The 54,638-nt window shown below is 67.1% G+C and carries 52 protein-coding genes (1 of these 52 running past the window's edge); 18 read left to right on the forward strand and 34 right to left on the reverse strand.

Annotation, left to right across the window (positions count from 1 at the left end):
- Positions 1-98: 98 nt before the first annotated feature.
- The 7 genes from LXN00_RS02205 to pgeF are packed head-to-tail and all read right to left on the reverse strand — an operon-like array spanning position 99 to position 8,165.
- On the reverse strand, positions 99-728 hold the full coding sequence (locus LXN00_RS02205) for a histidine phosphatase family protein (RefSeq protein ID WP_234504159.1): 630 nt from the start codon (positions 726-728) through the stop codon (positions 99-101).
- The gene (gene purM / locus LXN00_RS02210) at positions 725-1,726 is read right to left on the reverse strand and encodes a phosphoribosylformylglycinamidine cyclo-ligase (protein ID WP_234504161.1); all 1,002 of its coding nucleotides are present in this window, start codon (positions 1,724-1,726) and stop codon (positions 725-727) included. Before purM ends, LXN00_RS02205 begins: the two co-directional genes overlap by 4 nt.
- A gap of 5 nt (positions 1,727-1,731) precedes the next feature.
- On the reverse strand, positions 1,732-3,141 hold the full coding sequence (gatB, locus tag LXN00_RS02215; RefSeq protein WP_234504164.1) for an Asp-tRNA(Asn)/Glu-tRNA(Gln) amidotransferase subunit GatB: 1,410 nt from the start codon (positions 3,139-3,141) through the stop codon (positions 1,732-1,734).
- 17 nt (positions 3,142-3,158) lie between these two features.
- A complete protein-coding gene (locus tag LXN00_RS02220) occupies positions 3,159-4,244 on the reverse strand; it encodes a type IV pilus twitching motility protein PilT (RefSeq protein WP_234504168.1) in 1,086 nt (361 codons plus the stop codon).
- 11 nt (positions 4,245-4,255) lie between these two features.
- The gene (pilB, locus tag LXN00_RS02225; RefSeq protein WP_234504171.1) at positions 4,256-6,925 is read right to left on the reverse strand and encodes a type IV pilus assembly ATPase PilB; all 2,670 of its coding nucleotides are present in this window, start codon (positions 6,923-6,925) and stop codon (positions 4,256-4,258) included.
- Entirely contained in the window at positions 6,922-7,404 is a 483-nt protein-coding gene (locus LXN00_RS02230; protein ID WP_234504173.1) for a YqeG family HAD IIIA-type phosphatase, read from the reverse strand. The genes pilB and LXN00_RS02230 overlap by 4 nt, the downstream gene beginning before the upstream one ends.
- 35 nt (positions 7,405-7,439) lie before the next feature.
- Positions 7,440-8,165 carry a peptidoglycan editing factor PgeF gene (pgeF, locus tag LXN00_RS02235; RefSeq protein WP_234504175.1) on the reverse strand — a complete coding sequence of 242 codons (726 nt, stop codon included), beginning with the start codon at positions 8,163-8,165 and terminating at the stop codon, positions 7,440-7,442.
- A gap of 71 nt (positions 8,166-8,236) precedes the next feature.
- Here pgeF and LXN00_RS02240 point away from each other — a divergent pair, with 71 nt between their 5' ends.
- Complete coding sequence (locus tag LXN00_RS02240) at positions 8,237-8,641, forward strand: DUF4395 domain-containing protein (RefSeq protein ID WP_234504176.1); 405 nt, start codon at positions 8,237-8,239, stop codon at positions 8,639-8,641.
- Here the strand turns inward: LXN00_RS02240 and ribH are convergent.
- Entirely contained in the window at positions 8,628-9,101 is a 474-nt protein-coding gene (ribH, locus tag LXN00_RS02245) for a 6,7-dimethyl-8-ribityllumazine synthase (RefSeq protein WP_234504178.1), read from the reverse strand. The two genes, LXN00_RS02240 and ribH, sit on opposite strands and share 14 nt — an antisense overlap.
- A gap of 20 nt (positions 9,102-9,121) precedes the next feature.
- Here ribH and crcB point away from each other — a divergent pair, with 20 nt between their 5' ends.
- Positions 9,122-9,493, forward strand: a complete 372-nt coding sequence (crcB, locus tag LXN00_RS02250; protein ID WP_234504180.1) for a fluoride efflux transporter CrcB — start codon at positions 9,122-9,124, stop codon at positions 9,491-9,493.
- Here crcB and aroQ read toward each other — a convergent pair.
- Positions 9,490-9,927, reverse strand: coding sequence for a type II 3-dehydroquinate dehydratase (aroQ, locus tag LXN00_RS02255; protein ID WP_234504182.1), 438 nt, complete (start codon positions 9,925-9,927; stop codon positions 9,490-9,492). The genes crcB and aroQ overlap by 4 nt on opposite strands.
- Positions 9,928-9,956: 29 nt before the next feature.
- Here aroQ and LXN00_RS02260 point away from each other — a divergent pair, with 29 nt between their 5' ends.
- Entirely contained in the window at positions 9,957-10,925 is a 969-nt protein-coding gene (locus LXN00_RS02260; protein ID WP_234504184.1) for a LysM peptidoglycan-binding domain-containing M23 family metallopeptidase, read from the forward strand.
- Here LXN00_RS02260 and LXN00_RS02265 read toward each other — a convergent pair.
- Entirely contained in the window at positions 10,917-12,137 is a 1,221-nt protein-coding gene (locus LXN00_RS02265; protein ID WP_234504186.1) for a class I SAM-dependent RNA methyltransferase, read from the reverse strand. The two genes, LXN00_RS02260 and LXN00_RS02265, sit on opposite strands and share 9 nt — an antisense overlap.
- A 41-nt stretch (positions 12,138-12,178) precedes the next feature.
- On the opposite strand from LXN00_RS02265, the gene LXN00_RS02270 reads away from it, so the two are divergent.
- The 6 genes from LXN00_RS02270 to LXN00_RS02295 are packed head-to-tail and all read left to right on the forward strand — an operon-like array spanning position 12,179 to position 19,401.
- Positions 12,179-12,832, forward strand: a complete 654-nt coding sequence (locus LXN00_RS02270; RefSeq protein ID WP_234504187.1) for a response regulator — start codon at positions 12,179-12,181, stop codon at positions 12,830-12,832.
- On the forward strand, positions 12,832-13,818 hold the full coding sequence (locus LXN00_RS02275; protein ID WP_234504190.1) for a M20/M25/M40 family metallo-hydrolase: 987 nt from the start codon (positions 12,832-12,834) through the stop codon (positions 13,816-13,818). Before LXN00_RS02270 ends, LXN00_RS02275 begins: the two co-directional genes overlap by 1 nt.
- 5 nt (positions 13,819-13,823) lie before the next feature.
- Positions 13,824-14,657 carry a hypothetical protein gene (locus LXN00_RS02280; RefSeq protein ID WP_234504193.1) on the forward strand — a complete coding sequence of 278 codons (834 nt, stop codon included), beginning with the start codon at positions 13,824-13,826 and terminating at the stop codon, positions 14,655-14,657.
- 48 nt (positions 14,658-14,705) lie between these two features.
- On the forward strand, positions 14,706-16,448 hold the full coding sequence (locus LXN00_RS02285) for an ABC transporter ATP-binding protein (protein WP_234504196.1): 1,743 nt from the start codon (positions 14,706-14,708) through the stop codon (positions 16,446-16,448).
- Positions 16,445-18,250, forward strand: a complete 1,806-nt coding sequence (locus tag LXN00_RS02290) for an ABC transporter ATP-binding protein (protein WP_234504198.1) — start codon at positions 16,445-16,447, stop codon at positions 18,248-18,250. Before LXN00_RS02285 ends, LXN00_RS02290 begins: the two co-directional genes overlap by 4 nt.
- A complete protein-coding gene (locus LXN00_RS02295) occupies positions 18,250-19,401 on the forward strand; it encodes a bifunctional folylpolyglutamate synthase/dihydrofolate synthase (RefSeq protein ID WP_234504200.1) in 1,152 nt (383 codons plus the stop codon). The genes LXN00_RS02290 and LXN00_RS02295 overlap by 1 nt, the downstream gene beginning before the upstream one ends.
- On the opposite strand, the gene LXN00_RS02300 is transcribed toward LXN00_RS02295, so the two are convergent.
- The 10 genes from LXN00_RS02300 to glnA form a co-directional block, all read right to left on the reverse strand.
- On the reverse strand, positions 19,391-20,437 hold the full coding sequence (locus LXN00_RS02300) for a protease complex subunit PrcB family protein (protein WP_234504203.1): 1,047 nt from the start codon (positions 20,435-20,437) through the stop codon (positions 19,391-19,393). The genes LXN00_RS02295 and LXN00_RS02300 overlap by 11 nt on opposite strands.
- Before the next feature lie 46 nt (positions 20,438-20,483).
- Positions 20,484-21,503 carry an ABC transporter permease gene (locus tag LXN00_RS02305; RefSeq protein ID WP_234504205.1) on the reverse strand — a complete coding sequence of 340 codons (1,020 nt, stop codon included), beginning with the start codon at positions 21,501-21,503 and terminating at the stop codon, positions 20,484-20,486.
- A complete protein-coding gene (nikB, locus tag LXN00_RS02310) occupies positions 21,496-22,416 on the reverse strand; it encodes a nickel ABC transporter permease (RefSeq protein WP_234504207.1) in 921 nt (306 codons plus the stop codon). Before nikB ends, LXN00_RS02305 begins: the two co-directional genes overlap by 8 nt.
- Before the next feature lie 59 nt (positions 22,417-22,475).
- Entirely contained in the window at positions 22,476-23,978 is a 1,503-nt protein-coding gene (locus LXN00_RS02315; protein WP_234504209.1) for a glutathione ABC transporter substrate-binding protein, read from the reverse strand.
- Between the two features lie 84 nt (positions 23,979-24,062).
- Entirely contained in the window at positions 24,063-24,776 is a 714-nt protein-coding gene (locus tag LXN00_RS02320) for an ABC transporter ATP-binding protein (protein WP_234504211.1), read from the reverse strand.
- Positions 24,773-25,552 carry an ABC transporter ATP-binding protein gene (locus tag LXN00_RS02325; protein ID WP_234504212.1) on the reverse strand — a complete coding sequence of 260 codons (780 nt, stop codon included), beginning with the start codon at positions 25,550-25,552 and terminating at the stop codon, positions 24,773-24,775. Before LXN00_RS02325 ends, LXN00_RS02320 begins: the two co-directional genes overlap by 4 nt.
- Positions 25,549-26,877 carry a branched-chain amino acid ABC transporter permease gene (locus LXN00_RS02330; RefSeq protein WP_234504214.1) on the reverse strand — a complete coding sequence of 443 codons (1,329 nt, stop codon included), beginning with the start codon at positions 26,875-26,877 and terminating at the stop codon, positions 25,549-25,551. The genes LXN00_RS02325 and LXN00_RS02330 overlap by 4 nt, the downstream gene beginning before the upstream one ends.
- Positions 26,874-27,842: a branched-chain amino acid ABC transporter permease gene (locus LXN00_RS02335; protein WP_234504216.1), complete on the reverse strand. Its 969-nt coding sequence runs from the start codon at positions 27,840-27,842 to the stop codon at positions 26,874-26,876. Before LXN00_RS02335 ends, LXN00_RS02330 begins: the two co-directional genes overlap by 4 nt.
- Before the next feature lie 66 nt (positions 27,843-27,908).
- Complete coding sequence (locus LXN00_RS02340) at positions 27,909-29,081, reverse strand: branched-chain amino acid ABC transporter substrate-binding protein (RefSeq protein ID WP_234504218.1); 1,173 nt, start codon at positions 29,079-29,081, stop codon at positions 27,909-27,911.
- Positions 29,082-29,258: 177 nt separating this feature from the next.
- Positions 29,259-30,599 carry a type I glutamate--ammonia ligase gene (gene glnA / locus LXN00_RS02345; protein ID WP_234504220.1) on the reverse strand — a complete coding sequence of 447 codons (1,341 nt, stop codon included), beginning with the start codon at positions 30,597-30,599 and terminating at the stop codon, positions 29,259-29,261.
- Positions 30,600-30,789: 190 nt separating this feature from the next.
- On the opposite strand from glnA, the gene LXN00_RS02350 reads away from it, so the two are divergent.
- Positions 30,790-32,445: a bifunctional metallophosphatase/5'-nucleotidase gene (locus LXN00_RS02350; protein WP_234505137.1), complete on the forward strand. Its 1,656-nt coding sequence runs from the start codon at positions 30,790-30,792 to the stop codon at positions 32,443-32,445.
- Between the two features lie 25 nt (positions 32,446-32,470).
- Here the strand turns inward: LXN00_RS02350 and LXN00_RS02355 are convergent, their stop codons facing one another.
- From LXN00_RS02355 to LXN00_RS02365, 3 genes are all read right to left on the reverse strand, one after another.
- Positions 32,471-32,914 carry an MOSC domain-containing protein gene (locus tag LXN00_RS02355; protein WP_234504223.1) on the reverse strand — a complete coding sequence of 148 codons (444 nt, stop codon included), beginning with the start codon at positions 32,912-32,914 and terminating at the stop codon, positions 32,471-32,473.
- Positions 32,911-33,342, reverse strand: coding sequence for a c-type cytochrome (locus LXN00_RS02360; RefSeq protein WP_234505141.1), 432 nt, complete (start codon positions 33,340-33,342; stop codon positions 32,911-32,913). Before LXN00_RS02360 ends, LXN00_RS02355 begins: the two co-directional genes overlap by 4 nt.
- A gap of 320 nt (positions 33,343-33,662) precedes the next feature.
- On the reverse strand, positions 33,663-34,883 hold the full coding sequence (locus LXN00_RS02365; protein WP_234504225.1) for a sulfite oxidase: 1,221 nt from the start codon (positions 34,881-34,883) through the stop codon (positions 33,663-33,665).
- A gap of 172 nt (positions 34,884-35,055) precedes the next feature.
- Between LXN00_RS02365 and mutS the strand changes: the two genes are divergently transcribed.
- On the forward strand, positions 35,056-37,482 hold the full coding sequence (mutS, locus tag LXN00_RS02370) for a DNA mismatch repair protein MutS (RefSeq protein ID WP_234504228.1): 2,427 nt from the start codon (positions 35,056-35,058) through the stop codon (positions 37,480-37,482).
- Positions 37,479-39,107 carry a DNA mismatch repair endonuclease MutL gene (gene mutL / locus LXN00_RS02375; RefSeq protein WP_234504231.1) on the forward strand — a complete coding sequence of 543 codons (1,629 nt, stop codon included), beginning with the start codon at positions 37,479-37,481 and terminating at the stop codon, positions 39,105-39,107. Before mutS ends, mutL begins: the two co-directional genes overlap by 4 nt.
- Here the strand turns inward: mutL and rraA are convergent.
- Complete coding sequence (gene rraA, locus LXN00_RS02380; RefSeq protein WP_234504234.1) at positions 39,001-39,495, reverse strand: ribonuclease E activity regulator RraA; 495 nt, start codon at positions 39,493-39,495, stop codon at positions 39,001-39,003. The genes mutL and rraA overlap by 107 nt on opposite strands.
- Before the next feature lie 18 nt (positions 39,496-39,513).
- Between rraA and purU the strand changes: the two genes are divergently transcribed.
- Positions 39,514-40,371: a formyltetrahydrofolate deformylase gene (purU, locus tag LXN00_RS02385; RefSeq protein ID WP_234504237.1), complete on the forward strand. Its 858-nt coding sequence runs from the start codon at positions 39,514-39,516 to the stop codon at positions 40,369-40,371.
- 46 nt (positions 40,372-40,417) lie between these two features.
- On the forward strand, positions 40,418-41,635 hold the full coding sequence (locus tag LXN00_RS02390; RefSeq protein ID WP_234504240.1) for a S1C family serine protease: 1,218 nt from the start codon (positions 40,418-40,420) through the stop codon (positions 41,633-41,635).
- Here LXN00_RS02390 and LXN00_RS02395 read toward each other — a convergent pair.
- From LXN00_RS02395 to LXN00_RS02415, 5 genes are all read right to left on the reverse strand, one after another.
- Positions 41,632-42,042, reverse strand: a complete 411-nt coding sequence (locus LXN00_RS02395; RefSeq protein WP_234504243.1) for a hypothetical protein — start codon at positions 42,040-42,042, stop codon at positions 41,632-41,634. The two genes, LXN00_RS02390 and LXN00_RS02395, sit on opposite strands and share 4 nt — an antisense overlap.
- A 3-nt stretch (positions 42,043-42,045) precedes the next feature.
- Complete coding sequence (locus LXN00_RS02400; RefSeq protein ID WP_234504246.1) at positions 42,046-43,023, reverse strand: TAXI family TRAP transporter solute-binding subunit; 978 nt, start codon at positions 43,021-43,023, stop codon at positions 42,046-42,048.
- Between the two features lie 50 nt (positions 43,024-43,073).
- The gene (locus tag LXN00_RS02405; protein ID WP_234504249.1) at positions 43,074-45,170 is read right to left on the reverse strand and encodes a TRAP transporter permease; all 2,097 of its coding nucleotides are present in this window, start codon (positions 45,168-45,170) and stop codon (positions 43,074-43,076) included.
- A 61-nt stretch (positions 45,171-45,231) separates the two neighbouring features.
- Entirely contained in the window at positions 45,232-46,215 is a 984-nt protein-coding gene (locus tag LXN00_RS02410; protein ID WP_234504253.1) for a TAXI family TRAP transporter solute-binding subunit, read from the reverse strand.
- A 32-nt stretch (positions 46,216-46,247) separates the two neighbouring features.
- Positions 46,248-47,351 carry a site-2 protease family protein gene (locus LXN00_RS02415; protein ID WP_234504256.1) on the reverse strand — a complete coding sequence of 368 codons (1,104 nt, stop codon included), beginning with the start codon at positions 47,349-47,351 and terminating at the stop codon, positions 46,248-46,250.
- 72 nt (positions 47,352-47,423) lie between these two features.
- Here LXN00_RS02415 and LXN00_RS02420 point away from each other — a divergent pair, with 72 nt between their 5' ends.
- Complete coding sequence (locus tag LXN00_RS02420; protein ID WP_234504261.1) at positions 47,424-48,620, forward strand: MFS transporter; 1,197 nt, start codon at positions 47,424-47,426, stop codon at positions 48,618-48,620.
- Here LXN00_RS02420 and wecB read toward each other — a convergent pair.
- The 4 genes from wecB to LXN00_RS02440 are packed head-to-tail and all read right to left on the reverse strand — an operon-like array spanning position 48,595 to position 52,268.
- A complete protein-coding gene (gene wecB, locus LXN00_RS02425) occupies positions 48,595-49,713 on the reverse strand; it encodes a non-hydrolyzing UDP-N-acetylglucosamine 2-epimerase (protein WP_234504264.1) in 1,119 nt (372 codons plus the stop codon). The genes LXN00_RS02420 and wecB overlap by 26 nt on opposite strands.
- Positions 49,710-50,795 carry an MraY family glycosyltransferase gene (locus tag LXN00_RS02430; protein ID WP_234504266.1) on the reverse strand — a complete coding sequence of 362 codons (1,086 nt, stop codon included), beginning with the start codon at positions 50,793-50,795 and terminating at the stop codon, positions 49,710-49,712. Before LXN00_RS02430 ends, wecB begins: the two co-directional genes overlap by 4 nt.
- On the reverse strand, positions 50,792-51,418 hold the full coding sequence (upp, locus tag LXN00_RS02435) for a uracil phosphoribosyltransferase (protein WP_234504270.1): 627 nt from the start codon (positions 51,416-51,418) through the stop codon (positions 50,792-50,794). Before upp ends, LXN00_RS02430 begins: the two co-directional genes overlap by 4 nt.
- A 10-nt stretch (positions 51,419-51,428) precedes the next feature.
- Positions 51,429-52,268: an aminoglycoside phosphotransferase family protein gene (locus LXN00_RS02440; protein WP_234504272.1), complete on the reverse strand. Its 840-nt coding sequence runs from the start codon at positions 52,266-52,268 to the stop codon at positions 51,429-51,431.
- An 18-nt stretch (positions 52,269-52,286) separates the two neighbouring features.
- Here LXN00_RS02440 and LXN00_RS02445 point away from each other — a divergent pair, with 18 nt between their 5' ends.
- The gene (locus tag LXN00_RS02445; RefSeq protein WP_234504274.1) at positions 52,287-53,360 is read left to right on the forward strand and encodes a radical SAM protein; all 1,074 of its coding nucleotides are present in this window, start codon (positions 52,287-52,289) and stop codon (positions 53,358-53,360) included.
- Here the strand turns inward: LXN00_RS02445 and LXN00_RS02450 are convergent.
- Positions 53,354-53,560 carry a CDGSH iron-sulfur domain-containing protein gene (locus LXN00_RS02450; RefSeq protein WP_234504276.1) on the reverse strand — a complete coding sequence of 69 codons (207 nt, stop codon included), beginning with the start codon at positions 53,558-53,560 and terminating at the stop codon, positions 53,354-53,356. The two genes, LXN00_RS02445 and LXN00_RS02450, sit on opposite strands and share 7 nt — an antisense overlap.
- A 29-nt stretch (positions 53,561-53,589) precedes the next feature.
- Between LXN00_RS02450 and LXN00_RS02455 the strand changes: the two genes are divergently transcribed.
- Both LXN00_RS02455 and tilS read left to right on the forward strand, forming a co-directional pair.
- Complete coding sequence (locus LXN00_RS02455) at positions 53,590-54,009, forward strand: putative iron-sulfur cluster-binding metallochaperone (RefSeq protein ID WP_234504278.1); 420 nt, start codon at positions 53,590-53,592, stop codon at positions 54,007-54,009.
- Positions 53,975-54,638, forward strand: the beginning of a protein-coding gene (tilS, locus tag LXN00_RS02460) for a tRNA lysidine(34) synthetase TilS (RefSeq protein WP_234504290.1). It continues 872 nt past the right edge of the window; the window shows 664 of its 1,536 coding nt (coding positions 1-664); it begins with the start codon at positions 53,975-53,977; its stop codon lies off the right edge, out of view. The genes LXN00_RS02455 and tilS overlap by 35 nt, the downstream gene beginning before the upstream one ends.

A 54,638-nucleotide genomic window follows, 5' to 3' on the forward strand; every position in this document is an offset into this window, starting at 1 on the left:
GTAGCTCAGTCGGTAGAGCACGACCTTGCCAAGGTCGGGGTCGCGGGTTCAAGTCCCGTCTCCCGCTCCAAAACCCCGGGCTTTTGGCCCGGGGTTTTTTATTGCACGCTCTCGTCGGAAAGCCAGTCCGCCCAGGTTTCCAGATGGGCCACGTCGGATACGGTGAGCACCTCCCGGTTGGGAAGCTGGATGCGGGTGATGGAGGTGTTGGGGATGTGCACCCGGCGCCAGGCGTGGCCCTCCAGGTCTAGGGCCAGTTTGAGCGCCGCTCGGATCACGCCCCCGTGCGTCACCAGGAGGTGGCGGCCGGGAGGGAGGCTTTCCCAAAAGGAGAGGAGGCGCTGGGCGAGGTCCGCCATGCTCTCTCCCCCGGGACGGGGGGTGTGCCAGGGGTCCTCCTGTGCTTTTCGCATGAAATCGGGGAAACGGGCTTCGGCTTCTTCCCGACCGAGGCCAGCGAGCTCCCCCACGTCAATCTCCCGAAGGAGGGGGGTGGTCTTTAAGGGGAGGCCCAGGACCGCCGCCAAGGGCTCGGCGGTTTCCCTGGCCCGGCGCAGGTCGGAGGAGAATAGCCCGTCAAAGGGAAGGCGGCTTCGGGCCAGGCGCTGGGCCAGGCGGAAGGCCTGGCCGATCCCCACGGGGGAGAGGGGGACGTCCAGGTGGCCTTGGAACCGCTTCTTGACGTTCCACTCCGTTTCGCCGTGGCGGATGAGCCAAAGCTCCTTCATAAGAGGCGCACTCCGCTCCCGCGAACCACCCGGCCCACCCGGTAGCCCTCCACCAGGGCGAGGGCTTTCGCCGCCTCGCTTTCGGGGAGGATGAGGATGAGCCCAAGGCCCATGTTGAAGACCCGGTACATCTCCTCCTCGGGGATCTCCCCCAGGCGTTGCAGGTAGGGGAAGATGGGGGGGATGGGCCAGGTGCCCTTTTGGACCTCCGCCCCCAGGCCTTCGGGAAGGGCGCGGGGGAGGTTCTCGGGAAGCCCGCCGCCCGTGATGTGGGCGATGGCGTGGAGCTCTACCCCCGCTTCCTTCAGGCGCAAGAACTCTTCCAGGTAGGCCCGGTGGGGGCGGAGGAGGGCTTCTTTGAGGCTTTCCCCGAGTTCCGGCACGGGAGCGAAGAGGTCCTGCCCAGCCACTACCTTGCGGATGAGGGAGTAGCCGTTGGTGTGGGGGCCGGTGGAGGGGAGGGCGAGGAGGACGTCCCCTTCCCGCACCCGTTCGGGGCCTAGGATCTCGGAGCGCTCCACCACCCCCACCAGGGTGCCCGCCACGTCCCAGGCCCCTTCCCGGTAGACCCCGGGCATCTCCGCCGTTTCCCCGCCCAAGAGGGGGATGGAGAGGGCCCGGCAGGCCTGGGCCAAGGAGGTGAGAAGGGCGGCGAGGACGGGCTCTTCCAGGCGGCTTGCCGCCAGGTAGTCCAGGAAAAAGAGGGGCCTAGCCCCTTGGCAGAGGAGGTCGTTCACCGAGTGGTTCACCAGGTCAAAGCCGATCCCCGAAACGTCCCCGGCCTCGAGGGCAAGGAGGGTCTTGGTGCCCACCCCGTCCGTGGTGGCCACCAAGACAGGGTGCTCCATTCCCTTCAAGGCCTTGGCGTCAAAAAGCCCCCCAAAGGCGCCTAGGCCCCTCAGGACCTCCTCCGTGTAGGTGGCGGCGATGGCGGCCTTGGCCCGCTTCAGGGCCTCGGCCTTGGCCTCTATGTGGACCCCGGCCTCCTCGTAGCGCATCGGCCCTATCCTACCCCAAGGGCCTCCTCCAGGAGGCGGCGCACCAGGTCGGGCCGGGCCTGGCCCTTGGTCCTCCGCATCACCTGGCCCACCAGGGCGTCCAGGGCCTTGAGCTTGCCCTGGCGCACGCTTTCCGCTGCCTCGGGCATGGCGGCGATCACCTCGGCCACCACCCCCTTTAGGGCGCCCTCGTCCGCCACCACCCGTAGCCCCCGCGCCCGCACCAGGGCCTCGGGGTCCTGGCCTTCCAGGACCTCGGGAAGGAGTTCCTTGGCCACCCGGCTCGTGATCTCCCCCCGCTCAAAGAGGGCCACCAGGCGGGAAAGCCCCTCGGGGGTGAGGCGGGTTTCCTCCAGGGCGAGGCCCCGCTCGTTGAGGAGGCCTGCCACGTCGGCCAAAAGCCAGTTGGCGAGGGCCTGGGGGGAGGCTTCCCCTAGCGCCAGGGCCCGGTCCAGGAAGCGGGCGAGGGAGGGGGTGTAGGCCAGAACCTCGGCGTCCTTCTCCTTGATGCCCAGGGAGCGGTAGCGGGCCTCTTTTTCCCAAGGGAGCTCGGGGAGGCCCATCCGGATCTCCTCTAGCCAGGACCGGGGGATGGGGACGGGGGGGATATCGGGCTCGGGGAAGTAGCGGTAGTCCGCCTCCTCCTCCTTGGTGCGCATGGGGTAGGTCTTGCCGCTTCCCTCCTCAAAGCCCATGGTGGCCTGCTTGACCCGTTCGCCCCGCCTTAAGATTTCCGTTTGCCGGCGGATCTCGTACTCCAGGGCCCGCTGGACGCTCTTGAAGGAGTTGAGGTTTTTGATCTCCACCTTGGTGCCCAAAGGCTCCCCTATCCGGCGCACGGAAACGTTCACGTCCGCCCTTAGCTTGCCCTCTTCGGGGCTGGCCTCGGAGATGCCCAGGGTCTGGACCAGGGCCTGGATGCGCTGCAGGAAAAGCCGGGCCTCCTCGGGGGTGGCGAGGTCGGGCTCGGTGACGAGCTCAATGAGGGGGCTTCCCGCCCGGTTCAGGTCCAGGAGGGTGCGGCCCTCCAGGTGGAGGCTTTTCCCGGCATCCTCCTCCAGGTGGAGGCGCTTGATGCGCACCTCCCGCCCTCCCAAGGGCAAGGCCCCCCCTTCCCCCAAGGGCAGGTTGTACTGGCTGATCTGGTAGTTCTTGGGCAGGTCGGGGTAGAAGTAGTTCTTGCGGTGGAAGAGGAGCTTCTCCGGCACCCGGCTTCCCAGGGCCAGGGCGAGGCGCAGGCCGAACTCCACCGCTTTCCGGTTGGGGACGGGGAGGGTCCCGGGAAGGCCCAGGCAGATGGGGCAGACGTGGGTGTTGGGCTCGGCCCCAAAGTAGTCGGCCTGGCAGCCGCAAAAGGCCTTGGTCCGGGTTTTCAGGTGAAGGTGGACCTCGAGGCCGATGACGGCTTCGTACATGCCCTAAAGTTTACCCGTTAGCGCTTGGTGCCCTCCTGCACCCCGGCGAGGCGCATGAACTCCTTGGGGTCCACCGCCCGGGAGAGGCCCATCTCGTAGGTGATGAGCTTGCGCTTGTAGAGGTCCGCCAGGCAGGCGTCCATGGTGATCATGCCGTACTGCCCCCCGGTCTGGATCACGCTCCGAAGCTGGTGGCTCTTGCCCTCGCGGATGAGGGCCCGCACCGCCGGGGTGGCGATCATGAGCTCGTAGGCCAGGACCCGCCCCCCGCCGAAGGCCTTGGGGAGGAGTTGCTGGGTGAGCACGGCCACCAGGTTGTTGGAAAGCTGCACCCGCACCTGTTCCTGCTGGTTCTCCGGGAAGACGTCAATGATGCGGTCAATGGTTTCCGGGGCGGAGTTGGTGTGTAGGGTGCCCATGACCAGGTGGCCGGTTTCGGCGGCGGTGATGGCGGCGGCGATGGTTTCGTAGTCCCGCATCTCCCCCACCAGGATCACGTCCGGCGCCTGGCGCAACACGCTCCTTAGGGCCTTGTGGAAGCTGTGGGTGTCAGCCCCGATCTCCCGTTGGTTGATGATGGCCTTCTTGTGCCGGTGGAAAAACTCTATGGGGTCCTCAATGGTGACGATGTGCACCGGCTTGCGCTCGTTGATGTAGTCAATCATGGAGGCCAAGGTGGTGCTCTTGCCGCTTCCCGTGGGGCCCGTCACCAGGACCAAGCCCCTGGGGGCCATGGCGATCTCGGCAATGTTCTTGGGCAGACCTAGCTCCTCAAAGCTCTTGATGACCGCCGGCACCACCCGGAGGACCCCCCCCACGCTTCCCCGCTGGAGGAAGACGTTCACCCGGTAGCGCCCTTTGCCCGGGAGGCTAAAGGAGAAGTCCAGCTCCTTCTCCTCCTCAAAGACCCGCTGCTGCTTCTCGTCCATGAGGGCGTACATGAGGCGCCGGGTGTCCTGGGGGCTTAGGGGCTCGTACTCCGTGGGGTGGAACTCCCCGTCCACCTTGATCATGGGGGGGAGGCCCACGGTGATCACCAGGTCGCTGGCTCCCCGCTCCACGGCCAGGGTCAAAAGGTCCACGATATCCGGGGTCTTGGGCATGACTGCCTCCTTCACTCAATGGTACGCGCCAGGACCTCCTCGAGGGTGGTAATCCCCTGGAGGGCCTTGTAGACGCCGTCTTCCCGCAAGGTCCTCATGCCCTTCTTGCGGGCGATCTCCTTGATTTCCGTGGCGGACTTCCCCGCCACGATGGCGTGGCGGATCTCGTCGTCCACCACCAGAAGCTCGTGGATGGCGTAGCGGCCCTTGTACCCCGTGCCCCCGCACCGCTCGCATCCCGTGCCCTTGTAGAGCTTCACCCCTTGCATCTCCTCCTCGGGGATGCCGAGCCGGCGGAGCACCTCCGGGTCGGGCTTCACCTCCACTTTGCAGTGGTCGCAGATCTTGCGCACCAGGCGCTGGGAAAGGACGCCGATAAGGGCAGCGGAGATGTTGAAAAGCTCCACCCCCATCTCGTCCAAGCGGGTGATGGCCTGGGCGGCGTCGTTGGTGTGCAGGGTGGCGATGACCAGGTGGCCGGTGAGGGCCGCTTCCGTGGCGATCTTGGCGGTTTCCGAGTCGCGGATCTCCCCCACCATGATGATGTCCGGGTCCTGGCGCAGGAAGGCGCGCAAGGCCCGGGCGAAGGTGAGCCCGGCCTGGGGGTTCACCTGGGTCTGGTTGATGCCGGGGATCTCGTACTCCACGGGGTCTTCAATGGTCTGGGTGTTCTTATCGGGGGTGGCGATGCGCTTCAGGATGGAAAAGGTGGTGAAGCTCTTGCCGCTTCCCGTGGGGCCGGTGATAAGGAAGATGCCGTAGGGTTTGGAGATCACCTCCTGGAAGCGCTCAAAGACCCCGGGGGCAAAGCCCAGTTGCTCTATCTCGGGGATGTCCGCCGCCTTCTTCAAAAGGCGCATCACCGCCTTTTCCCCGTAGACCGTGGGCAGGGTGGAAAGCCGCAGGTCCACGTCAATGGCCCCTTCCCGGTAGCGCACGCGGCCGTCCTGGGGGAGGCGCTTTTCCGCGATGTTGAGCCCGCCCATGATCTTGATGACGCTGATCACCGGACCCAAGGCCCCCTTGGGCAAGGTGGTGTACTGGCGCAAGGTGCCGTCAATCCTAAGGCGCACCAGGACGTCCGACTGCCTGGGCTCCACGTGGATATCGGAAGCGTCTTGGAGGTAGGCCTCCCGGATCACCTGCTTGACGAAGCGCTGGGCGGCGCTTTCGTCTAGCTCCGTGGTGAGGGCTTCCTCCTCCGCCTGGTACCCCTTGGAGAGCTCCTTGGCCAACTCACCGAGCTCCTCCTTGCCGTAGAAGCGCTCAATGAGCTTGACGATGGCCGCTTCGGTGGCCACGGCGGGGGTCACCTCGTACCCCAGGCCCTTCCGCTTCAAGGCCAGGCGCACGTCGTCCAGGGCCAGGATGTTCCGGGGGTCTTTCATGAGGAGGACCAAGGTTTTCCCCTCCAGGTGGTGGGGGAAGACGCCGTAGCGCCGGGCCAGATCCTCGGGGATGAGGAGGGCGGCCCCGGGGTCCGGGGGGTTTTCCTGGGGGTCAATGTAGGGGTAGCCCAGCTGGGCGGCCACCGCCTGGGCCAAAGCCTCGGGCTTGAGCTTGCCCGACTGGACCAGGGTGTCCTCCAGGCGGCCTCCCCCTTGGCGTTGCTTCTTGAGGGCCTCCTCCACGTCCTCGGGGCGGGCGAGGCCCAGCTCCACCAGGATCTCCCCCAGAGGCTTCGCCTTGGGGAGGCGCTTTTGCACCTCCAAGGCCTCCCGCAGGTGTTCCCGGCTCAGGCGGCCCTCCTGCACCAAGACCTCGCCCAACCGCCCCTTTTCCGGGTAGGCCCGGTGGAAGAGGGCCTCCCAGGCCTTGGGCAGGGTGAGGTAGAAGCGAGCGGGGCGGCCCAAAAGCTCCTCCACCGCCTCCTTGTGCCGGGGGTCAGCCAGGACCACCTCCACCTTGCCCTCGCGGATGGCCACGGGGACGGCGCTAAAGCGCAAGGCGTCCGAGCGGAGGAGGAGGGCGGTGGCGGCGGGGTCAGGAGTTAGCCCTTCGGTGGTGGGCAAAAATTCTAGCCCCTTTTGCTCGGCCAGCGCACGGTAGAGGGCTTCTTCGGAAAGGCCCTTGCGCACCAGGATCTGGCCCAAAAGGTCCCCCGTCCTCTCCTGCTCCACCAAGGCCTCCTCCAGGGTTTCCCGGTCAATGAGGCCCTTCCCTAGGAGGAGTTCCCCTAGCCGAAGCTCCCCTTGGCTTGGGCCTGTGGGCGGGGGCGGGAGGGGCAGGCCGAGCTCGGGGTAGTGCTTGGCCAGGGCGTACTGGAAGGCGCTCTTGGTGGCCTGGTAGGGCTCCACCACGAGGCCCGTGAGGTCCTCCACCTCCTCGAGGGCCAAGGTGTCCAAGGGGTTCACGAAGGCCACCCGCACCACCCCCGCCTCCTCGTCCAGGGCGAAGGGGATGGCCCCCAGCTCCTTGGCCTTCTCCGCTGGCAAGAGGGCCTTTACCTTCGGGGGGATTTCCAGCTGGTGGAGCTCCACCAGGGGGATTCCGAAGTGGTCCTCAATGGCCTGGGCGATGCGCCTTTCCGAGAGGAGGCCCGAGTCCACGATGACCTCCGCCAGGCTTCCCCCCACCTCCCGGTGCTTCTCCAGGGCGAGTTGGAGCTCCTCGTCCGTGAGGAGCCCCGCATCCAAAAGGATGGCCCCAAGCCGCTTGTCGCCGATGGTCAGCACGCTCATGGACTCCCTCCCCAGGGTTTCCTAAACGGAGTTTCCAGCATCCGTATGAAACGCGTGTAAAAGAATTCCTTTTCCCGCAAGGGGGGCACCAAGACGGTGTAGGCCCCCACCAGGTTCCCCCCCAGGATGTCGGTGAAGACCTGGTCCCCCACCACCGCCACCTCCCGGGCGGGAAGGCCTAGGGCCTTGAGGGCCTTGGCGAAGCCCAGCCAGGGCTTCAGGGCGGGGGCGTGGCCGGGAAGGCCAAGCCGCTTCTGCACCCGGGCAAAGCGCTCGGGCAGGGCGTTGGAAAGGAGGTAGATGGGCACCGCCTCCTTAAGGGCGGAAAGCCAAGCGGCGTACTCGGCGGGAAGGGCCTCTTCCCCATAGGGCAAGAGGGTGTTGTCCAGGTCCAGGATAACCCCCTTAAGCCCCCGCTCTTTAAGCCAGGAAGGGGTGAGGTTAAGGAGGGAAGGGAGGACCTCCCGGGGGAAGAGCATGGCCTTATTGTGCCACGCCCCGGGTGAACGCCGCCTTAACGGGGAAGCATCACAAGACCCCACATCCTCCCCGTCTTCCCCCGGTCGCGGCGGTGGGAGAAGAGGGCCGGGGAACAGGCGGTGCAAAGCCTAATCCGGTAGATGCGCTTTTCCGAAAGCCCGCTCCGTTTCGCCTGGAGCAGGATTGCCTCCTCCAGGTCCAGGAGGTACTTGCCCGGGGCGCCTTCGTCCTTGCGGAAGGTGGGAAGACAGGCCTTTTGGAAGGCCTCCACTACCTCCTCCCCCACCTGGTAGCAGCACCCTCCGATGCCGGGGCCTATGGCCAGGTGGGTTGCCTTGGGGTCTAGTCCTAGGGCCTCGAGGAGGGCGAGGGCCTTGGGCAAAATCCCTCCCACCACGCCCCGCCAGCCGGCGTGCAGGGCGGCCACCGCCCCTTGGGGGTGGTAGAGGAGGAGGGGGTAGCAGTCCGCCACCCCCACCCGGAGGAGGAGGCCCGGGGTGGTGGTGAGGAGGCCATCCCCTTCCCAGACCCCGGGGCCCTCCACGAGGTGGACTTCGGTGCCGTGCACCTGCTTGAGGGCCGCCACCGGGGGGTTGCCGAAGGCGGTTAGGACCCGGCCTTGGTTCTCCGCCACCTTTTTGGGGTCATCCCCGGTGGCGGGGGAGAGGTTCAGGCTGGCGTAGGGGCCTTGGGAAACCCCGCCCAGCCGGGTGGTGAAGCCGTGGGGTGTGGGCAAGGGGGTGGTGAGGAGGGGGACCACGGGACCATTCTGCCACGGGGAGTGTGCCCTTTACCCCTAAGCCTCACAGGCTTAGGTGTATAGTGAAGGCCATGAAGACGGACCGGAACCAGCTCCGCTTCAACCAGGCCCTCTTGGTCCTCCTTCTGCCCCTGGCGGCCCTTATGGACCTCCCCTGGCTGGTGTACGCCCTCTTCCTCCTCATGGCGAGCCAGCACACCCCGTTTGACCTGATGGTGGCCCTCAAGCGGCTCCTTCGGGTGCCGCCCCAGCCCGTGGAGGAGGACCCGAGGCCCCACCGGTTCGCCCGCACCCTGGGAGCGGTCTTCCTGGGCCTGGCCTCCCTTTTCCTCCTCCTGGGCCTGAAGGGGGTGGGCTACGCCTTGGCCCTTTTGGTGGCCCTCTTGGCCTTCATCAACCTGGCCTTTGGCTTTTGCCTGGGCTGCTTCCTCTACCTCCACCTCCGCTACGCCCGGGCCCTTTTCACCGGGAAATAACCTCCAGGAGGCGCACCATCTCAATGGCGGTGAAAACCGCCTCGGCGCCCTTGTTTCCCGCCTTGCCCCCGGCGCGCTCCTGGGCCTCCTCGGGGGTGTTGGTGGTGAGGACGCCGAAGACGATGGGCTTTTCCGTTTGGAGCATGGCCTGCATGAGGCCGCTTGCCGCCTGGGCGGCCACGTACTCAAAGTGGGGGGTTTCCCCCCGCACCACGGCCCCTAAGGCCACCACGGCGTCCACGTCGGGGCGCTGGGCCAGGCGTTTGGCCACCAGGGGAAGCTCAAAGGAGCCGGGCACCCAGGCCACCAGGACCTCCGCCGGGTCGCCCCCGAGCCGGGCGTAGGCCTCGAGGGCCCCCTCCAAGAGGAGCTTGGTCACCCGCTCGTTGAAGCGGCCCACGGCGATGGCGAGCCGCACGCCTTTGGCGGTGAGGATGGGGGAGAGGGTCTTGGGCTTCATGGCCTAAATATACTTTCCGCATGGAGCGCTACCTCCTGGTGGCTTTGGGCGGGGCCTTGGGCTCGGCCTTGCGCTACGGGCTTGGGGCCTACGTCCAAGGGCTTTTGGGCCCGGGCTTTCCCTATAGCACCCTGTTCGTGAACGCCCTGGGGAGCTTCCTCATCGGGGCGGTCTTGCGGCTTTCCCTGGAAGGGGCCCTTTCCCCCGAGGCGCGGCTTTTCCTGGCGGTGGGGGTCCTGGGCGGGTTCACCACCTTCTCCACCCTTAGCTACGAGACCCTGGCCCTGTTGCAGGACGGGGAGGTGGGGCAGGCCTTGGCCTACGTGGGCCTAAGCTTGGGCCTGGGGCTTTTGCTGGTGTACGTGGGCTACCGCCTAGCGGGGCTTCTCTAGCCCACCTCCAGGACCTCGGCCAGGTAGGTGAGGGCGAGCTTGTAGGAAAGGGGTCCAAAGCCGGAGATGATTCCCCGGCAGGCCCCGGCGGTCACGGAGTGCTGGCGGAAGGGCTCCCGGGCGTGGAGGTTCGTCAGGTGGACCTCCACCACGGGGAGGGGCTGGGCCCGGATAGCGTCCAGGAGGGCGTAGGAGTAGTGGGTGAGGGCCCCGGGGTTGAGGACGATGGCCAAAAACCCCTCCCGGTGGGCCTGCTGCACCCATTCAATGAGCTGCCCCTCGTAGTTGCTCTGGCGGAAGGCCACCCCGAGGCCGAGCTCCGCGCCCCAGGCCTCGCACAGGGCCTCCAGTTCCTCTAACGTGGTGCGGCCGTACACCTCGGGCTCCCGCGTTCCCAACAGGTTCAGGTTAGGACCGTTTAGGATCAGGACCATAGGGGCTCCTTTCCCCCTAGCATAAGGGCATGCCCCGCTTTCTTCCCCTGGCCTTTTTCGTCCTCCTGGCCATGGCCCAGGTGCACACCGTGGCCCCCGGGGAAACCCTTTACGGCATCGCCCGGCGCTACGGGGTGCGGGTGGAGGACCTTGCCCGTTGGAACGGCCTTTCCGACCCCAACCGCATCCGGGCTGGCCAGGTCCTGTGGGTGGGGCTTTGGGAGGTTCCCTTGCCCCGGGGGCGGCTTTGGGCTTCCTTCCCGGTCCAGGGGCGGGCCTTTGGCCTGCGGGTGGAGGGGTATGGGGCGGGGGAGGTGGCTTTCCTTGGGGTCCGCTACCCCTTGGCGCCGGGAAAGGGCGGGCTTTGGGGCCTCCTGGCGGTGGGGGCCTTGGTGGAGCCGGGGGAGTACCCCTTGCGCCTCTTCCTGGATGGGGAGGAAAAAGAGGTTTCCCTCAAGGTGGCCCCGGGGGGCTATGGGCAGGAGGCCTTGGCCCTCACCCCTGGCCTCGAGGCCCTCCTCAAGGACCCCGGCGTGAAGGCGGAACGGGAGCGGGTGGTGGCCGCCTGCCCCAAGGAGGGACCCCTCGCTTTCGCCCAGGCCTTCCGCCCTCCCTTGGAAGGCGGCCGGATCACAAGCCCTTTCGGCACCCGCAGGCGGTATGGGCACCTCTTCGCCTCCTACCACGAGGGCTTGGACTTCGCCGCTCCCCTGGGTACGCCGGTGCGGGCGGTGGCCGAGGGGGTGGTGGTCCTTTCGGAAAGGCTAAAGGTGCGGGGCGAGGCGGTGGTCCTGGCCCACGGGATGGGGCTTTGCACCGGGTACTGGCACCTTAAAGAGCGCCGGGTGCGGGTGGGAGAGCGGGTGAAGGCCGGGGAGGTATTGGGGCTTTTGGGGAGCACGGGGCTTTCCACGGGGCCCCACCTGCACCTGGAGGTGCGCCTCCAGGGGGTGCCCGTGGACCCCGCCCCCTTTTTCCATGGGCTTCCCCTACCCTAGCCGGAGAAGGGAGAGGACCTCCACGTGGTGGGTGAAGGGGAAGAAATCGTAAGGCCGCACGAAGCTCAAGCGGTAGCCTCCCCGCACCAACTCCCCCACGTCCCGGGCCCAGGTGGCGGGGTCGCAGGCGATGTAGAGGACCTCTTCGGGACGGCTTTCCAGAAGGTAGGCCCGCACCTCGGGGGCGAGCCCGGCCCGGGGCGGGTCCACCGCCACCAGGTCAAACCGCCCAAACCGAGGGGCTTCCCGGACATCCCCCCGGTGGAAGCGGAGGTTTTCCACCCCAAGCCGCTTCCGGTCCGCCTCGCCCCGGCGCACCGCCTCCTTGCTCACCTCCACCGCCACCACCTCCCGGTAGCGGGGGGCGAGGAGGAGGGAGAGGAGGCCGCTTCCCGCGTAGAGCTCCAAGGCCCTTTCCCCCCCGGAAACGAGCCCGGTTGCCTCGGCGAAGAGCTCCCCGGCCGCCAAGGGGTTCACCTGGCTGAAGCTTTCCACGCTCACCGTGGCGGTGAGGGGGCCAAAGCGCTCTAGGAGGGTTCTCTCCCCATAGAGGGGCGTTACCCGGCCGCGGAAGCGCCCCTTGGGGGAGGGCTCCGCCCAGACCACCCCGGCGAAGCCCTCCTTCACCAGGGCCTTGGCGGGGCGCTTTAGGGCCTCGAGGCTCCCCCCGACGAGGCCGAGGAGGACCTTTCCTGTCAGGAGGCTTCCCCTAAGGGCCACCTCCTCCACGGGAAGGGGCCAGGTCCTTAAGAGGGCGAAGGCGGAGGCCAGGGGCTCGGCCAAGAGGGGGTCCTCCTCCAGGGGGTAGAGGGCGTGGCTTTCGGGAAGGCGGTAGGCGAGGCCCCCCAAGGGGTAGCGGGCGTACTGGGCGGCGGTGCGGTAGCCCAGGGGCCTGGGCGAAGGACGAATGGGAAGGAGAGGGGCTTCCAGTTTGGCGATGCGCGCTAGGGCGTCTCCTACCAGGGCTTCCTTGAGGGGGAGTTGGGCCTCGTAGGCCAAGGGAAGGTCGGCGGAGGGGGGGAGGGGGTGTGGGTAACGCTCTGGATGGGGTTCTAAGAGCTCCACTTCTTCCAGGAAGAGGGCTCCCTTGCGCCGCACGGGTATCCCCCGCACCACCTCCCCCGGCAGGGCCCCCTTGACCAGGATGGCTCCTTCCTCCGTGCGGGCGAGGCCGTAGCCTCCCGGAACGAGCTTTTCTATGCGTACCTGCATCCCCTTACCATACCAGAGGGCCCAGGGGCTAAGATGGAGGGGTGATCCGGGTACTGCTAGCGGACGACCATGCCCTCTTCCGCCAAGGGCTAAAGAGCCTCTTGGAGGCGGAAGGGGATTTCCGGGTGGTGGGGGAGGCCAAGGACGGGTGGGAGGCCATGCGGCACGCCCTCGAGGCCAAGCCGGACGTGATCCTCATGGACATCCAGATGCCGGGCCTGGACGGGGTGCAGGCCACCCAGGCCATCCTCAAGGAGTGGCCCGAGGCCAAGGTCATCATGCTCACCATGTACCGCCAGGACGCCTACGTGTTTGAGGCGGTGAAGGCGGGGGCCCGGGGCTACCTCCTGAAGGACACGGATGCGCAGGAGCTCATCGGGGCCATCCGCCGGGTGCACGCCGGCGAGGTGCTTTTGGATGCGGAGCTCGCCGGGCGCATCATCCAGGACTTCCGGGCCAAGAAGGAGGCCCAGGCCCCCTTGCACGCCGAGCTTTCCGAGCGGGAGGTGCAGATCCTCAAGTTGGTGGCCCAGGGCTACACCAACCTGGAGATCGCCGCCGAGCTCGGCCTTTCCGAGAAGACGGTGCGCAACCGCCTTTCCGAGATCTTCCAGAAGCTCCACCTCAACAACCGCACCCAGGCGGCCCTTTACGCCATCCGCGAGGGGCTTGCCCAACCCGAGCCGGAAGAGTAGTGGACCCGGTGCGCCACCTCCTGGAGCTTGCCCCCTTGGCGGGGGAAGAGGCGCGGGGGGGCTATGTGGCCCGCCACCTCCCCGGGGCGCAAAGGGACGGGGTGGGGAACGTGTGGGCGGGGGAGGGGAGGATCCTCCTCCTCGCCCACCTGGACACCGTCTTGCCCCCTGCCTCTCCCAGGTGGGTGGGGGAGCGGCTTTATGGGCCTGGGGTGGGGGATAACTCGGCGGGGGTGGCCGTCCTCCTCTCCCTACCCCCCTTGCCCGGGGTGGTGCGGGGCTTCACCGTGGGGGAGGAAGGGCTTGGGAACCTCAAGGGGGCCCGTGCCCTGGTGGCGGCCCTGGAGCCCCAGGTGGTGGTGGCGGTGGACGGCTACCTGCCCGGGGTGGTGGACCGCGCCCTGGGCTCGGTGCGCCTAAGGCTCCGGTTTTCCGGCCCCGGGGGCCACGCCTGGGGGGACCGGGGGAGCCCCAACCCTGTCTTCGCCCTGGCGGAGGCCTTGGCGGGGCTTCCTCCTTTGGTGGCGGGCCTCGAGGCCAGCATAAACGCCAGCGGCCTCAAGGGAGGTGAGGCGGTGAACGCCATCCCCGAGGAGGCGGAGGCCCTTTTGGAGGTGCGCTCCCCCGACCCCCTTCTCCTGGAAGACCGGGTGCGGGCGGTCTTGGACCTGGTGGCGGACGTGGCCAGGCGCCACCGGGTGGCGCTTTCCTGGGAGGAGCTCGGCCGTAGGCCTGCGGGAACCACCGCCACGCCCGGGCTTCTCCGGGCGGCCGAGGCGGCTTTGGCCGCCGTTGGGGAAAAGCCCCTTTTCCAGCCCGGTTCCACCGACGCCAGCGCCGCCATTGAACGGGGTATCCCCGCCCTGGCCCTGGGGGTTTACCGGGGAGGAGGGGCGCACACGCAGGAGGAGTGGGTCCTCCCCCAAAGCCTCTGGGAGGGGCGCACGGCGCTTCTCGCCTTTCTTGAGCGGCTTGGCGTAGGATAGGGCGTATGCGCGTGGGCGTCCTCAAAGGCTTCCTCTCCCGGCGGTACCTGGGCTTCTGGGAGGCGTACTTGGAGGCGCTGGGGGTGGAGGTGGTGCGGGCCGAGGTGGAGCCCGACCTCCGCCAGCCCTACTGCCTCCCGGTCCAGGGGCTTCTCGCCCAGGTGGAGGCCCTGAAGGCCCAGGGGGTGGACTACCTCCTCCTCCCCGACCTCCAGGGTGGGGTGGAGTCGGAGAAGGGCGGGGGGCAGTGTCCCTGGCTTCTGGACCTCGAGGCCACCCTCCTCCGCTACTTTCCCGGGCTTCCCCCGGTGCTCAAGGTGCCGGCGGAGCTTTCGGGAAGGGTCTTGGGGCGGGCGGGGGAGGTGGGGCAGATCCTCACGCAAAACCCCATGCTGGTGGGCCGGGCCCTGGACCGGGTCAAAAGCCTCCTCAAGCCTCCTCCTCCCCTCAAGTCCCCCCCGGGGAGCGTGGGGGTGGTGGCCCAGCCCTACCTCCTGGAGGACGAGGCCTTCCGGGAGACGGTGGAGGCGGCCCTGCGCAAGGTGGACCTCCTTCCCTTCTTCCCCGACCTGCCCCCGGAAAAGCTTCGGGAAGAGGGCGATAAGCTCCTTCCCATGGACCTGCCCACGGACAAGGAGCTTTTGGGCATGGTCCACTACCTCCACCGCCTGGGTCGGGTGAAGGGCCTTCTCCTGGTGGTTTCCTACGCCTGTCCCCCCATCCCGGGCCTCCTCAGGCGGGCGGCCCGGAGGCTCGCCAAGCCCCACCGCCTCCTCACCCTGGGGGAGGACTGGACGGAAAGCCTAAAGGCCCTCAAGGCGGAGATGGCGGCTCTATAGGGGCCCCACCGCACAAAGGAGCGGGGCTTTTGCGGTAGACTCAAGGGCATGACCGGTCGGTCAGTTTCCCCCTTGCACCGCCTTGGGCCGTACCTTTACCCCTACCGGTTCCGGTATATCCTGGGGGTCCTCGCCGGGCTTCTTTCCATCTTCTTCTTCGTCCTTGGGCCCTACTTCTTGCGCCTGGCGGTGGACGCCTTGGGCCACGGCGGTCCCTATGGGCGCTACGCCCTCCTGCTCTTGGCCTCAGGGGCCTTCACCGCCCTCCTCTCCTACTTCATGCGCCGCCTGGCGGTGGTGGCGAGCCGCCGGGTGGAGTATGACCTGAGGAAAGACCTCTTCCACCACCTCCTCCGCCTGGACCGTTCCTTCTACCAGAAGACCCGGGTAGGGGACCTCATGAACCGCTTGAACACCGACCTCTCCGCCGTGCGGGAGATGGTGGGGCCCGGCATCATGATGGGAAGCCGGCTTTCCTTTTTGGTCCTTTTGGCCTTCGCCTCCATGTACGCCGTGGACGTGCGCCTCGCCTTCTACCTCACCCTGATCCTGCCCGCCATCGCCCTCATCATGTTCTACCTGCTCCGCCTGGTGGACCGCCGCTACCGCGAGGCCCAGGAGGCTTTTGACGCCATCAGCACCCTGAGCCAGGAGGCCTTTAGCGGCATCCGGGTGGTGAAAGGCTACGCCCTGGAGGGGCGGATGCTCGCCCGCTTCCAGGACCTGAACCGCATCTACATGCAAAAGAGCCTGGCCCTGGCCCGGGTGGAAGGCCCCATGCAGGCCCTTTTGGGCTTCCTCATGGGCTTCGCCTTCCTCGTGGTGCTCTGGGTGGGGGGGCGGATGGTGGTGCAAGGGGAGCTTTCCGTGGGGGAGCTGGTTCAGTTCAACGCCTACCTGGCCCAGCTCACCTGGCCCATCCTGGGGCTTGGCTGGGTCCTCGCCATGTACCAGCGGGGCCTTACCAGCCTGAAAAGGCTTCTGGAGCTTTTGGACCAGGAGCCCGCCATCCGGGACCTAGACCCCTTGCCCCTGAAGGCGGAGGACCTCACGGGGGAGGTGCGCTTCGTGGGGGTGGGCCTGCGGCTTGGGGAGCGCTGGCTCCTAAAGGACCTCACCCTCACCGTGCCCGAGGGGATGACCCTGGGCATCACCGGCCGCACGGGGGCGGGGAAGAGCCTCATGGCCGCCTTGGTGCCGAGGCTTTTGGACCCCACGGAGGGGAAGGTGTACGTGGGGGGGTACGAGGTCCGGCAAATCCCCTTGGCTGCCCTTAGGAGGGCGGTGGGGGTGGCGCCCCAGGAGCCTTTCCTCTTCAGCGAAACCCTCCTGGAAAACATCGCCTTCGGCCTGGACCACCCGGACCGGGAGCGGGTGGAGTGGGCGGCGAAGCTTGCCGGCATCCACGAGGAGATCCTTTCCTTCCCCAAAGGCTACGAGACCGTGTTGGGGGAGCGGGGGGTGACGCTTTCCGGGGGGCAAAGGCAGCGGGTGGCCCTGGCCCGGGCCCTGGCCAAAAGGCCCAAAATCCTCATCCTGGACGATGCCTTAAGCGCCGTGGACACGGAGACGGAGGCGAGGATCTTGGAGGGCCTGAAATCCGTGCTGGGCCGGCAGACCACCTTCCTCATCTCCCACCGCACCGCCACCCTGCGCCATGCGGACTGGATCATTGTCCTGGACGAGGGGAGGATTGTGGAGGAGGGGACCCATGAAAGCCTCCTCGAGGCCGGCGGGCTCTACGCCGAGCTGGACCGCATCCAGCACATGGAGAAGGAGGTGGAGGAATGACCCAGGAGGACGCCTACACCAAGGCCTTTGACCGGGTTCTCTTCGCCCGCATCCTGGCCTACGTCCGTCCCTACCGCCTTCAGGTGGCATTGGCCCTCCTCTTTCTCCTCCTCACCACCCTCACCGCCGCCCTCACCCCCCTCTTCTTCAAGTGGGCCATAGATGGCGCCCTCCTTCCCCAGGAGGCCAAGCCCCTTTCCGAGCGCTTCGCCCTCCTCCTTTGGGTGAGCCTGGGCTTTTTGCTGGTGCGGGGGGTGAACTTCGCCGCCACCTACGGGCAGACCTACCTCATCCAGTGGGTGGGGCAGAGGGTTCTCTTTGACCTCAGGAGCGCCCTCTTCGCCAAGCTCATGCGCCTCCACCCAGGCTTTTACGACAAGAACCCCGTGGGGCGGCTCATGACCCGCATCACCTCCGACGTGGACGCCATCAACCAGTTCATCACCGGGGGGCTCGTGGGGGTGATCGCCGACCTCTTCACCCTCTTGGGCCTTCTCGGCTTCATGCTCTTCTTGAGCCCCAAGCTCACCCTGGTGGTCCTCCTAGTGGTGCCCGTCCTCCTTGGGGTGACGGTTTGGGTGAGGAACGGCATGCGCCTCGCCTACCGGGAGATGCGCCTGCGCCTCGCCCGGGTAAACGCTGCCTTGCAGGAGAACCTCTCGGGGGTGGAGACCATCCAGCTTTTTGTGAAGGAGAAGGAGCGGGAGGAGAAGTTTGACCGCTTGGCGCGCCACCTCCTCCAGGCCTGGGTGGAGATCGTGCGCTGGTTCGCCCTCTTCTTCCCCGTGGTGGGGTTCCTGGGGGATTTGGCGGTGGCGAGCCTCCTCTACGTGGGCGGGGGAGAGGTGGTGCGGGGCGTGGCCTCCTTGGGCCTTCTGGTGGCCTTCGTGGACTACACCCGGCAGCTTTTCCAGCCCCTCCAGGACCTTTCGGACAAGTTCAACCTCTTCCAGGGGGCCATGGCCAGCGCCGAGCGCATCTTTGGGGTTTTGGACACGGAGGAGGAGCTCAAGGACCCGGAAAACCCGAGGCTCATCCATCGCTTCCGGGGCGAGGTGGCCTTCCGGGATGTCTGGTTCGCCTACACGCCCCAGGGCGTGGAGCCCACGGAGAAGGACTGGGTCCTAAAGGGGGTTTCCTTCCACATCCGCCCCGGGGAGAAGGTGGCCTTGGTGGGGGCCACGGGGGCGGGGAAGACCAGCGTGGTGAGCCTCATCGCCCGCTTCTACGACCCGCAAAGGGGCCAGGTCCTCATAGACGGCGAGGACGTGCGCCATTACCGCCAGGAGGAGCTAAGGCGCCACATCGGCATCGTCCTCCAAGACCCTTTTCTCTTCTCCGGCACCATCTTGGACAACCTCAGGCTCTTCCAGGAGGAGGTCCCGGAGGAAAAGGTGGTGGAGGTGGCGAAGTTCTTGGGGGTGCACGAGGCCATCCTGCGCCTGCCCAAGGGCTACCACACCCACGTGGGGGAAAGGGGGGCGGGGCTTTCCACGGGGGAGAAGCAGCTTTTGGCCCTGGTGCGGGCCCTCTTGGCTAGCCCCGACATCCTCCTCATCCTGGACGAGGCCACGGCCAACGTGGACTCGGAAACGGAAAGGCGCCTGCAGGAGGCTCTCTATAAGGCCATGGAGGGGAGGACCTCCATCATCATCGCCCACCGGCTCTCCACCATCCGCCGGGTGGACCGCATCCTCGTTTTCCGGAAAGGGCGGCTTGTGGAGGAGGGGACCCACGAGGACCTCCTCGCCCGCGGGGGCTACTACGCCACCCTTTACCGCCTGCAGTACGCTCAAGGGTGATGGACTACGGGGAAGCCCTGGCCTGGCTTTACGGGAGAAGGCGGCAAGGGGAGCGGGGCCTGGGGCGGGTCAAGGTCCTCTTGGAGCGCCTGGGCCACCCGGAAGGGGCCTTCCAGGCGGTGCACGTCCTCGGCACCAACGGCAAGGGGAGCGTGGTGGCCTACCTCGAGGCCGCCTTCCGCGCCCAGGGCCTGGCCTTTGGGGCCTACACCAGCCCCCACCTGTGGGACTTCCGGGAGAGGATCCGCACCCACCTGGGCCTCATCCCCGAGGCGGAGGTGGTGCGCTTCGTGGCCTGGGCCAGGGCGGAGGTTTGGCCCGAGCCCCCGGGCTTTTTTGACCTGGCCACCGCCCTGGCCTTCCACCATTTCCGGGAAAGGGGGGTGGTCCTGGCGGCGGTGGAGGCGGGGGTAGGGGGGGAGAAGGACGCCACCAACGCCCTCCCCCGGGTGGCCCTCACCGTGCTCACCCAGGTGGGGGAGGACCACCTGGAGGCTTTGGGGGGGAGCCTCGAGGCGGTGGCCCGGGAGAAGGCGGGGGCCTTCCGGGAAGGGGTGCCCGTGGTCACGGGGGCCCAGGGGGTAGGCCTAGCGGTGGTCCGGGAGGTGGCGAGGGCCAAGGGGGCACCCCTTTACGCCCTGGACCCCCAGGACCCCCTCTTCGCCCTCCCCGCACCCCCCGCCCTAAGGGGGGCCTTCCAGGAGGCTAACGCCCGGCTTGCCGCCGCCGCGCTAAGGCTTCTCGGCTTCCCCGAGGAGGCCATCGCCCGGGGGCTAAGGGAGGCCAGGAACCCGGGGCGGCTAGAGCGGTTCCTCCTGGAGGGGGTGGAGGTCTACCTGGACGGGGCCCACAACCCCCCAGCGGCGGAGGCCTTGGCCAGGGAGTTTTCCGCCTACCACCTCCTCTTCGGCGCCTTCCCCCGCAAGGACGTGGGGGGGATGCTGGCCCACCTCCTCCCCAAGGCGCGCACCGTGCGCTACGCCCGGGCGGGGGAGGGGGCCTTGGGGCCGGAGCTGGGGGCGCCCTTCTTTGAGGACCCTTGGGAGGCGCTTTGGCACGGGGTGGAGGCGGCCAAGGGGGACGGCCTGCCCCTCCTCTGCACGGGCTCCTTGTACCTGGTGGGGGCCCTTAGGCGGCGGCTTACTCCCTAGCCTCCGCCAAGACCCAGCCCGAGGGGTCGGCAAAGACCACCCGGCGCACCCGCTGGAGCTCTAGGAGGACGTAAGGGCTGGTGAGGGCCTGGGTGACGATGGTTCCCGGCTTCGGGGCGATGAGGTTTAGGACCACCCGGGCGGCATCCCCGGCGTAGGTGACCCCGGCCACCTCGAGGCCATACCCCCCCGTGGGCTTCAGGCCCCAGAAGAAGGCGGCCACGCTCCGGGTGCGGAAGTCCACGCTGGGGGCGGGGGGACGGGGGATGCGGTTGGCCACCACCAGGTTCCAGACCTCGGCGAAGCGGGCGGGGTCGTTGGCGAGGAAGGCCTTGGCCTCCGTTTCCTGGTAGGCGGCCTGGGTGCCCCGGTTCAGGATGCGGTAAAGGGGGGCAGGAGGGCTCACCGCCTCCAGCCTAAGCCCGTACTGGACCAAAAGCGCCCCCACCCGGTAGCTGTCGGGGGGCGGGTCCAGGCTGAGGGGCCTAAGGACGGGCTCTTGAAGCTCAAAGAGCACCACTTGCCGCACGCCCCTGCGGGCAAGCACCTCCCGTAGGAGGACCTGGGTTTCCGCCCCCGTGAAGGCGTACAGGTTAGGGGTGAGGTAGGTTGCGGGCTGGACCAGGCTTCGCCTTTCTCCTTCCTTCAGGCTTCCCGTGAGGCGTACCCAGCCCACCCCGTCGTAGAGCCAGGTGGCCCGGAGGGCGGTTTGGGCCCGCACCTCCACAAGGCTTCCCTCTATACCCCGCACGGCTTCCGCAGGCGGCCTCAGGGCCGGGCCCACCTCCCGCAGGAGGGGGTTGCCGTCCACCCAAAGCGCCCCCGGCACCGCCCAGAGGCTTTCCCGGCTGGCTTTTTCCAGGCGCAAGGTCTTTTCCGAGAGGCGCACCTCCCGGGGCTCCCCGTAGAAGTAGGTCCAGCGCTCCGTGGCTTCGGGGAAAAGGAGCTGGGCCTCGGCCACCCGGTAGCCCGAGCCTTGAAGCACCTCGCAGGCGGCGAGGAGGGGCAGGACGAGGAGGAAGAGGCTTTTCCTCATGCCCCCATGATACCCGGGAGGAAATTCCGCGCCTTTAAGGCTTTCTTTACCGGCTCCTGGGGTCCAGGGCGTCCCTTAGGCCATCGCCCAGGAGGTTGAAGGCCAGGACCAGTCCCATGATGGCGAGGCCGGGGAAAGTGGCCACGTGGGGCGCCACGGCCAGGTACTCCCTTCCCCTGGCCAGCATGAGCCCCCACTCGGGCTCGGGAGGACGGGCTCCGAGGCCCAAAAAGCCCAATCCTGCGGCGAATAGGATGGCGATGGCCATTTGCAGGCTGCTCTGGATCAGGATGGGCCCGAGGGCATTGGGCATGAGATGTCTGAGGAGGATGCGGGTGTGGGAAGCGCCCAGGGCCCGGGCCGCTTCCACGTAGTCTAGGGCCTTTAGGGAGAGGACCACGCCCCGCACGAGCCGGGCGTAAATAGGGACAGCGGCGATGCCCACGGCGATCATGGCGTTGGTAAGGCCAGGCCCGAGGATGGCCACCAGGACGATGGCAAGGAGGATGCCGGGAAAGGCGAGCATCACGTCCACTCCCCGCTGCACCAGAAGGTCAAGCCTTCCCCCAAAGTAGGCGGAAAGCGCCCCTATGGGGGCGCCGAGGAAGAGACCGATCCCCACGGCCACGAGCCCGATGGTGAGGGAGATGGGGATGCCGTAGAGGAGGCGGGAGAGGAGGTCGCGTCCCTGTTCGTCCGTGCCCAGGAGGTAGAGCCGGGCGGGGCCGTCTACCCCGAAGAGGTGGAGGTTGCCCTTAAGGCCAAGCCAGTGCCATTCTTCGCCCCGGACCAGGAAGCGAACGGGGTACCGTTCCTCCCACCTGATCTGCACCCCCTCCAGGGGATGGCGGAAGACGGGGCTTACGTAAAGGCCTAACTCCCCTTGGGGCCCGCGGAGGCTTAGCCCCGCCAGGGGGGGAATGTAGGTGCTCCGGAGGTCCTGGGCGTAAGGGGAGTAGGGGGCGAGGAAGGGGGCGAAGAGCCCTGCCAACAGGTAGAGGGCGAGCAGGAGCATGCCCGCTTGTGCCAGCCGGTTTTTCAGGAAGCGGCGCCAAGGCCTAGTCATAGCGCACCCGTGGGTCAATCCAAGCGTAGGCCAGGTCCACCAAGAGGTTGACCAGGATGAAGGTTACCGCCACTAGGAGCACGGCCCCCTGGACCACAGGGTAGTCCCGGGCCAGGATGGAGCCCACGAGGAGTTGCCCAAGCCCCGGCCAGGCGAAGATGGTTTCGGTGATGACCGCGCCTGCAAGGAGAGAGCCAAACTCCAGGCCCGCCACGGTGACCACGGGGATGAGGGCATTTCTCAGGGCGTGCTTGAAGATCACCACCCGTTCCGCAAGGCCCTTGGCCCGGGCGGTGCGGATGTAGTCCTGGGAGAGGACCTCGAGGAGGGTCCCCCGTGTCATGCGGGCGAGGAGGGCAGTAGCGTTTACTCCTAGGGTGACGGCGGGCAGGACCAGGTGGGCTAGGGTGCCCTTCCCCGCCACGGGGAACCAACCCAGCTCCACGCTGAAGATGAGGATGGCGAGGAGACCGAACCAGAAGACCGGCATGGAGACGCCCAGGAGGGCGAGAACCATGACGAGGAGGTCCAGGCCGCTTCCGGGGCGTAGGGCGGCGAGGATGCCTAAAGGGATGCCGGTGAGGAGGGCCACCAGGATGGCGGCGCTGGCGAGCTCCACCGTGTTGGGAAAGTAGGTCTTGAGCTCTTCCAGCACCGGGCGGCGGCTTCGGGCCGATTCACCAAGGTCTCCCCGAAGTAGGGCGCCGAGGTAGAGGGCGAACTGTTCCACCAAAGGGCGGTCCAGGCCGTACCGGGTTCGGATGGCCTCGAGGGTCTCGGGCGTAGCGAACTCCCCGGCTAGGAGCACGGCCGGGTCTCCCGGGGCTAGGCGCACCATGAGGAAGACCAGGAGGACCACGCCAAAGAGGGTGGGGATGGCCACGAGGAGACGGCGAAGGGTGTAGGAAAGCATGTTTCTTCCAGGATTGGCCCCGTGGGCTTGTCCCACGGGGCCATGGGCCTAAAGACGGACTAGCGGAACCGGGCCTTGTAGGCCAGGTACCGCTCCGTGGGATGGACGATGAAGCCCTGAACCTCCTTGCGGATGGCGGTAACCTGAACCTCCGAGTGGAGGAAGAGCCATGGCGCATCCCGCCAGATACGGTTCATGGCCTCGCGGTAGAGCTGCTGCCGGCCCTGGGGCAGGGTGGAGATCCGGGCCTGGGCCAGGAGCTTGTCCACCTCAGCGTTCTTGTAGAAGGCGCGGTTAAAGCCTGGGGCCCACTGGCTGGAGTGGAAGAGGGGATAGAGGCCGTAGTCCGCATCCCCCGTCACCGTGCCCCAGCCTAGCATGGCCATCTGGATGCGGTTTTCCCGTAAGGGCCGCTGGGTTTCCTGGAGGTAGGCACCCCACTCCAGGGTCTGGATGGTGGCCTCCACACCTACCCGGCGGAGCTGGCCCTGGATGGCCTCGCACACCTGGATGTCCTGGAAGTAGCGGCCCGTGGGGCAGTGGAGGGTGATCCTAAGGGGTGTGCTCACCCCAGCCTGGCGCAAGAGTTCTTGGGCCCTTTGCGGGTTGTACTCGTACCGCCCCACGGGGGCATAGCCAAAGATTCCCGGGGCGATGGGAGCGTCGGAGATGCGGCCGATGCCCCCTAGGACGAACTGAAGGATCTCCTCCTTGTTCACCGCGTGGTTCAGGGCCTGGCGCACGCGCACATCGTTAAAGGGAGCCCGCTGCGTGTTGAAGTAGATGTAGATGGTGCGGAGGCTAGGCGTGCGCACCACTTCCACCGCGGGATTGGTTTGGAGCCGCGGGATGTCTTGGGGAGGAATCCGCACCGCCACGTGGGCCTGGCCCGTTTCCACGAGGGCCACACGGGTCGTCCCTTCGGGTACTGGTATAAAGCGCACCTGGGGAATAGGGGGTTTCTCCCCCCAGTAGTTCTCGTTGCGCACCAGGTCTACGTACTGCCCCTTTTGCCACGCCTGGAAACGGTAGGGGCCGGTGCCTACGGGGTTGTCCCGGTACTGGGCCCCTAGGCGTTGGATGGCCGTGGGGCTTTGGATGGCGGTGGAGCTATGGGTGAGATGGGCGAGAATAGGGGCGAAGGGGTTTTTGAGGCGGAGGCGCACCGTGTAGGGGTCCACCACCTCCACCCGGTCCAGCTCGGAAAGGAGGAAGGCAAAGGGGCTCGCCAACTCTCGGGATACGAAGCGCTCCAGGTTGAACTTCACCGCTTCGGCGTTGAAGGGGGTGCCGTCGTGGAAGACGATGCCCCGACGAAGCCGGATGGTGAGGGTCTTGCCGCCGTCGGCGAAGTTGTAACCCTCCGCTAAGTGGGGCACGATCCGCCCCTCTGGGGTGAGTTCAAAGAGGGTTTCGCTGATGTGGGTCACCACCGTGGCCGAGGGGGAGTCCTGGGCCAAGGGCGCATCTAGGGTGATGGGATCGGTGCCCTGGGCCACGATGAGGCGCTGGGCCCAGGCGTTGAGGGCGATTAGGCCGAAAACCACCAGTGCCTTTCTCATAGATCCTCCCTTCCTGTGCGAACCGCAAGCTTCAAGCAAAGTATAAGCGCCCCCTTTTGGGGGCGCAAGCCCGGGTATGGCCTCCTAGCCCTCACCCAGGTAGGCCTTTTGCACTTCGGGGTTTTCCGCAAGCGCTTTAGCGGGCCCCGAAAGGGTTATCTCCCCCGTGGCCAGGACATAGCCCCGGTGGGCGATCTGCAGGGCGAGCCGGGCGTTTTGCTCCACCAAGAGGATGGTCTTCCCCTCTTGGTTCAGCTTCTGGATGGTTTCAAAGATGAAGTCCACCAGCACCGGGGCCAGGCCCATGGAGGGCTCGTCCATGAGGAGGATCCGGGGGTTTTGCATCAGGGCCCGCCCAATGGCCAGCATCTGCTGCTCGCCCCCTGAGAGCGTTCCCCCCTTTTGGTGCCTCCGCTCGTAAAGCCTAGGGAAAAGGGCGAAGACCTGCTCCTTGCGCTCCTGGACCACCTTGCGGTCCTTTTCCAAAAAGGCCCCGATTTCCAGGTTCTCCTCCACGGTGAGCCTAGGAAAGATCCTCCGCCCCTCGGGTACGTGCCCTATCCCCAGGGCCACGATCTGGTGGGCGGGGAGGCGGTGGATGGGCTTTCCCTGAAAGAGGACCTCCCCTTGCCTGGGCCGCACGAGGCCGCTGATGGTCCTTAGGGTGGTGCTCTTGCCCGCCCCGTTGGAGCCGATGAGGGTCACGATCTCCCCCTCCTCCACCCTTAGGGAAACCCCCTTTAGGGCGTGGATGTGGCCGTAGTAGGTGTGGACCCCCTTAAGTTCCAGAAGGCTCATGCCGCACCTCCCGCCGCCCCCTTGCCCAGGTAGGCCTCAATGACCCGGGGGTTCTGCCGCACCTCCTCCGGCGTCCCCTCGGCGATCTTGGAACCGTACTCCAAGACGGCGATGCGGTCCGAGATGCGCATCACGAGGCGCATATCGTGCTCAATGAGGACGATGGTGATGCCCAGTTCCTCCCGCAGTTTCTGGATGAAAGCCTGGAGCTCTTCCGTTTCCTTGGGGTTCATGCCGGCGGCGGGCTCGTCCAGGAGGAGGAGCCTGGGCTTCAGGGCCAGGGCCCGGGCGATCTCCAGCTTCCTTTGCTCGCCATAGGGGAGGTTTTTGGCCAGCTCGTCCTTGCGGTGGAGGAGGCCCACGTACGCTAGAAGCCGCTTGGCCTCCTCCTCCGCCCGCTTCTCCTCCCGCCGGGCCAGGGGGGTGCGGAAGACGGCGTGGAAGTAGGGGACGTGGATGTGCACGTGCATCCCCACCAGGATGTTCTCCAAAACGGTCATGGCCCCGAAGAGGCGGATGTTTTGGAAGGTGCGCCCCACACCCTCCTTGGCGATGCGGTCTGGGGAGAGCCCGGTCACGTCCTTGCCGAAGAGGAGGATCTTCCCCTCGTCGGGGGCGTAGATGCCGGTGAGGAGGTTGAAGAAGGTGGTCTTTCCCGCCCCGTTGGGGCCGATCACGGAGAAGATCTCCCCTTGGTTCACGCTAAGGCTCACGTCGTTCACCGCCACCAGGCCGCCAAAGCGCTTGGTGGCGTGGTGCACCTCTAGCGCCTTCATGCCTCCTCCATCTCCGCCTTGTGGCGTTTCTCGGGGATGAGACCCTCGGGGCGGAAGATCATCATCAGGACCAGGATAAGGCCGAAGACCAGCCGTTCGTACTTGGCGGGGTCCACTTGGCTTGGGATCTGGGGCAGGCTAGTGCGCACGAACTCGCTGAAGGTCTTGAGGATGTCCAGGTTGAGGATGGTGAGGGCCGCTGCCCCCAGGATGGCCCCAGGGATGGAGCCCATGCCCCCCAGGATCACCATGCCCAGGATGGTGATGGAGGCCAGGAGGGTAAAGGATTCCGGGGAAACGAAGGTGCGCTGGGCGGCGAAGATGACCCCCATGACCCCGGAGAAGGCGGCCCCGGTCATGAAGGCGAGGAGCTTGGTGGGCAGGAGGGGGATGCCCATGGAACGGGCGGCGATCTCGTCCTCGCGGATGGCCACCCAGGCCCGGCCGAAGCGGGAGTTGGCCAGGTTGAGGTTGACCAGGACCACGAGCCCGATCATGAGGAGGACCAGGAGGTAAAAGAAGAGCTGGTAGTCCGTGGTCTGGTCCAGCCTCACCCCCAAGGTGCCCATGAGTTGCCGGAACCAGTCAATGGGGGGGCGCTGGATGGGGGTGATGCCCTGGGGGCCGTTGGTGAAGTTGATGGGGTGGTCCAGGTTGTTGGCCAGGATGCGCACCACCTCCCCCAGGCCCAGGGTGACGATGGCCAGGTAGTCCCCCCGAAGCCTTAGGGCGGGGAGGCCGATGAGGAGCCCCGTTAGGGCGGTGGTGGCCACGGCGATGAGCATGAAGAGGTACATGTACTCCCCGGGCAAGGGGAAGTTCCCCGCCAGGAAGTTTTTCGCCTGCTCGGAGCCGAAGATGGCCCAGGTGTAGGCCCCCACGGCGAAGAAGGCGGCGTAGCCCAGGTCCAAAAGCCCCGCCATCCCCACCACCACGTTGAGCCCCAGGGCCATGGCGGCGTAGATGCCGATCTGGATGCCCAGCTCAAAGATAAAGGTGTTGGCGAAGCCGGCCATGGGCACGGAGAGGAGAAGGATGGCCAGGCCCAAAAGCCCTCGGATCCAGGTGGGAATCCGGGGTAGGGTGGTGAGGGCCACCAGAATGCCCACGAGGCCGATGAGGCCTAGCGTGTTTCCGGAGCGCACCAGGCCCAAGGTGAAGGCCAGGGTGAGGAGGGCCAGGTTTAGGGTGCGCGTTTGGGGGGGAAGCCTGAGAAAAGCGGTGGCGCCCAGGGCCACTAGGCCAAAGAGGTTGGTGAGGGCCCCAGGGGCGAGGTAGGCGAGGCCCAGGAAGGCCAGGGTGAGGAGAAGCGCTACGGCGCTCATACCTTCTCCTTAACCACCTGCCCAAGAAGCCCTTGCGGCCTCAGGAGCAGGATGAGGATGAGGATGAGGAAGGCCACCACGTCCTTGTACTCCGTGCCGAAGTTGCCGTTGGTCAGGATGGGGAGGTAGGTGCCGAAGAAGTTTTCCAGCTGCCCCAAGACAAGCCCCCCCAGCATGGCCCCGGGAATGTTGCCAATACCGCCGAGGACGGCGGCGGTGAAGGCCTTGAGGCCGGGCAAGAAGCCCACGTAGGGGGTGATGGTGGTGTACTGGAGGGCAAAGAGTACCCCCGCCACCCCGCCCAAGGAACCGCCGATGAGGAAGGTGCGGGAGATGATGCGGTCGGGGTCAATCCCCATGAGGCTTGCGGTGGAGAGGTCCTGGGCCACGGCGCGGATGGCCACCCCCAGCTTGGTGCGGTTCACCAGGTAGGTGAGGCCGAGGAGCATCAGGATGGAAACGCCCATGAGGATGAAGGACTTGGTTTGGGCGAAGATGGCTCCCCCGAAGAGCTCCACGCTGCCCTCGAGGTCCTCTACCGTGCGCATCCTGAGGAAGAACTCGTTGTGCCAAAGCCCCTCAATGAGGCGCACCAGGTCCTGGAGGATGAAGGACACCCCGATGGCGGTGATGAGGGGCACGAGGCGGTTGGTGGTCCCCCGTTTGCGCAAGGGGCGGTAGGCGAAGCGCTCCACCAGGATGGCGGTGGCTCCTGCCACCATGCCCCCTAGTATCAGGGCGATGAGGAGGAGAATAAAGCCGTTTTCCACGTGGGGAGCGAGGTAGCGGAAGACCTCCACCCCCACCACCGCCCCGATCATGAAGATCTCCGAGTGGGCGAAGTTGATGAGCTCCAAGACGCCGTATACCATGGTGTAGCCCAAGGCCACCATGGCGTAGACGAAGCCCAGGATCAAGCCGTCAAAGATCACCTGGGGCAGTAGGGCCAGGATCTGTTCCAGCAAAACGCCTCCTTTCTCCGGGCCAAGGGGGTGGCCCTCAGGCCACCCCCTTTCGGGTGTTGCCTTAGTTTACCTGGAGCCCGGGGCCGCCATCTCGATGACGCGGATCAGCTTGTTGTCGGCCCAGTTGCCCGTAGAAGCCACCTGCATCACGAAGTACTTGGCCTTCTTGTTGTCGCCCTTGTCGTCAAACTCAATGGTGCCGGTGAGGCCCTCCAGCTTGACCTTGCGCACCTCCTGGCTCACCTGCTCCCGGGTGGGCTTCTTGCCCCCGTTGGCCTTGATGGCGGCCTCCAGGGCAGCCAGGATCACGTTGGCGGAGTCGTAGGCGTAGATGCCGAAGCCCTCCATGTCCTTGCCGTACTTCTGCTTGAAGCGTTGGGCCACGGCCCTGGCCTTGGGGAAGGCGGAAACGGGGCCGGCCACGGTGGTGTAGAAGGTGCCGGCGGCGTTCTGGGCCCCCGCCAGGCGCACGAACTCGCTGGAATCCAGACCGTCACCGCCCATGAGCCGGGTCTTGAGGCCGCGTTCCCGGAGCTGCTTCACGAAAGGACCGATCTGGCTGTAGATGCCGCCGAAGTAGATGAGTTCGGGCACCGGACGGGCGCCGCGGATCTGGTTGATGATGGGCACGAAGTTGGAGGTCTCCTCGGTGCCCACGAAGGCCACCGTCCTGCCGCCCAGGGCTTCAAGCCGCTTCCTGAACTCCTCCGCCAGGCCCTGGCCGTAGGCGGTCTTGTCGTGGATGATGAAGACGTTCTTCACCTTGAGGTTGTTGAAGGCGTACTCCGCCCCCACCGGCCCTTGCACGTCGTCGCGCCCGCAGATGCGGTTCACGTTGGGCAGGCGCCGGTCCGTGACCCGGGGGTTGGTGTTGGCCGGGGAGACCATGACCAGGTTCACCCGGGCGTAGACCTCGCTGGAGGGGATGGCCACGCCGGAGTTCAGGTGGCCCACCACGCCCAAGATGTCGGGGTCGTTGATGATGCGGTTGGCGTTGGCCACGCCCACGTCGGGGTTGGCCTGGTCATCGTAGGGCACGAGGACCAGGTCAAAGCCCAGGGCCTTGAACTTGGCCTTGGCTTCCTCCACGGCAAGCTCCGCCCCCAGCTTGATCTGTTCCCCCAAAGCGGCCTGGGGGCCGGAGAGGGGGGACTGGGTGGCGATCTTGATGACGTTGGCCTGGCCCAGGGCCATGCCCAAGGCGGCTACACCTGCTACCAGAAGCCCGATTTTCCTCATATGCACCTCCTCAAAAGGCACGCGTTCGCGTTGCGGCCCTATTCTACGGGGGGGGTAGCGGGCTTTGTCAATGCCCCCAGGGAAAGTTTATGCCTGACCAACGGGTCAGGTATAAGGGAACCCCCACCCGGTACCGGGTGGGGAAGGTAAAGCCCAGGTTTAGGATGGCCCCTTGGCCTAATAGGTGGCCAGGTACTGGTCCAGCTCCCACTGGTGGACGGTGACCCGGTAGTCGTCCCACTCCATCTGCTTGGCCTGGAGGAAGTGGGTGTACACGTGTTCCCCCAGGGCCTCGCGGATGACGGGGTCCTTCTTCAGGGCCTCCAGGGCCTCCCGCAAGGTGCCCGGGAGCTCGCGGATCTTGTGCTTCCGCCGCTCGCGCACGCTCATCTGGTAGATGTTGCGCTGGATGGGCGGGGGCGGTAGGAGCTTGCGCTCAATCCCGTCCATGGCGGCGGCGGCCATGACCGCCAGGGCCAGGTAGGGGTTAGCGGAGGGGTCGGGCATCCTAAGCTCCGCCCGGGTACCCACGCCCCGGCGGGCGGGAATGCGGATCATGGCGGAGCGGTTGGAGGCGGACCAGGCGATGTTGGTGGGGGCCTCGTACCCAGGGGTGAGGCGCTTGTAGGAGTTCACCAGGGGGTTCGTGATGGCCACCATGCCCTCGGCGTGCTCCAGGAGGCCGGCGATGAAGTGGAGGGCAGTCTTGGAGAGCTGGTACTCCGCCTGGGGGTCGTAGAAGGCGTTCTCCCCGTTCTTGAAGAGGGAGAGGTGGGTGTGCATCCCGCTCCCGTTGATGCCTCGGATGGGCTTGGGGAGGAAGGTGGCGTGGAGGCCGTGGTTGAGGGCCACCCGCTTCACCACCCATTTGAAGGTAGCGATGTTGTCGGCGGTGGTGAGGGCGTCGGCGTACTTGAAGTCAATCTCGTGCTGGCCAGGGGCCACCTCGTGGTGGGAGGCCTCAATCTCAAAGCCCATGGCCACCAGGGCGTTCACCATGTCCCGCCGGGCCTCCTCCCCCTTGTCAATGGGGGCGAGGTCAAAGTAGCCCGCCTTGTCGTGGGTTTCCGTGGTGGGAAGGCCCTCGGGGGTGCGGAGGAAGAGGAAGAACTCGGGCTCGGGGCCAGCGTACATGTTGTCAAACCCCAGCTTCTTTAGCCTTTCAATCTGCCGCTTGAGCACGTACCGGGGGTCCCCTTCAAAGGGGCGGCCATCGGGGTAGTACACGTCGCAGATGAGCCGGGCCACCTTGCCCCGGGCGGGGTCTTCCACCAGGTCGGGGAGGATGACGAAGGTGTTGTAGTCGGGCCTCAGGAGCATGTCCGACTCCTCAATGCGGGTGAAGCCCTCAATGGAGGAGCCGTCAAACATGATCTCCCCGTCCAGGGCCTTCTCAAACTGGGATTCTGGCACCTCCACGTTCTTCACCATGCCCAGGATGTCGGTGATCTGGAGGCGCAGGAACTTTACGCCCTCGGACTTGAGCGTCTTAAGGATTTCCGCCTTGGTGTACGCCATTTTCCTTCCTCCTTGTCCGCCGAGGCCGGGTTTTCGGTGATACATCCCGGCGGATTGTGCAAAGTGTACGGCATAAATGTGCAGAATGTCAACCCTTATCCTGTCATGCGCGTTTTGGAATGCCCGCGTTGACCAACCCCTGAAGGGTCCTCGGCTAGACTGGGGGATGGAGGTACCTATGGCGCAGGGGATGAAGCGGCGGGACGTATTGCGGGCGGGCGCGGCTTTGGGGCTTGCGGGCCTGGGTCTTGGGCGGGCGCAAGGGGCGTTTACCTTAACCCTGGTCCACACCAACGATACCCACGCCCACCTGGAGCCCATGGAGCTTACCCTTTCCGGGAACAGGGTGCGCGTGGGCGGGGTGGCCCAGCGGGTGGCCTTCTTTGACCGCCTGCGGGCGAGCCGCAAGAACCTTCTCTTTTTGGACGCGGGGGATGTTTTCCAGGGAACCCTTTACTTCAACCAGTACCGGGGTTTGGCGGACCGCTACTTCATGCACCGGATGCTCTATCGGGTCATGGCCCTGGGGAACCACGAGTTTGACCTGGGGCCTGGGCCCTTGGCGGAGTTCTTGAAGGGGGCGAGGTTCAAGGTGGTTTCCGCCAACGTGGACGTGAGTCAAGAACCTCGGCTTAAGGGCCTTGTGGCTCCCTACGCTGTCCTGAGCGTGGGTGGGGAGAAGGTGGGGGTGGTGGGCCTCACCACCCCGGACACCAAGGAGATCGCCAACCCTGGCCCCACCGTGGCCTTTTTAGACCCCTATGAGAGCGCCCAGAAGGCGGTTTACGAGCTCCTAAGCCGGGGGGTGAACAAGATCCTTGTCCTCTCCCACCTGGGCTATGGGGAGGACCTAAAGCTTGCCCGGAGGCTTGTGGGGGCGCAGGTCATCGTGGGCGGCCACTCCCACACCCTTTTGGGAAGCTTCCCCCACAAGGAGCTTGCCCCCGCCGGGCCCTACCCCACGGTGGTCAAGAACCCCGAGGGGAAGGACGTCCTGGTGGTGCAGGCCTGGGAGTGGGGGAAAGTGGTGGGGGTTTTGGAGGTGAGCTTTGACGCCAAGGGGGAGCTCGTGGCCTACAAGGGCGAGCCCTTCCTCATGACCCCCGAGGTGTCCCCGGAGGACTTCTTCGCCAAGGAGGCCCTTCTGGCCTACGCCCAACCGGTCATGGCCCTCATGGGCCAGGTCATCGCCGAGGCCAAGGTGGACCTGGTGGGGGAGAGGGCCATCGTGCGCCGGCGGGAGAGCAACCTGGGCAACCTGATCGCCGACGGCATGGTCTGGAAGACCAAAAACGCCGGGGTGCAGATCGCCCTGCAAAACGGCGGGGGCATCCGGGCCTCCATCCCCAAGGGCCCCATCACCGTGGGCAAGGTCTACGAGGTTCTGCCCTTTGGCAACACCCTGGTGGTGATGGACCTGAAGGGGAGGGAGATCAAGGCGGCCCTGGAAAACGGGGTTTCCCAGTGGGAGGCCCAGGCGGGGCGGTTCCTCCAGGTTTCGGGCCTGCGCTACGCCTTTGACCTCTCCCGGCCCGCGGGGGACCGGGTGGTGAGGGTGGAGGTAAAGACGGAAAAGGGCTATGTGCCCTTGGACCTCGAGGCCACCTACCGGGTGGTGGTCAACAACTTCATCGCCGCCGGCGGGGACGGCTTCACCGTGCTCAAGGAGGCCCAGGGCTACCGGGTGGACACGGGCTTCAGCGACGCCGAGAGCTTCATGGACTACCTGAAGGAGCTTAAGGTGGTGGAGGCGGGCCTCGAGGGCCGGATTGAGGTCCTCAACGAGCCCAAAGGGGAGCGCCCCGCCTACTGGGCCTACGAGGTGCCGGAACGGGTGGGGGTCTAGGCGTGGGGAACCCCCCGGGGGCTCTTCACCGGGTGAGGGTGAGGACCCGCACGGGGTCCCCTACCCGCACCACCCCGCCCTCCAGGACCCGGGCGTAAAGCCCCCGCCCCCCGTAAAGGAGCTTGGGCAGGCGCAGGTCAAACTGGGAGAGGCTTGCGCACACGGTGCAAACCTGGGAAAACTCCAAAAGCGCTTCCCCCACCCATAGCCGGGCCCCCAAGGGGAGGCCGTGGGGGTCCAGGTCCAGGAGGAGGTTTTCCCCTAGGGCCCCGTAGGGGAGGTCTATCCCGGCCCTTTGCGCCTTCTCGTAGGCGGCAAGCCCCGCCACCAGGACCGCCCGGTCAGGGTCCTTGCCGGCGTGCCGGTCCCCCTTGGCCCCAAAGCCTGGGAGGAGCTCTAGGACTTCTACCCGGGGTTTGGGCAACCCAGGGGTGGTCCCGAGGTGGAGGGAGACGACCTTCCCCGTCATGGGAGCCTGAGCCCCTGGCGCAGGGCGTGGACCTCCTCGGGGGTTAGGGGCTTGGCCCGCGCCGCCTTCACCTCTTCGGGGGTGTAGGGCCGGAAGCCTTGGGGGGCGCCGAAGGTGAGGAGGTGGTTCAGCACCAGGGCCAGGTCCTCGTCGGTTAGCCAGGCGAAGCCGGGCATCACCTGGTTGTAGGTCTGTCCCTCCACCTGGATCTCCCCCTGGAGGCCGTAGAGCACCACTAGGAGGAGGTAGTTCCGCCCGCCCTCGGTCCCCAGGAGCTTGGCCGCGTGCCCCCGCAAAGGAGGGAAGAGGGGTGGGTTGCCCTCCCCTTGCGGCCCGTGGCAGCCCTGGCAGTTGGCGTAGACCTGGGCGCCCGTCTTGGCGGCGGGGGCCGCGGCTGCCGGGGGCGGGGGGGGGGGGGGGGGGCCCAGGGAGGGGGNGCTCCTCTGGGGTAACCTTTAGGCCCTGGAGTGCCATCTCGTCCAGGACAGCGTCCCAGCGTTCCCGGGAAAGGCGCTCTCGGGCCACTAGGCCGATGTCGTGGCAGGTCTGGCACTTGGCGAGGACCAGGTCTTTGCCCGGCCCTTCGGGGAGGGTGGGTTGGCCCAAGGCCAGGTATCCCAGGAGGCCGAGGCCGGTGGCTAAAAAGGATAGCCAAAGCGTGCGCATCGCCTTCAAGCATCTCCTCCTTACCCCAGTGGGGTAGGTTCGGGGCCACAAAACGCCCCGGGCAGCGCCCGGGGCAAATGCCTTAGGCCACGGTGAACCTAACCCGCATCACCCCGTTGTACTCGTAGCCCCGCTCGTTCCAAGCGAGGTTGCCGTCCAGGGGCTGGCTGCGCCCGGCGGCGTCCCAGGCCCGGGCCATGACCTCGTGTTCCCCAGGGCGGAGGTAGAGGGTGGCCCGCCAGCGCACCCAGCCGTAGCTTCTCCCCGTGCGCTCCAGGGTGGCCTGGTGCCAGGTGCGCCCGCCGTTGGTGGAAACCTCCACGCTCACGATGGGCACGATGCCGTCGTTGAAGGCCACCCCCTCCACCCGCACGTAGGGCCCTTCCACCGTCTGGCCCTCCAGGGGGGCAAAGATGAAGCTATTCACGTTCACCAGCCAGTTGGGGCGGGAGTTGGTGAAGCTATAGGGGTAGCGGCTTCCGGGTTCTTGGGGGAGGAAGGGAAGGTGGGTGTTGGGGATGGTGGGCACCCGGTAGCGGGGCATCTGCTCGGCGGTGGTGTTCTCCGCCTCGGTGAACTCCACCTTGGCGACCCACTTCACGTTGTTCACCCCGAAGTAGCCGGGGAAGACCAGGCGCACCGGGCCCCCGTGGACGGCGGCGAGGGGTTCCCCGTTCATGGAGAGAGCGAGGAGGGCCTCCTCCAGGGCGTGGATGGGGACGCTCCGCACGAACTCGGCGGCGTTGCCCTGGCGGCTGGCGTGGGCGGTGATGAAAAGGGCTTTTTCCGTGGGCTTCGCCCCCTTGGCGGCCAGGAGGTCCTTAAGCCTTACCCCCCGGAAGGTGACGTTCCCTACCCCGCCGCGGCCCCAAGGGTTGCCCGAGGGGCGGGGTTGGTAGAGGGAGCGCCCGTTGCCCGAGCACTGGAGGACCATGGTCACCTCGTGCTGGGGGAGGCTAAGGAGCTCCTTGGCCTCCACGGTGAAGGGCTTGTCCACGAGGCCCCCCACCTCGAGGGTCCAGCCCTCGAGGCTCGCCCCCTCCACGGTGTTGTAGCCCGGCAGGTCCACGTTGTTGCGGACGTAGAGGAGTTCCTTAGGGGTGCGCTCGGGTTGGCTGGCCAGGAGGGCAAAGGGCGTTTCCAGGACGATGGGCCTTTGGGAGAGCACGAGGATCCTGGCGTCTTTGCCCTTTACCAGTTGGTCCGCCGTGGGGGTTTGCTGGGCAAAACCCCGCCCCGCCGCCAACAGGGCGGCCCCCAGGCCCATGAGCTTTAGGGTGGTCCTGCGGTTGACCTTTTCCATAGGGTGGCCTCCCAAAAGCTGGGGGGACTTTTGCCCCCATGTGCCGGATAACCCCACTCTAGCGAGCACACCCTACCCCTGTCAAGTAAGCATGAGTCCGGGAAGATGACCCAAAGCTGAGGAAACATTTCCCAATTCCCTGGGGGGTATCGGCAGGGTTAACATAGTGCACATGCTCAAGGGCGAAGGCCCTGGTCCCTTGCCGCCCCTCCTCCAGCAGTACGTGGAGCTTCGGGACCGCTACCCGGACTACCTCCTCCTCTTCCAGGTGGGGGACTTCTACGAGTGCTTCGGCGAGGATGCGGAGAGGCTCGCCCGCGCCCTGGGCCTTGTCCTCACCCACAAGACCAGCAAGGACTTCACCACTCCCATGGCGGGCATCCCCATCCGGGCTTTTGACGCCTACGCCGAACGCCTCCTAAAGATGGGCTTCCGCCTGGCGGTGGCCGACCAGGTGGAGCCGGCGGAGGAGGCGGAGGGGCTGGTGCGGCGGGAGGTGACCCAGCTCCTCACCCCCGGCACCCTGGTCCAGGAAACCCTCTTGCCCCGGGAGGCCAACTACCTGGCGGCCATCGCCACGGGGGACGGGTGGGGGCTTGCCTTTTTGGACGTGTCCACGGGGGAGTTCAAGGGCACTTTGCTTAAGAGCAAAAGCGCCCTTTACGACGAGCTTTTCCGCCACCGCCCTGCGGAGGTCCTCTTGAGCCCCGAGCTCCGGGAGAACGAGGCCTTCGTGGCCGAGTTCCAAAAACGCTTCCCCGTGATGCTTTCTGAGGCCCCTTTTGAGCCCGAAGGGGAAGGCCCCTTGGCCCTCAGGCGGGCCCAGGGGGCGCTTCTCGCCTACGCCCGCGCCACCCAGGGCGGGGCCCTGAGCGTGCGGCCCTTCCGCGCCTACGACCCCGGGGCCTTCATGCGCCTGCCCGAGGCTACCTTGCGGGCTTTGGAGGTCTTTGAGCCCCTGAGGGGCCAGGACACCCTCTTTGGCGTCCTGGACGAGACGAGGACCGCCCCGGGCAGGCGGCTCTTGCAGAGCTGGCTCCGCCATCCCCTTCTGGAACGGGGCCCCTTGGAGGCCCGGTTGGACCGGGTGGAGCGCTTCGTGGGGGATGGGGCCCTGAGGGAGGGGGTGCGGCGGCTCCTTTTCCGCCTGGCGGACCTGGAGCGGCTCGCCACCCGCCTGGAGCTCGGCCGGGCTGGCCCTAAAGACCTGGCCGCCCTCAGGCGGAGCCTGGAGATCCTCCCCGAGGTCAAGGCCCTTCTAGGGGAGGAGGTGCTTCTTCCCGACCTGGGCGCCTTGCTAGAAGAGCTCGAGGCGGCCCTGGTGGACGAGCCTCCCCTGAAGCTTTCCGAGGGGGGGCTTATCCGCGAGGGGTATGACCCCGAGCTGGACGCCCTGAGGCGGGAGCACGCCCAGGGGGTGGCCTACTTCCTGGAGCTGGAGCAAAGGGAAAGGGAGCGCACGGGTATACCCACCCTCAAGGTGGGCTACAACGCCGTCTTCGGCTACTACCTCGAGGTCACCCGCCCCTACTACGAGCGGGTGCCCAAGGAGTACCGGGCGGTGCAGACCCTCAAGGACCGGCAGCGCTACACCCTGCCGGAGATGAAGGAAAGGGAAAGGGAGCTCTACCGCCTCGAGGCCCTGATCCGAAGGCGGGAGGAGGAGGTCTTCCTGGCGGTGCGGGAGCGGGCGAAAAGGGACGTGGAGGCCCTAAGGGAGGCGGCCCGGGTCTTGGCGGAACTGGACGTCTTCGCCGCCCTGGCCGAGGTGGCGGTGCGCCACGGCTACACGAGGCCCCGCTTTGGGGAAAGGCTTTCCATCCGGGCGGGGCGCCACCCCGTGGTGGAAAGGCGCACGGAGTTCGTGCCCAACGACCTGGAGATGGCCCACGAGCTCGTCCTGGTCACGGGGCCCAACATGGCGGGCAAGAGCACCTTCCTCCGCCAGACGGCCCTCATCGCCTTGCTCGCCCAAATAGGGAGCTTCGTGCCGGCGGAAGCGGCGGAGCTTCCCCTTTTTGACCGCATCCTCACCCGCATCGGGGCCTCCGACGACCTGGCGGGGGGGAAGAGCACCTTCATGGTGGAGATGGAGGAGGTGGCCCTCATCCTCAAGGAAGCCACGGGGAAAAGCCTCGTCCTCCTGGACGAGGTGGGCCGGGGCACCAGCAGCCTGGACGGCCTCGCCATCGCCACCGCCGTGGCGGAGGCCCTGCACGAAAGGCGGTGCTACGCCCTCTTCGCCACCCACTACTTTGAGCTCACCGCCCTCTCCCTGCCCCGCCTGAAGAACCTCCACGTGGCGGCCAAGGAGGAGGAAGGCGGGCTCGTCTTCTACCACCAGGTCCTTCCCGGGCCCGCCTCCAAAAGCTATGGGGTGGAGGTGGCCCGGATGGCGGGCCTTCCTGAGGGGGTGGTGGAGCGGGCCAAGGCCCTCCTCCAGGCCATGGCGGCCCGGCGGGAAGGGGCTTGGGAGGAGGTCTTGGAGCGGCTTCTTTCCCTGGACCCCGACCGCCTCACCCCCCTCGAGGCCCTTAAGCTCCTCCACGAGCTCAAGGCCTTGGCCCTGGGGGCGCCCTTGGGTAGCATGAAGGGGTGATCCGCCCCTTGCCGCCCGAACTTAAGGGCCTCCTCGCCCGGGGCGAGGTGCTCCTTTCCGTGAGGGATGCGGTGCGGGAGCTCTTGGAAAACGCCCTGGACGCAGGGGCCAAGCGGGTGCGGGTGGAGCTTTTTGGCGGGGGCCTGGAAAGGCTCGTGGTGGAGGATGACGGGGAAGGCATCCCCTTGGAAGAGCTTTCCCTCGCCGTGGAGCCCTTTACCACCAGCAAGCTCCAAGACCCGAAGGCCATCCAAACCCTGGGCTTCCGGGGCCAGGCCCTTTACGCCCTGAGGCAGGCCGCCACCTTGCGCCTGCGCTCCCGGCCTAAGGGGCAGCTCGGGGGTGGGCTTCTGGTGGCCCGGGGGGATGCGGTGGAGGTGCGCCCTGTCCCCGCACCCCCCGGTACCCGGGTGGAGGTGGTGGGCCTCTTCGCCGGGGAGGGGCGGGACCCGGCGCGGGAGGTGCGGGAGGTCCAGGGGCTTCTCAAGCGTTACCTCCTCCACCACCCCCACCTCGTCCTCGCCTTTTTCGCCGAGGGGGAGGCTAGGCTCCTCTTCCCGGGGGCGGGGCTAAAGGAGGCGGCCCGCCTGGCCTTCGGCCGGGTGATGGCGGAGCGGCTTTTCCGGGTGGAACGGCGGGGGGAGGGGATGGCCTTTTCCGGGCTCCTTTCTGGGCCCCAGGTTTCCCGTACCCGGGAAGACGCCCTTTTCCTTGCGGTGAACGGCCGTCCCGTGGCCTTTCCCCCGGGGCTTCTCAAGGCGGTGCGCCGGGCCTACAAGGACCTCCTCCCCGAGGGGCACTACCCCGTGGGTGTCCTGAACCTGAGCCTTTCCCCAGGGTTGTACCGCCTGCGCCTGGACGCCAGGAAGGAGGAGGTGGCCCTAAGCGGGGAGGTGGAGGCCTTTGTGGAGGAGGGTATCCGGGAGGCCTTGGCGGGGCGGAACCTGGCCCGGCTCCTTCCGGAGCCCAAGCCCCTTGCCCCCCTTACCCCCCCCACGCCCTCGGGGCTTCCCCGGCTCCGCTACCTGGGCCAGTTCCGGGATAGCTACCTCTTGGCGGAAGGGGGGGACACCCTCTACGTGGTGGACCAGCACGCCGCCCACGAGCGCATCCTCTACGAGGACTTCCTGCGCCGCCTGGAGGAGGGCCTAAGCCCCCTGCCCTATCCCGTCCTGGTGGAGCTCACGCCGGAGGAAGCCCTCCTTTTGCCGGGGGGGACGGAAAGGCTTTTCGCCTACGAGCCCTTCGGGCCCCATAGGGTGCGCCTCCTAAAGGCGCCCGCCTTTCTCCACCCCTACCCCCTTCTCCTCCCCGAGGTCTTCCGGGAGGCCTTGAGGGGGGAGGGGAGGAGCCTAAAGAACCTCCTCGCCCGCCTGGCCTGCCTCCCCGCCATCAAGGCGGGCCACCCCTTGGGGCAGGTGGCGGGGCAGGCCCTTTTGGACGCCCTCCTCGCCTGCGAGACCCCCTGGGTCTGCCCCCACGGCCGCCCCACCCTTTTGGCCCTTAAGGAGGAGGAGCTCATCCGCCGCTTTGGCCGGCGTTCGGGGGCGAAGGGAGGAGAAGAAGCCCGTCCTCATTGGCCACAAGAAAGCTTCCCGGAAGCACCGCTCCCCAAGGAAGGCTAAGGGGCACGTCCACCTCCCCCTTCCCCTCCTTGGCGCTCTTCTTGGGGGTGGCGGCCAGGGCGAGGACGCCGATGGGGATGGCGGCGAGTTCCGCCGTGTCCCGCACCGCCCCGTGCACCACCACCCCCTGCCAGCCCCTTTCCCAGGCGAGCCGGGCCAGGTTGCCTCCTAAGAGGGCGGTGCGCAGGGAGCCTTGCCCGTCCACGAAGAGGACCTGGCCTTCGCCCCCCTCTTCCAGTACCTGGCGGACGAGGGCGTTGTCCTCGAGGACCCTCAAGGTCCTCACCCGGCCGGAAAAGCGCCTTTTCCCCCCAAAGGCCTGGAAGACCAGGGGCATTGCCACCGCCTCGGGGTGGAGGTCGGAGAGGTCCGTGGTGGAAAGCTCCATGGGGATATAGTAGCGGGCATGGAGGAGGCCCGTCTTCTCATCACCTGTCCGGACCGGCCCGGCATCGTGGCGGCCGTTTCCGGGTTCCTTTACGCCCACGGGGCCAACGTCACGGACCTGCAGCAGCACTCCACGGACCCGGAAGGGGGCGTCTTCTTCATGCGCCTCGCCTTCACCACCCCCCACCTGGACCTTTCCCGCCCGGCCCTGGAGCGGGCCTTCCAGGAGGTGGTGGCGGAGCGCTTCGGCATGGCATGGCGCCTGGCCTACGCCTCGGAGAGGAAGCGGGCGGCCATTTTGGTGTCCAAACCCGCCCACGCCCTTTTGGAACTCCTTTGGCGCTACCGGGTGGGGGAGCTTCCCATGGACCTGCGCCTCGTGATCTCCAACCACCCCGACCACCGGGAGGAGGTGGAGCGCTTCGGCATCCCCTACCACCACGTGCCGGTGGAGGCGGGGCGGAAGGAGGAGGCGGAGGAGAGGATCCTCGCCCTTCTGGAGGAGGAAAAGGTGGAGCTCGTGATCCTCGCCCGCTACATGCAGATCCTCTCCCCCCGGTTCGTGGCCCGCTACCCCATGCGCATCCTCAACATCCACCACTCCTTCCTGCCCGCCTTCGCCGGGGCCAACCCCTACCGCCAGGCCTACGAGCGGGGGGTGAAGCTCATCGGGGCCACGGCCCACTACGTCACGGAGGAGCTGGACGCCGGCCCCATCATTGAGCAGGACGTGGTCCGGGTCTCCCACCGCCACTCGGTGGCGGAGATGCGGCGGCTTGGGCAGGAGTTGGAGCGCACGGTCTTGGCCCGGGCGGTGCGCTGGCACCTGGAGGACCGCATCCTGATCCACGGCAACAAGACCGTGGTCTTCGTCTAATCGCCCCCTAACCGGGGGGGCATAGGGTGGGAAGAGGAGGTGAGGCATGAACCTTGGCCGTTCCTTCGTAGGTTTCGTGGCCTTAGCCCTCATGGCGGGCGCCGTGCTTTGGTGGGGGATTTCCAATAGCCAGGCCCCAAGCGCCCAGGCGCCCAAGGCCCTTTCTGACGGCGGGCTTTTGGAGTACGAGCGGAACACCGTGGAAATCGTGGAAAAGTACGGGGACGGGGTGGTTTACGTGGCCGTGGTGACCCGGCCGCAAAACGTCCAGCTCCCCCCGGGGTTTGAGTTCTTCGCCCCCTTTCTCCAGGTGCCGCCCCAGGAGGGGACGGGCTCGGGCTTCGTCATAGACAAGGAGGGGTATATCCTCACCAACTACCACGTGGTGGAGGGGGCGAGCCGCATCACGGTGAAGTTCCACAACGACCCCAAGGAGTACCCGGCGCGGCTCGTGGGGGCGGCCCCGCCCTTGGACGTGGCGCTTCTTAAGGTGGAGGCCCCCAAGGAGCGGCTCGTGCCCCTGGTCCTTGGGGACTCGGACAAGATCCGCGTGGGGCAGAAGGCCATCGCCATGGGCAACCCCTTTGGCCTAGAGTTCACCGTGACCCAGGGCATCGTCTCCGCCATCCGGGAGAACCCGGGGGCCATTGGGGACGACACGGGCCTGGTGCCCCAGGTGATCCAGACGGACGCCGCCATCAACCCGGGGAACTCCGGGGGGCCGCTTCTCAACTCCCGGGGTGAGGTCATCGGCATCAACACCGCCATCTTCACCCCCACGGGCCAGTTCGGGGCGGCCCAGTTCGCCGGGGTGGGGTTCGCCCTGCCCATCAACCTGGTGAAGCAGTACCTCCCCGAGCTTCGCTCCGGGAAGACCCTCACCGCCGAGGAGATCATCCGGAACCGTCCCCGCCTGGGGGTTTCCCTCATCCCCCTTTCCCTTTACCCGGAAAGGCTCAGGCAGCAGTACGGCCTGCCCGCCACCGGGCTCATGGTGCAGGAGGTGGAGCGGAATAGCCCGGCGGCCCGGGCGGGGCTTAGGGCCCCAAGCCGCTTCGCCTACATCCAGCTTCCCACCGGGGAAACCCTGCAGGTGGGGGTGGACGGGGATGTCCTCCTGAAGGCGGACGGGGTATCCCTCACCTCCATCGCCCAGCTCCGCCGGGTGCTCTACGGCAAGAAGCCGGGGGAGGCGGTGGTCCTCGAGGTCTTCCGCCAGGGCAGGACCCTCACCCTAAGGGTGGTGCCCCAGGTCCTCCGCTAAGGGGGCCATAGGAGCCGGACCCGCAGGCACCCCCCCGCCACCTGGAACCACTTACCCCCAAGCCTCAAGGCGAGGCCCACCTCCGAGCAGTAGCGGAGCTCTTTTTGCCGCTCCCGGGCGAGGGCCTGGTTCCAGGGGTACTCGCCCCCCGTGTAGTAGGCCTCCGTCTCGGGGTCGGTGAAGGCCCGGAAGCCTTGAAAAGCCCAGAGGGGGTAAAACTCCAGGAGGACGGGCCGGCCCGTCACCGAGTTCACGAACTCCACCCGCACCTCCTGCCAGGGGCTTAGGAGGAGAAGGGCTTTGCCTCCGGGGCCTTCCACCTCCACCACCCGCAAGGAGGCCAAGGCGAGGAGGAGAAAAAAGGCCCAGCCCCCAAGGAGCTGGGCCGGAAGCCTTTTTGCCAGCATCCCCTACTTCAAGACCCCAAGCTCGCGGAAGTAGCGCAAGGCCCCCTCGTGGTAGGGGATGGTGCCCCCCACGAAGCGCACGGCGTTTTCCGGGGAGGTGTCCTTGGCGGCGGCCACCGCCTGCCGCAGGGCGGGAAGGTTTTCAAAGGTGGCCTTGGTGAGGGCGTAGGCCGCCTCGGCGGGGAGGCTTTCCGGGCAGACGAAGAGGTTCCAGAAGGTGAGGGTGGGGGTGTCGGCGCGGGTGCCGTAGACGCTCTTGGGGATGACCCCGGGGCCAGCCAGGCCGGGGAAGCGGCGGGTGAAGGTCTGGACCACGGTGCTCTTGGGGTCTAGGGGCACCAGGTAAATCCTTTGCCCCTTGCGGGCGAGGGCGGCCGCTAGCTCGGTGATGGCCCCTGTGGGCAAGCCCCCCGACCAGAAGAAGGCGTCAATGTTGCCCTCCGCCAGGGCGTTGGCGCTTTCCTGGGCCCCCAGGCGCTCCTGCTTGGCGAAGTCCTTGGGGCTAAGCCCCGCCGCCTGCAGGACCAAAAGGGCCTCCACCTCCGTGCCCGAGCCCGGGGCCCCCGTGGAAACCCGCTTGCCCTTGAGGTCCTGCACCACCCGGATCCCGGCCCCTTCCCGGGTGACGAGGTGGAGGTAGTTGGGGTACATGGCGAAGAGGATGCGGGCGCTCTTGGCAGGCCGCTCCCGGAAGCGTTCGTGCTGGCCGGTGTAGGCCAGGTAGGCGGAGTCGGGGAGGACGGTGCCGCAGTAGTAGGTGCCCCCGCCGGTGCGGGTTTCCAGGAGGAGGAGGTTATCTATGGAGGCGGCGGTCTGGATGGCCTGGGCCTCGGCCACGCCCGCCTTGTTCCAGATCTCCGCCAGGGTGGTGCCGTAGTAGAAGTAAACCCCGCCCACCCCGCCCGTGGCGATGACCACGCGGGGTTTCTGGGCTGCGGCCCAACCCAAGAGGGCTACCAGGACCAGTAGGACGCTTCTCATGGCTTTACCTCCTTTTCCAGGGCTACGCTACGCCCTTCGCCATGGCTTCGTCAAGCCCTGGGCTTCCAGAAGAAGAGGAGGCCCAGAAGGAAGGCGAGGAGGTTGAGGAGCGTGTGGGGCACGAAGAGGAGGACGGCCAGGATGCCTAGGGCCCAGGCCTCCCAGCGCTTGAGGACCCTTCGGGTGTAGCCGGCCCCGGAGGCGGAGAGGTAGACGATGCCCGCAGCCACGGCCAGGAAGCGCTCCAGGATCATGGGCCAAGCCTCGCCGGGCGGGGAGTTTTCCAGGACGGGAACGATGAGGAGGGCGGTGCCCGAGTAGGAGAGGAGGAAGAAGAAGCCCACCAGGTACTTGGAAAGGGCCACCCGGGCGGCGTAGACCCCCGTCTGCAGGGGGTTGGTGCCGAAGACGCTGCTGGCGGCATAGGCGGAGAGGGCCACGGGCGGGGTCACGTCCGCCAGGACGGCGTAATAGAAGAGGAACATGTGGGTGGCGAGGAGGGCGGCGGAGTCGGGGATGCCGTTCTCCTTGGCCAGGGCGATGATGGCGGGGGCGGTGAGGGCGGAGGTGAGGACGTAGGTGGCGGTGGGGGGCACCCCCATGCCCAGGACCAGGCTAAAGAGGGCGGTGATGAGGGTGGCGAGGAGGAGGCTTTCCCCGGAGACCTGTTGCAGGAGCTGGCTGAACTTGGAGGGCAGGCCGGAGATCACCATCATGGCGAAGATGAGGTTGGCGGCGGTCACGGCGGTGCCGATGGGGAGGAGGGTGCGGAAGCCCTCGGCGAGGCCCTGGAAGATGGGGGCGATGCCTTTGGGCCTCAGGGTGGGGTCCAGGTAGGCGATGAGGACGAAGAGGACCAGGGCCAGGCTGGCGGCGGTGCGCACCTCGTAGCCCAGGTAGAGCATGGCGACGATGAGGAGGATGGGGAGGAAGAGGGTGGCGTAGCGCAGGGCGTAGGCCCGGCGGCCCATGCCGAGCTCGGCCCCCACCGGGGATAGCCCTGCCCTGCGGGAGTAGAACTCGTTGAAGGCCAAAACGGCGGTGAGGTAGAGGAGGGCAGGCCCCAGGGCCATGACGATGACCTTGATGTAGGGGATCTCTAGGATCTCCACCATGATGAAGGCGATGGAGCCCATGACCGGGGGGGTGATGAGGGCGATGGTGCCGGCGGTGGCCACGAGGCCGGCGGCGGTGAGGGTGTGGTACCCCGCCTTCTCGTAGAGAGGCTTGGTGAGGGCGGCTACGAACTGGGTGTCCGCGGCCCCTGAGCCGGAGAACATCCCCATGAAGACGCTGGCCAGCCCCGTGACCCGCCCCGGGGTGGCGGGGTGCTTGCCCACCAGGGCCAGGGCCAGGTTGGCCACCACCCTCCCCAGGCCCAAGGCGCCGATCATGCCGGAAAGCAGGGTGAAGTAGACCAGGTACTTGGCGGATACCCCGGTGATGAGGCCGTAGATGCCCGCCTCCGTCTCGTTGAAGGTTTTGCCCAGGAGGAGGTCAATCCCCTGCTTGGTGCCTTTAAAAGCTCCCGGGAAGAGGTCGGCGTGGAGGTTGTAGCTGAAGAAGAAGAGGACGAGAACCGGCATCACCGGGCCCAGGAGGCGGTAGACCAGGCCCAGGACCAGCATGATGAGGCCGAAGGACATGGCCATGTCCCAGGGGGCGGGGAGGACGGCCCGGTAGACGAGCTCTTCAAAGTAGCGCAGTTGGTAGAGGGTGGGGAAGAGGGCGAGGAGGACGGCGAGGAGGTCGGCGGGGCGCTTGAGGGAAGGGAGGAGGGCGGGAAGGGCGGCTACCGCCCAGTAGAGGACGCCCACCGCCTTGGCCTCCCGGGGAAGGTCCACGCCTGGGATGCCCGGGAAGAGGAAGTGGTAGAGGGGGATGAGGGTGAAGAGGAAGTAGACCCAGGCGCCCAGGGTGCGCTTCCGGGGAAGATAGAAGGAAACGAGGTAGCCGCCTACGAGGAGGAAGAGGACGTGGGTGCTCCTTTGGAGCTGGACGATGTCCAGGATGGGGATTTCCGCTCTGGCCAAGGGGGTAAAGGGGTGGAGGACGAGGTAGAGGCTATAGAGGGCCCCCAGGACCAGGATCCAGTTCGTGAGGCGGGCTAAGGGGGTTTGAGGGGTTTTGGGATGTTCTAGCTCCATGGCTTAGCCTCCAAAAGGCCCGGGGCCTGGGAAGTCCCAGGACACCCGGGCGCAAGAAGGGTTACTTGACGAGGCCCTTTTCTTTCAGGTACCGCTCGGCCCCAGGGTGGAAGGGGATGGGGAGCTTGCCGTAGAGCTTGGCGGTGGCCTCGAGGCTCGTGTCCTTGGCGGCGGCCACGGCGGTGCGCAGGGTGTCCAGGTTCTCAAACACCGCCTTCATGATGCCGTAGGCCGCCTCGGCGGGGAGGCTATCCGGGCAGACCACGATGTTGCCCGTGGCCAGGCCCGGCACGTCCGTGCGGGTGTTGTAGACGCTCTTGGGCACCCGGTAGGGGTCCACCAGGCCCGGGAAGCGCTTCATGACCACCTGGGCCGTGGTGCTCTTGGGGTCAATGGGCACCAGGTAGACGCGGTCCCCCTTGCGGGCCAGGGTCTGGGAAAGCTCCACGATGGAGCTCGTGGGCACGCCCCCTACCCAGAAGAAGGCGTCCAGGGTGCCCTCCGCCAGGGCCTTGGCCCCCTCGGCCACGGGGAGGCGCTCCCGCTTGGCGAAGGTTTCCGGCTTCACCCCTGCTCCCTGGAGGACCAGGAGGGCCAGGTTCTCCGTGCTGGAGCCGGGCTGGCCTGTGGAAACGCGCTTGCCCTTCAGGTCCTGCACCACCTTGATGCCGGTCTTCTCGCTGGTCACCAGGTGGATGAAGGAGGGGTACATGTAGAAGAGGACCCGTTGGCTCTTGGCTGGGCGGTCCTTGAAGCGGGGCTCCTCGCCGGTGTAGGCCACGTAGGCGGAGTCCGTGGTGGTGAGGGCGCAGTAATAGGTGCCCCCGCCCGTGCGGTCGCGGAGGAGCTGCAGGTTATCGTAAGAGCCTCCCGTCTGTACCGGCTGGGCCTCCACCACCCCGGCCTTGTTCAGGATGTCGGCCAAGGCGGTGCCGTAGTAGAAGAAGACCCCGCCCGTGCTTCCCGTGCCGATGGCCACGCGGGGCTTCTGGGCAAGGCCCAAACCCAGGACCAACAAACCGATAAGGACCATCGCTCGCTTCATGGGCACCTCCCGCATACTTTTGCGCCCATAACCTACCCCACCCCCCTAGGCCTGTCAAGCCCGAGAAGCCGCACCTGGAAGGCCCTTAGGAGGTCGGTTTTGCTCAAGACCCCTACAAGTCTTTCCCTTTCCACCACGAGGGCCCGCACATACCCCCTCTCCGCCATGCGCTCCAGGGCGGCAAGGGCCTCCTCTTCCGGGGAGAGGAGGAGGGGCGGGTGCAGGTAGCGGGCCACGGGGGCCAGGGGGTCTGCGCCTTCTAGCCCTTCCAGGCCCACCACCCCAAGCACCCTTTCCCCCTCCACCACGGGAAAGCCCGAAACCTTGTGGTGGAGGGCTAGGCGGAGGGCCTCGGCCACGGGGGTATCGGGGGAGAGGGCGATGGGGTCCGGGGTCATGAGGTCCCTCACCCTAAGCCCCTCCAGGGCCTGGGCCAGGAGGGTGGCCTCGGCCTCGGCCCGGGAGGCCATGTAGACGAAGAAGGCGATGAGGATGAGAAAGGGGTTGAAGGCCAGAAGGCCGAAAAGCCCCAGGGCCAAGGCCACCGCCTGGCTTAGGGCCGCCGCCTGCCGGGTGGCCTTGGCGTAGGGCTTCCTTAGGGCGAGGAGGGCGCGGTAGACCCGCCCCCCGTCCAGGGGAAGGGCGGGGAGGAGGTTGAAGAGGGCGAGCATCAGGTTCACCAGGGCCAGGTAGTGGGTGAGAAAGCCCCAAGGGCCCGTGGGGGCTTTGACGAGGTGGAAGAAAAGCGCTAGGGCGAGGCTCACCGCAGGCCCTGCCAGGGCGATGGCGAGCTCCTTGCCGGGCTCTTTCGGGATCCTTTCCATCTGGGCCACCCCGCCCAAGAGCCAAAGGGTGATGCGCCGGGTTTCCACCCCGAAGCGCCGGGCGGTGAGGGCGTGGCCGAGCTCGTGCAGGAGGACCGAGAGGAAAAGCCCCAGGGCGGCGGAAAGCCCAAGGAGGAAAGGCCAAAGGCCCTCGAGGAGGCTTGGGTCCTGGGGTAGGCCGAAGAGCTCCAGGTAGAGGGGGAGGTTGCTCCCGATGAGGAAGGCCAAGAGGGGGAGGACGAGGAGAAAGGAAAGGTCCAGGTGAACGGGGATGCCGAAGAGGCGGAAGAGGAAAAGCCCGCGCCCGGCCATGCCTCAGTATAGGCCGGCGTCCTTTTCCCCCTTGGTAATGACCGGTCAGTCAGGATTGGGTAGGATGGAAGGGTGCTGGCCCTGGCCCTCCTGCAAGACCCCCGTTACCGCGCCTACTGGCTCGCCCTCTTCACCTCCCAGATGGGCACCTGGATGCAGTCCGCCGCCCAGGGGTGGCTTGTGCTCCTCCTCACGGGGAGCGCCGAGCGGCTTGGGCTCGTGGTGGCCCTGCAGTTCTTGCCCTCCCTCCTCTTTTCCCTGCCCGCCGGGGTCTTGGCCGACCGCTACCCCAAGCGGAACCTCCTCCTCCTAACCCAGGGGGGGATGATGCTTTTGGCCCTCCTCATGGCCCTCCTCATCCTCACGGGGGCGGTGCGCTATGGGCACGTGCTCCTCTTCGCCTTCCTCTATGGGGCCTTGAACGCCATGGACCTGCCCGTGCGCCAGAGCTTCACCGTGGAGCTGGCGGGGCGGGAGCGGTACCCGGGGGCCATCGCCCTAAACTCCTTCGGCTTCAACACAAGCCGCCTCCTGGGGCCTGCGCTATCCGGCGTGCTCATCGCCCTCTATGGGGTGGGGGTGGCCTACCTGGCCAACGCCCTCTCCTTCCTGCCCCTCCTCCTCGTCCTCCTGCGGGTGCCCCCGGGGCCCAGGGGGGAGGAGGGGGATGGGCGGTTCTTGAGGGAGGCCCTCGAGGGCATCCGCTTTGTCTTGGAGCATCCCCTGGTGCGGCGGGTGGTGGGGCTTGTCCTCTTCGCCAGCCTTCTCGGCATGAACTTCCAGACCCTGGTCCCCGCCTACGCCCGGCTCGTCCTGGGGCTTTCCGCCACCGGCTATGGCTTTCTCCTCTCCGCCGTGGGGTTTGGGGCCTTGGGGGCGGCCTTGGTCATGGCCTTCACGGGGCGGCCGAGGCCCATGCGCCTCCTCCTTGGGGTCTTCGCCCTGGCCTTGGCCCACCTGGGGCTTTTCCTTCCCCACCCCACCTGGGTCCCCCTATTCCTCGCCCTGGGAGGGTTTGGCATGATCTCCGTCCTCATCAACGCCAACACCCTGGTGCAGCTTTCCGTGCCCGACCGCCTAAGGGGCCGGGTCATGGCGGTGTACAGCCTGGTGATGCTGGGCACGGGGCCCTTGGGGGCCTACCTCACGGGCCTCCTCTTTGAGCTTCTGGGGGGGCGGGCGGCGGCCCTTCTTTTGGGAAGCGCCGTGCTCCTGGTGGGCCTCTACCAGCTTCGGGCTTGGCCTACGGGGTCCAGTCCTCCGGCCTAGGGCCGAGGCCGAGCCGCCAGGCCACGCCCTGGGCCACCCTTTCCCCCGCCCGGCCATCCCCGTAGGGGTTTTTGGCCTTTCGCATCTCTGCAAGGGCCTCGGGGTCTTCCAGAAGCCCTGCCACCGCGCGGTAAACCCTTTCGGGGTCCGTGCCGGCCAGTTTGAGGATGCCCGCCTCGAGGCCTTCAGGCCTTTCCGTGACGTTCCTCAAGACCACCACCGGCACCCCTAAAGCCGCCCCCTCCTCCTGCAGGCCCCCTGAGTCCGTGACCAAGAGGAGGCTTTCCTTCATCAAAGCCGCCATGGGCCCATACTCCAGGGGGTCCAGGAGGACGAAGTTCTTCACGCCCTTGAGTACGGGGAAGACCGCCTCCCGCACCACGGGGTTCAGGTGCACGGGGTAGACGAAGGTGAGGTGGGGGAAGGCCTCCGCCACCCGCCTCAGGGCCCGGGCCAGCTCGGAAAGGATGGGCCAGTTCTCCCGGCGGTGCATGGTCACGGTGACGTAGGGCCCCGGGGGAAGCCCTTGGGGAAGCCTCCCTAGCCGGGCCGCCAAGAGGACGGCGTCCACCCCGGTTTGGCCCGTGACCAGAATGCCTTCCTCCCGCTTCCCCTCCCTCAGGAGGTTGGCCTTGGCCAGGGGCGTGGGGGCGAAGTCCAGGTCGGTGAGGACGTCCGTGAGGCGGCGGTTCGCCTCCTCGGGGAAGGGCTCTTTGAGGTTGCCGCTCCTTAGCCCTGCCTCCACGTGGCCCACGGGGATGCCTTCCAGAAAGGCGGCCCAGGCCACGGCGAAGGTGGTGAGGGTATCCCCGTGCACCAAGACGTAGTCCGCCCGCATTTCCTTTAGGGCCCTGGCCGCCTGGGGGAGGATCCGAGCCGCCAGGTCGGGGAGGGCCTGGCGCTCCTGCATCACGTCCAGGTTCCGGTCCTCTTGGATGCCGAAGAGGCTTAGGGCTTGCCGCAGTTGCTCCCGGTGCTGGCCCGTGAGGAGGACGAGGGGAGTGAGGTGGGGGAGGGCCTTGAGGGCCAGGTACACGGGGGCCATCTTGGTGGCCTCGGGCCGGGTACCGAAGGCGAGGACCACCCGCTTCATTGTTCCCTCCATAGCGCCCGAAGCCGGCGGTAGGTGACCCAGGCAAGGCCGAGGAGGGTGGCGAGGAGGCTCGCCCCGATGGCTTCCCAGGGCATGTTGAGGTAGCGCATGGCCGCCAGGTTGAAAAGGAGGGCCACCCCCCAGAGGGCGAAGGCCACCCGCCTTTGGGAAAGCCCGCGGGCGAGGAGGTGGTGGTGGAGGTGGTCCTTGCCCGGGGTGGAGAGGGGGTTCTGCCCCCTCAGGAGCCTTCGCACCACCACCTGGGTGGTGTCCAGGATGGGGAGGAGGAGGAAAAGCGCAGGGGGAAGGAGGCCCAGGAAGGTGGTGAGCTTCAGGTTGCCCAGGAGGGCGGTGGCCGCCAGGGTGTAGCCCAGGAAGTAGGCCCCGGCGTCCCCCAGGATGATGCGGCTTGGGTGGAGGTTGTGCCGCAGGAAGCCTAAAGCGGCCCCGGCCAGGGCGGCGAGGACCAGGGTGCCCGCGGCCCAGAAGGGATACTGGGCGGAGACGAAGAGGAGGCTAACGGCGCTGATGTAGGCGATGCCCCCGGCGAGGCCGTCCAGACCGTCCATGAGGTTTAGGGCGTTGGTGATGCCCACCACCCAAAGCCAGGTGAGGAAAACCCCCAAGGCCGGGTCCAGGGGGGTGCCGAAGGCGGCCTCAAAGCGCACGCCCACGGCCATGAGGAGGAGGGCGGCCAGGGTTTGCACGAAGAGGCGGAAGAGGGGAGGGAGGCCGAACTGGTCGTCAATGAAGCCCACCAGGACAAGCCAGGCCCCGCCCAGGAGGATGGCGAGGACCTGGATCAGGACGCTTTCCACCAGGATGGGCCGGAGGAAGGCCGCCGCCACCAGGGCCAGCACCACCCCGGCGTAGACGGCAAGCCCCCCGGCGTTGGGCAAAGGCTCCCGGTTGAGGCGCCGCTCGTTGGGCTGGTCCGCCCAGCCCACCTTGAGGGCGAAGCGGCGCACGTGGGGCAGGAAGCGCCAGGTGAAGAAGAGGGCGAGGAGGAAGGCGAAGGCCACGGAAAGCCACCCCGTGCCCCCGGGGTCGGCCACGCCGATGCGCTTCAGGAGCTCGGTCATTTGGTCCCGTAGATGCGGTCCCCGGCGTCCCCTAGGCCAGGGACGATGTAGCCGTGCTCGTTGAGCCTTTCGTCAATGGCCGCCACCACCACCTCGGTGTCGGGGTGGTCCTGGGCGATGCGCTCAAGCCCCTCGGGGGCGGCGATGAGGCACATGAGCTTGATGCCCTTGGCCCCCTTCTCCTTGAGGAGGGTGAGGGCGTGGCTGGCGCTACCCCCGGTGGCCAGCATGGGGTCTAAGAGGAAGACCCGGCGCTCGGCGATGTCCGGGGGAAGCTTGGCGTAGTACTGCACGGGCTTTAGGGACTCGGGGTCGCGGTAGAGCCCGATGTGCCCCACCCGGGCGTGGGGGACGAGCTTTAGGATGCCCTCCACCATGACAAGCCCCGCCCGGAGGATGGCCACCAGGGCGAGCTTTTTGCCGGAGAGCACCTTGACCCGGGCCGTGGCCACGGGGGTTTCCACGGTGGTTTCCGTAAGCTCCAGGTCCCGCATGGCCTCGTAGGCCATGAGGAGGGAAAGCTCCTCGGCGAGTTCCCGGAAGTCCTTGGGGCCCGTGCGCTTGTCCCTAAGGTGGGCCAGCTTGTGCTGGACCAGGGGATGGTCCACTAGGGTGACCTTCATCCGGAAAAGCCTAACACGCCTTTCCCCGGTTGAAAAAGTCCCGGAAGAAGCTTAGGGCCTTGGGGAGTTTCTCCCGTAGGGCCTCGAGGAAGCCTTCGGGGTACTTGGTCCTAAACCAGTGGAGGTCGTGGAGGTAGGTGAGGGGAACGTAGAAGGCGAGCCTTTCCCGCACCTCGGCGGGGTAAAAGCGGGCGATGCGAAGGAGGGCCTCCCGGGCGGCCTCTTCCCCCAGGAGGTCCAGGCTTCCCGTCTTGAGGAGGGCCAGGTCGCGGGCGGGGTCGTCGCCCCCGGAGCGCACCCAGTCCACCAGGAGGACCTCGGGGCCCTCTTCCTGAGGGGCCTTCACCAGGAGGTTCCCCGCCCAGGCGTCCCGGTGGCAGAAGCGCCTTTCCACCCCTGCCGCCAGGCCCACCTCCCGCTTGAGGCGCTGGATGAGGTCCAGGGCCTCGGGAATACCGTGGAGGCTTTCCGCAAAGCGCTCTAGCCTTGCTAAAAGCTCCGCCTCCTCCACGTACCCGGGCTCGGGGAGGCGGTGGAGGGAGAGGAAGAGGTGGGCGAGGGCGGCCAGGGTCTTGGGGGTGAAGGCCTCGGGGGAGAAGGGCCTGCCGGGAAAGCGGCGGGTGATGAGGACCCCGTGGCCCTCCACCTCCGCCACCCCCAGGACGAAGCTTCCCAGGCCCGCCCGGGCCATGCGGCGGGCCTCGAGGGCGGCGAGGTGCGCCTCTTCGGGGCGGTAGACCTTGTAGACCCTTGCCCCGTCCCCGTACACCCGGGCCTCAAACCCCCCTAAGGGGGTGAGGTGGGGGAGGGTTTCGGGGGAGAGGAAGCCCTTCAGGGCGGAAAGCGCCACGGGGCTTATTCTAAGGCCGTGGAGCTCCTTAGGCCCGAGGCCACGGTCCTCTCCTTGGGGGATAGGGTCCTCTCCTTTGACCGGGAGGGGCGGCTTTACCACTACTTCCGCCAGGGGGTGACCTACAAGCGGGCCCTGGACGGAAGCCTCCACCTGCGCTACCGGGAAGGAGAGAGGCGGAGGCAGACGCTTCCCCCGGAGGAGGCCCTCAGGGTCTACGGGGAAGCCCTGGCCTTGGCGGAGGCCCACCTCCAAGACCCTAAAAGGCGCCAGGAGGTCCTCCGCTGGACCCCGGAGGGCCTCCTGGACCCTAGGCCGTACCGGGAGGCCTACGCCTGGCCCGTCAGCATCCTGCCCCCCGACGCCTACCTCGCTGTGGTCCTCCAGGCCACCACGGGCTGCACCTGGAACCGCTGCGCCTTCTGTAGCTTTTACCAGGACCGCCCCTTCCAGGTGCGGGAGCCAAAGGCCTTCCAGGACCACATCGCCCGGGTAAAGGCCCTCTTGGGGGAGGGGCTTCGCCTGAGGAGGGGGGTTTTCCTGGCGGACGGGAACGCCTTGGCCCTAAAGGACCCCCTCCTTCCCCTTTTGGAGGCGGCGGGGCGGGCGTTTCCGGGGGAGCCCATCCTCGGCTTTCTGGACCTCTTCACGGGGATTAAGAAGGAGGCCTCCTGGTGGGAAAGGCTTCGGGCCCTGGGCCTGAGGCGGGTCTACCTGGGCCTGGAAACGGGCCACGCCCCCCTCCTCGCCCTCCTCCGCAAGCCCGGCCACCCCCGGGAGGCCTTGCCCCTGGTGCGGGCCTTGAAGGGGGCGGGGCTTGGCGTGGGGGTGATCCTCATGGTGGGGGCCGGGGGGAGGCCCTTCGCCGAGGCCCACTTCCGGGAGAGCCTCGCCCTCCTCGCCGAGCTCCCCTTGGACCGGGAGGATATCGTCTACCTATCCCCTTTCCAGGAAACCCCAAAGACCCCCTACGCCGCCTTGGGTTTAGAGCCCCTCCCGGACGTGGAAGGGGAGCTTAAGGCCTGGGCGGAGGCCGTCCGGCGCCTGGGCCTCAGGGCGAGCCGGTACGATATCCGGGAGTTCCTCTACTGAACCTCTATCTCCCCGGGTTCTGCTTGGAAGCCCACCGCCTTGTGGGTGCCGTCGCAGAAGGGCTTGCTCCCGGAGTGGCCGCAGCGGCAGAGGGCGAGCTTGGCCCTTTCTAGCTTTCTTTCTTCGCCATTGAGGCGGAAGGAGGTTCCCTCGGGCAGGTCCAGGACGTAAGGCCCGTTTTCCCGGAAGCGGAGGCGCATGGCCCTAGGATACCCCGTATAGTGGGGGTATGCGCTGCCCGCAAAACGCTCAAGAGGGGCTTCCCGTACCCCTAAAGACGGTGAAGAACTTCCTCACGGGAAAGGCCCTGGCCCGCCTGGACCCGGGTGCGGCGCACTACCTCTGCCAGGACCCGGCCTGCCCCGTGGTCTACTTCGGGGCGGAAGGGGTGTACACCCTGGAGGAGGTGCGCTTCCCCGTGTACGATAAGGGGGCTTCCCTGGTGTGCTACTGCTTTGACTGGACCCGGGAGGCCCTCGAGGAGGCCCTTTCATCCGAGCGGGACCCGGTGGCGGAGGTGGAGGCGGGGGTGCGGGCCAAGCGGTGCGCCTGCGACCTGCGCAACCCCCGGGGCAGGTGCTGCCTGTCCCTCCTGAGGGCGGAGGTGGCGAGGCTTGGGGCTTCTTCCCCTCGAGGCCGCCGTTCTTGAGCGCCTAAAGGCCCTGGCCCCGGAGGACCCCTTGGTCCTGGCGGTCTCTGGGGGCGGGGACTCCGTGGCCCTCGCCCACCTGGTCCACCGCCTGGGGCGAAGGGGGGTGGTGGCCCACCTGGACCACGGCCTGAGGCCCGAAAGCGCCGAGGACCTGGCCTTCGTGCGCGCCCTAGCCGGGAGGCTTGGCTTTCCCTTCTTCGCCGAGCGGGTGGAGGTGGGGCGGATCGCCAGGGAAAGGGGCGAGAACCTGGAGGCCTTGGCCCGGGAGGTGCGCTACGCCTTCCTCCACCGGGTGGCCAAGGCGGTGGGGGCCAAGGCCATCCTCACCGCCCATACCCTGGACGACCAGGCGGAAACCGTTCTCCTCAAGCTCCTCCAGGGCACGGCCCGGGGGCTTGGCATCCGGGAGAAGGAGGGCCTGGTGGTGCGGCCCCTCCTTCCCTTCCCCCGGGAGGCCCTCCGGGACTACCTGGGGTCCTTGGGGGAGGCCTGGCGGGAAGACCCCACCAACCAAGACCCCACCTGGGACCGGAACTACCTGCGCCTGGCCGTCTTTCCCCTGCTTTTGGAGCGCTTTCCCCGGGCCCGGGAGGCCCTGGACCGCTTTGCCCGGGCCCAGGAGGCGG

Source organism: Thermus brockianus (genome assembly GCF_021462505.1).
GTDB classification, from domain to species: Bacteria; Deinococcota; Deinococci; order Deinococcales; family Thermaceae; genus Thermus; species Thermus hydrothermalis.

What these genes read in the sequence shown, in the direction of transcription:
- LXN00_RS02205 (WP_234504159.1), bottom strand. Translation starts at nt 728, where the DNA reads ATGAAGGAGCTTTGGCTCATCCGCCACGGCGAAACGGAGTGGAACGTC.
- purM (WP_234504161.1), bottom strand. Translation starts at nt 1,726, where the DNA reads ATGCGCTACGAGGAGGCCGGGGTCCACATAGAGGCCAAGGCCGAGGCC.
- gatB (WP_234504164.1), bottom strand. Translation starts at nt 3,141, where the DNA reads ATGTACGAAGCCGTCATCGGCCTCGAGGTCCACCTTCACCTGAAAACC.
- LXN00_RS02220 (WP_234504168.1), bottom strand. Translation starts at nt 4,244, where the DNA reads ATGCCCAAGACCCCGGATATCGTGGACCTTTTGACCCTGGCCGTGGAG.
- pilB (WP_234504171.1), bottom strand. Translation starts at nt 6,925, where the DNA reads ATGAGCGTGCTGACCATCGGCGACAAGCGGCTTGGGGCCATCCTTTTG.
- LXN00_RS02230 (WP_234504173.1), bottom strand. Translation starts at nt 7,404, where the DNA reads ATGCTCTTCCCCCGGGAGGTCCTCCCTTCCCTCCTTAACCTCACCCCT.
- LXN00_RS02240 (WP_234504176.1), top strand. Translation starts at nt 8,237, where the DNA reads ATGAAGACGGACCGGAACCAGCTCCGCTTCAACCAGGCCCTCTTGGTC.
- ribH (WP_234504178.1), bottom strand. Translation starts at nt 9,101, where the DNA reads ATGAAGCCCAAGACCCTCTCCCCCATCCTCACCGCCAAAGGCGTGCGG.
- crcB (WP_234504180.1), top strand. Translation starts at nt 9,122, where the DNA reads ATGGAGCGCTACCTCCTGGTGGCTTTGGGCGGGGCCTTGGGCTCGGCC.
- aroQ (WP_234504182.1), bottom strand. Translation starts at nt 9,927, where the DNA reads ATGGTCCTGATCCTAAACGGTCCTAACCTGAACCTGTTGGGAACGCGG.
- LXN00_RS02260 (WP_234504184.1), top strand. Translation starts at nt 9,957, where the DNA reads ATGCCCCGCTTTCTTCCCCTGGCCTTTTTCGTCCTCCTGGCCATGGCC.
- LXN00_RS02265 (WP_234504186.1), bottom strand. Translation starts at nt 12,137, where the DNA reads ATGCAGGTACGCATAGAAAAGCTCGTTCCGGGAGGCTACGGCCTCGCC.
- LXN00_RS02280 (WP_234504193.1), top strand. Translation starts at nt 13,824, where the DNA reads ATGCGCGTGGGCGTCCTCAAAGGCTTCCTCTCCCGGCGGTACCTGGGC.
- LXN00_RS02285 (WP_234504196.1), top strand. Translation starts at nt 14,706, where the DNA reads ATGACCGGTCGGTCAGTTTCCCCCTTGCACCGCCTTGGGCCGTACCTT.
- LXN00_RS02290 (WP_234504198.1), top strand. Translation starts at nt 16,445, where the DNA reads ATGACCCAGGAGGACGCCTACACCAAGGCCTTTGACCGGGTTCTCTTC.
- LXN00_RS02295 (WP_234504200.1), top strand. Translation starts at nt 18,250, where the DNA reads ATGGACTACGGGGAAGCCCTGGCCTGGCTTTACGGGAGAAGGCGGCAA.
- LXN00_RS02300 (WP_234504203.1), bottom strand. Translation starts at nt 20,437, where the DNA reads ATGAGGAAAAGCCTCTTCCTCCTCGTCCTGCCCCTCCTCGCCGCCTGC.
- LXN00_RS02305 (WP_234504205.1), bottom strand. Translation starts at nt 21,503, where the DNA reads ATGACTAGGCCTTGGCGCCGCTTCCTGAAAAACCGGCTGGCACAAGCG.
- nikB (WP_234504207.1), bottom strand. Translation starts at nt 22,416, where the DNA reads ATGCTTTCCTACACCCTTCGCCGTCTCCTCGTGGCCATCCCCACCCTC.
- LXN00_RS02315 (WP_234504209.1), bottom strand. Translation starts at nt 23,978, where the DNA reads ATGAGAAAGGCACTGGTGGTTTTCGGCCTAATCGCCCTCAACGCCTGG.
- LXN00_RS02320 (WP_234504211.1), bottom strand. Translation starts at nt 24,776, where the DNA reads ATGAGCCTTCTGGAACTTAAGGGGGTCCACACCTACTACGGCCACATC.
- LXN00_RS02325 (WP_234504212.1), bottom strand. Translation starts at nt 25,552, where the DNA reads ATGAAGGCGCTAGAGGTGCACCACGCCACCAAGCGCTTTGGCGGCCTG.
- LXN00_RS02330 (WP_234504214.1), bottom strand. Translation starts at nt 26,877, where the DNA reads ATGAGCGCCGTAGCGCTTCTCCTCACCCTGGCCTTCCTGGGCCTCGCC.
- LXN00_RS02340 (WP_234504218.1), bottom strand. Translation starts at nt 29,081, where the DNA reads ATGAGGAAAATCGGGCTTCTGGTAGCAGGTGTAGCCGCCTTGGGCATG.
- glnA (WP_234504220.1), bottom strand. Translation starts at nt 30,599, where the DNA reads ATGGCGTACACCAAGGCGGAAATCCTTAAGACGCTCAAGTCCGAGGGC.
- LXN00_RS02350 (WP_234505137.1), top strand. Translation starts at nt 30,790, where the DNA reads ATGAAGCGGCGGGACGTATTGCGGGCGGGCGCGGCTTTGGGGCTTGCG.
- LXN00_RS02355 (WP_234504223.1), bottom strand. Translation starts at nt 32,914, where the DNA reads ATGACGGGGAAGGTCGTCTCCCTCCACCTCGGGACCACCCCTGGGTTG.
- LXN00_RS02365 (WP_234504225.1), bottom strand. Translation starts at nt 34,883, where the DNA reads ATGGAAAAGGTCAACCGCAGGACCACCCTAAAGCTCATGGGCCTGGGG.
- mutS (WP_234504228.1), top strand. Translation starts at nt 35,056, where the DNA reads ATGCTCAAGGGCGAAGGCCCTGGTCCCTTGCCGCCCCTCCTCCAGCAG.
- rraA (WP_234504234.1), bottom strand. Translation starts at nt 39,495, where the DNA reads ATGGAGCTTTCCACCACGGACCTCTCCGACCTCCACCCCGAGGCGGTG.
- purU (WP_234504237.1), top strand. Translation starts at nt 39,514, where the DNA reads ATGGAGGAGGCCCGTCTTCTCATCACCTGTCCGGACCGGCCCGGCATC.
- LXN00_RS02390 (WP_234504240.1), top strand. Translation starts at nt 40,418, where the DNA reads ATGAACCTTGGCCGTTCCTTCGTAGGTTTCGTGGCCTTAGCCCTCATG.
- LXN00_RS02395 (WP_234504243.1), bottom strand. Translation starts at nt 42,042, where the DNA reads ATGCTGGCAAAAAGGCTTCCGGCCCAGCTCCTTGGGGGCTGGGCCTTT.
- LXN00_RS02400 (WP_234504246.1), bottom strand. Translation starts at nt 43,023, where the DNA reads ATGAGAAGCGTCCTACTGGTCCTGGTAGCCCTCTTGGGTTGGGCCGCA.
- LXN00_RS02405 (WP_234504249.1), bottom strand. Translation starts at nt 45,170, where the DNA reads ATGGAGCTAGAACATCCCAAAACCCCTCAAACCCCCTTAGCCCGCCTC.
- LXN00_RS02410 (WP_234504253.1), bottom strand. Translation starts at nt 46,215, where the DNA reads ATGAAGCGAGCGATGGTCCTTATCGGTTTGTTGGTCCTGGGTTTGGGC.
- LXN00_RS02415 (WP_234504256.1), bottom strand. Translation starts at nt 47,351, where the DNA reads ATGGCCGGGCGCGGGCTTTTCCTCTTCCGCCTCTTCGGCATCCCCGTT.
- wecB (WP_234504264.1), bottom strand. Translation starts at nt 49,713, where the DNA reads ATGAAGCGGGTGGTCCTCGCCTTCGGTACCCGGCCCGAGGCCACCAAG.
- LXN00_RS02430 (WP_234504266.1), bottom strand. Translation starts at nt 50,795, where the DNA reads ATGACCGAGCTCCTGAAGCGCATCGGCGTGGCCGACCCCGGGGGCACG.
- upp (WP_234504270.1), bottom strand. Translation starts at nt 51,418, where the DNA reads ATGAAGGTCACCCTAGTGGACCATCCCCTGGTCCAGCACAAGCTGGCC.
- LXN00_RS02450 (WP_234504276.1), bottom strand. Translation starts at nt 53,560, where the DNA reads ATGCGCCTCCGCTTCCGGGAAAACGGGCCTTACGTCCTGGACCTGCCC.
- LXN00_RS02455 (WP_234504278.1), top strand. Translation starts at nt 53,590, where the DNA reads ATGCGCTGCCCGCAAAACGCTCAAGAGGGGCTTCCCGTACCCCTAAAG.